This is a genomic window from Streptomyces sp. NPDC093064, from assembly GCF_044754605.1.
Classification (GTDB): domain Bacteria; phylum Actinomycetota; class Actinomycetes; order Streptomycetales; family Streptomycetaceae; genus Streptomyces.
In genome coordinates, this window is the sequence record NZ_JBIVPK010000017.1 from 115064 (window position 1) to 162052 (window position 46989).

At 69.6% G+C, this 46989-nt stretch carries 43 protein-coding genes and 11 pseudogenes; 29 read left to right on the forward strand and 25 right to left on the reverse strand.

The features are described from left to right. Positions 1–160 precede the first annotated feature (160 nt). Positions 161–593: pseudogene (tnpA, locus tag ACIQFZ_RS21825) on the reverse strand (IS200/IS605 family transposase). A gap of 29 nt (positions 594–622) precedes the next feature. On the opposite strand from tnpA, the gene ACIQFZ_RS21830 reads away from it, so the two are divergent. Next, a complete protein-coding gene (locus tag ACIQFZ_RS21830; RefSeq protein ID WP_402691939.1) occupies positions 623–1870 on the forward strand; it encodes an RNA-guided endonuclease InsQ/TnpB family protein in 1248 nt (415 codons plus the stop codon). Positions 1871–1883: 13 nt separating this feature from the next. Here ACIQFZ_RS21830 and ACIQFZ_RS21835 read toward each other — a convergent pair whose 3' ends face one another. Continuing rightward, entirely contained in the window at positions 1884–2822 is a 939-nt protein-coding gene (locus ACIQFZ_RS21835; protein ID WP_402691940.1) for an EamA family transporter, read from the reverse strand. A gap of 84 nt (positions 2823–2906) precedes the next feature. Between ACIQFZ_RS21835 and ACIQFZ_RS21840 the strand changes: the two genes are divergently transcribed. From ACIQFZ_RS21840 to ACIQFZ_RS21850, 3 genes and pseudogenes are all read left to right on the forward strand, one after another. Further along, entirely contained in the window at positions 2907–3830 is a 924-nt protein-coding gene (locus ACIQFZ_RS21840) for a LysR family transcriptional regulator (protein ID WP_383061318.1), read from the forward strand. Between the two features lie 84 nt (positions 3831–3914). After that, complete coding sequence (locus tag ACIQFZ_RS21845) at positions 3915–4199, forward strand: cupin domain-containing protein (RefSeq protein ID WP_383061316.1); 285 nt, start codon at positions 3915–3917, stop codon at positions 4197–4199. 47 nt (positions 4200–4246) lie between these two features. Further along, positions 4247–4419, forward strand: a pseudogene (locus ACIQFZ_RS21850) (IS5/IS1182 family transposase); the annotation flags it as partial. Positions 4420–4997: 578 nt separating this feature from the next. On the opposite strand, the gene ACIQFZ_RS21855 reads toward ACIQFZ_RS21850, so the two are convergent. Next, positions 4998–5915: a class I SAM-dependent methyltransferase gene (locus tag ACIQFZ_RS21855; protein ID WP_383061315.1), complete on the reverse strand. Its 918-nt coding sequence runs from the start codon at positions 5913–5915 to the stop codon at positions 4998–5000. Positions 5916–6078: 163 nt separating this feature from the next. On the opposite strand from ACIQFZ_RS21855, the gene ACIQFZ_RS21860 reads away from it, so the two are divergent. The 3 genes and pseudogenes from ACIQFZ_RS21860 to ACIQFZ_RS21870 all read left to right on the forward strand — a co-directional run bounded on the left by ACIQFZ_RS21860 (position 6079) and on the right by ACIQFZ_RS21870 (position 9318). Beyond that, the gene (locus tag ACIQFZ_RS21860; protein ID WP_365777578.1) at positions 6079–6657 is read left to right on the forward strand and encodes a TetR/AcrR family transcriptional regulator; all 579 of its coding nucleotides are present in this window, start codon (positions 6079–6081) and stop codon (positions 6655–6657) included. Positions 6658–6676: 19 nt separating this feature from the next. Next, positions 6677–8641 carry an FAD-dependent oxidoreductase gene (locus tag ACIQFZ_RS21865; protein WP_402691941.1) on the forward strand — a complete coding sequence of 655 codons (1965 nt, stop codon included), beginning with the start codon at positions 6677–6679 and terminating at the stop codon, positions 8639–8641. A gap of 425 nt (positions 8642–9066) precedes the next feature. After that, positions 9067–9318: pseudogene (locus ACIQFZ_RS21870) on the forward strand (peptidylprolyl isomerase). A gap of 667 nt (positions 9319–9985) precedes the next feature. Here the strand turns inward: ACIQFZ_RS21870 and ACIQFZ_RS21875 are convergent. Further along, positions 9986–10678, reverse strand: a complete 693-nt coding sequence (locus tag ACIQFZ_RS21875; protein WP_365426121.1) for an HdeD family acid-resistance protein — start codon at positions 10676–10678, stop codon at positions 9986–9988. A 120-nt stretch (positions 10679–10798) separates the two neighbouring features. Between ACIQFZ_RS21875 and ACIQFZ_RS21880 the strand changes: the two genes are divergently transcribed. From ACIQFZ_RS21880 to ACIQFZ_RS21890, 3 genes are all read left to right on the forward strand, one after another. Next, on the forward strand, positions 10799–11002 hold the full coding sequence (locus ACIQFZ_RS21880; protein WP_383061311.1) for an SDR family NAD(P)-dependent oxidoreductase: 204 nt from the start codon (positions 10799–10801) through the stop codon (positions 11000–11002). 186 nt (positions 11003–11188) lie between these two features. Then, complete coding sequence (locus tag ACIQFZ_RS21885; RefSeq protein WP_402691942.1) at positions 11189–12880, forward strand: FUSC family protein; 1692 nt, start codon at positions 11189–11191, stop codon at positions 12878–12880. A gap of 366 nt (positions 12881–13246) precedes the next feature. Continuing rightward, positions 13247–13789, forward strand: coding sequence for a MarR family transcriptional regulator (locus tag ACIQFZ_RS21890; protein ID WP_365777582.1), 543 nt, complete (start codon positions 13247–13249; stop codon positions 13787–13789). An 18-nt stretch (positions 13790–13807) separates the two neighbouring features. On the opposite strand, the gene ACIQFZ_RS21895 is transcribed toward ACIQFZ_RS21890, so the two are convergent. Then, positions 13808–14161, reverse strand: a complete 354-nt coding sequence (locus ACIQFZ_RS21895; RefSeq protein WP_402691943.1) for a hypothetical protein — start codon at positions 14159–14161, stop codon at positions 13808–13810. 38 nt (positions 14162–14199) lie between these two features. Next, positions 14200–15882 (reverse strand): cytochrome c oxidase subunit I, encoded by a 1683-nt coding sequence (gene ctaD / locus ACIQFZ_RS21900; protein WP_402691944.1) that lies wholly within the window; start codon positions 15880–15882, stop codon positions 14200–14202. Positions 15883–16093: 211 nt separating this feature from the next. Here ctaD and ACIQFZ_RS21905 point away from each other — a divergent pair. After that, positions 16094–16309: pseudogene (locus ACIQFZ_RS21905) on the forward strand (TetR family transcriptional regulator C-terminal domain-containing protein); the annotation flags it as partial. Between the two features lie 219 nt (positions 16310–16528). Here the strand turns inward: ACIQFZ_RS21905 and sufC are convergent. Then, entirely contained in the window at positions 16529–17293 is a 765-nt protein-coding gene (gene sufC / locus ACIQFZ_RS21910) for a Fe-S cluster assembly ATPase SufC (RefSeq protein ID WP_365426141.1), read from the reverse strand. A gap of 203 nt (positions 17294–17496) precedes the next feature. Between sufC and ACIQFZ_RS21915 the strand changes: the two are divergent. Beyond that, positions 17497–17643, forward strand: a pseudogene (locus ACIQFZ_RS21915) (alpha-glucosidase/alpha-galactosidase); the annotation flags it as partial. 208 nt (positions 17644–17851) lie between these two features. Here ACIQFZ_RS21915 and ACIQFZ_RS21920 read toward each other — a convergent pair. The 4 genes from ACIQFZ_RS21920 to ACIQFZ_RS21935 all read right to left on the reverse strand — a co-directional run bounded on the left by ACIQFZ_RS21920 (position 17852) and on the right by ACIQFZ_RS21935 (position 21214). Beyond that, positions 17852–18808: an AraC family transcriptional regulator gene (locus ACIQFZ_RS21920; protein WP_402691963.1), complete on the reverse strand. Its 957-nt coding sequence runs from the start codon at positions 18806–18808 to the stop codon at positions 17852–17854. A 516-nt stretch (positions 18809–19324) separates the two neighbouring features. Continuing rightward, positions 19325–19498, reverse strand: a complete 174-nt coding sequence (locus ACIQFZ_RS21925; RefSeq protein ID WP_402691945.1) for a hypothetical protein — start codon at positions 19496–19498, stop codon at positions 19325–19327. Positions 19499–19618: 120 nt separating this feature from the next. Beyond that, on the reverse strand, positions 19619–20467 hold the full coding sequence (locus ACIQFZ_RS21930) for an NmrA family NAD(P)-binding protein (RefSeq protein ID WP_402691946.1): 849 nt from the start codon (positions 20465–20467) through the stop codon (positions 19619–19621). A 102-nt stretch (positions 20468–20569) separates the two neighbouring features. Further along, a complete protein-coding gene (locus ACIQFZ_RS21935; RefSeq protein WP_402691947.1) occupies positions 20570–21214 on the reverse strand; it encodes a hypothetical protein in 645 nt (214 codons plus the stop codon). 476 nt (positions 21215–21690) lie between these two features. Between ACIQFZ_RS21935 and ACIQFZ_RS21940 the strand changes: the two are divergent. Beyond that, positions 21691–21903, forward strand: a pseudogene (locus ACIQFZ_RS21940) (AI-2E family transporter); the annotation flags it as partial. Positions 21904–21920: 17 nt separating this feature from the next. On the opposite strand, the gene ACIQFZ_RS21945 reads toward ACIQFZ_RS21940, so the two are convergent. Beyond that, positions 21921–22763 (reverse strand): hypothetical protein, encoded by an 843-nt coding sequence (locus ACIQFZ_RS21945; protein WP_402691948.1) that lies wholly within the window; start codon positions 22761–22763, stop codon positions 21921–21923. A 679-nt stretch (positions 22764–23442) separates the two neighbouring features. After that, the gene (locus tag ACIQFZ_RS21950) at positions 23443–24432 is read right to left on the reverse strand and encodes an alpha/beta fold hydrolase (RefSeq protein WP_383061301.1); all 990 of its coding nucleotides are present in this window, start codon (positions 24430–24432) and stop codon (positions 23443–23445) included. Between the two features lie 158 nt (positions 24433–24590). Here ACIQFZ_RS21950 and ACIQFZ_RS21955 point away from each other — a divergent pair, with 158 nt between their 5' ends. The 4 genes and pseudogenes from ACIQFZ_RS21955 (at position 24591) to ACIQFZ_RS21970 (ending at position 27904) form a co-directional block, all read left to right on the forward strand. Then, positions 24591–25187: a helix-turn-helix domain-containing protein gene (locus tag ACIQFZ_RS21955; RefSeq protein WP_376651643.1), complete on the forward strand. Its 597-nt coding sequence runs from the start codon at positions 24591–24593 to the stop codon at positions 25185–25187. 115 nt (positions 25188–25302) lie between these two features. Then, positions 25303–25698, forward strand: coding sequence for a GNAT family N-acetyltransferase (locus ACIQFZ_RS21960; RefSeq protein ID WP_402691949.1), 396 nt, complete (start codon positions 25303–25305; stop codon positions 25696–25698). Positions 25699–26225: 527 nt separating this feature from the next. Then, positions 26226–26981 carry an SDR family NAD(P)-dependent oxidoreductase gene (locus ACIQFZ_RS21965; protein ID WP_383061298.1) on the forward strand — a complete coding sequence of 252 codons (756 nt, stop codon included), beginning with the start codon at positions 26226–26228 and terminating at the stop codon, positions 26979–26981. Positions 26982–27074: 93 nt separating this feature from the next. Beyond that, positions 27075–27904 (forward strand): annotated as a pseudogene (locus ACIQFZ_RS21970) (IS5 family transposase). A gap of 396 nt (positions 27905–28300) precedes the next feature. Here ACIQFZ_RS21970 and ACIQFZ_RS21975 read toward each other — a convergent pair. After that, positions 28301–28837, reverse strand: coding sequence for a hypothetical protein (locus ACIQFZ_RS21975; RefSeq protein ID WP_402691950.1), 537 nt, complete (start codon positions 28835–28837; stop codon positions 28301–28303). 44 nt (positions 28838–28881) lie between these two features. Continuing rightward, positions 28882–29109, reverse strand: a pseudogene (locus ACIQFZ_RS21980) (IS5/IS1182 family transposase); the annotation flags it as partial. Positions 29110–30757: 1648 nt separating this feature from the next. Between ACIQFZ_RS21980 and ACIQFZ_RS21985 the strand changes: the two are divergent. Both ACIQFZ_RS21985 and ACIQFZ_RS21990 read left to right on the forward strand, forming a co-directional pair. Beyond that, a complete protein-coding gene (locus ACIQFZ_RS21985; RefSeq protein ID WP_365430112.1) occupies positions 30758–31180 on the forward strand; it encodes an SsgA family sporulation/cell division regulator in 423 nt (140 codons plus the stop codon). A gap of 138 nt (positions 31181–31318) precedes the next feature. After that, positions 31319–31795, forward strand: a complete 477-nt coding sequence (locus ACIQFZ_RS21990; protein WP_383059455.1) for a MarR family winged helix-turn-helix transcriptional regulator — start codon at positions 31319–31321, stop codon at positions 31793–31795. Between the two features lie 18 nt (positions 31796–31813). Here ACIQFZ_RS21990 and ACIQFZ_RS21995 read toward each other — a convergent pair whose 3' ends face one another. From ACIQFZ_RS21995 to ACIQFZ_RS22010, 4 genes are all read right to left on the reverse strand, one after another. Then, on the reverse strand, positions 31814–32311 hold the full coding sequence (locus ACIQFZ_RS21995) for a PP2C family protein-serine/threonine phosphatase (protein ID WP_383059457.1): 498 nt from the start codon (positions 32309–32311) through the stop codon (positions 31814–31816). A 129-nt stretch (positions 32312–32440) separates the two neighbouring features. Further along, on the reverse strand, positions 32441–32569 hold the full coding sequence (locus tag ACIQFZ_RS22000) for a hypothetical protein (RefSeq protein WP_383059459.1): 129 nt from the start codon (positions 32567–32569) through the stop codon (positions 32441–32443). 20 nt (positions 32570–32589) lie between these two features. Then, positions 32590–32874 (reverse strand): hypothetical protein, encoded by a 285-nt coding sequence (locus ACIQFZ_RS22005; protein ID WP_402691951.1) that lies wholly within the window; start codon positions 32872–32874, stop codon positions 32590–32592. A gap of 194 nt (positions 32875–33068) precedes the next feature. Beyond that, a complete protein-coding gene (locus ACIQFZ_RS22010) occupies positions 33069–34319 on the reverse strand; it encodes a hypothetical protein (protein WP_402691952.1) in 1251 nt (416 codons plus the stop codon). 765 nt (positions 34320–35084) lie between these two features. On the opposite strand from ACIQFZ_RS22010, the gene ACIQFZ_RS22015 reads away from it, so the two are divergent. Continuing rightward, a complete protein-coding gene (locus ACIQFZ_RS22015) occupies positions 35085–35822 on the forward strand; it encodes an SMI1/KNR4 family protein (protein ID WP_365430120.1) in 738 nt (245 codons plus the stop codon). Positions 35823–35848: 26 nt separating this feature from the next. On the opposite strand, the pseudogene ACIQFZ_RS22020 reads toward ACIQFZ_RS22015, so the two are convergent. From ACIQFZ_RS22020 to ACIQFZ_RS22035, 4 genes and pseudogenes are all read right to left on the reverse strand, one after another. Next, a pseudogene (locus ACIQFZ_RS22020) lies at positions 35849–36082 on the reverse strand (hypothetical protein); the annotation flags it as partial. Positions 36083–36100: 18 nt separating this feature from the next. Beyond that, complete coding sequence (locus ACIQFZ_RS22025; RefSeq protein WP_402691953.1) at positions 36101–36799, reverse strand: SDR family NAD(P)-dependent oxidoreductase; 699 nt, start codon at positions 36797–36799, stop codon at positions 36101–36103. 202 nt (positions 36800–37001) lie between these two features. Then, positions 37002–37679 (reverse strand): hemerythrin domain-containing protein, encoded by a 678-nt coding sequence (locus ACIQFZ_RS22030; protein WP_365430124.1) that lies wholly within the window; start codon positions 37677–37679, stop codon positions 37002–37004. 608 nt (positions 37680–38287) lie between these two features. Then, positions 38288–39217, reverse strand: coding sequence for an NADP-dependent oxidoreductase (locus ACIQFZ_RS22035; RefSeq protein ID WP_402691954.1), 930 nt, complete (start codon positions 39215–39217; stop codon positions 38288–38290). A 137-nt stretch (positions 39218–39354) separates the two neighbouring features. Between ACIQFZ_RS22035 and ACIQFZ_RS22040 the strand changes: the two genes are divergently transcribed. After that, positions 39355–40290 carry an AraC family transcriptional regulator gene (locus ACIQFZ_RS22040; RefSeq protein WP_402691955.1) on the forward strand — a complete coding sequence of 312 codons (936 nt, stop codon included), beginning with the start codon at positions 39355–39357 and terminating at the stop codon, positions 40288–40290. Between the two features lie 221 nt (positions 40291–40511). On the opposite strand, the gene ACIQFZ_RS22045 is transcribed toward ACIQFZ_RS22040, so the two are convergent. After that, positions 40512–40709 (reverse strand): hypothetical protein, encoded by a 198-nt coding sequence (locus tag ACIQFZ_RS22045; RefSeq protein WP_365426640.1) that lies wholly within the window; start codon positions 40707–40709, stop codon positions 40512–40514. Positions 40710–41277: 568 nt separating this feature from the next. On the opposite strand from ACIQFZ_RS22045, the pseudogene ACIQFZ_RS22050 reads away from it, so the two are divergent. Beyond that, positions 41278–41482: pseudogene (locus ACIQFZ_RS22050) on the forward strand (IS5/IS1182 family transposase); the annotation flags it as partial. Between the two features lie 120 nt (positions 41483–41602). Here the strand turns inward: ACIQFZ_RS22050 and ACIQFZ_RS22055 are convergent. Continuing rightward, positions 41603–42480 (reverse strand): annotated as a pseudogene (locus ACIQFZ_RS22055) (hypothetical protein). A gap of 120 nt (positions 42481–42600) precedes the next feature. Between ACIQFZ_RS22055 and ACIQFZ_RS22060 the strand changes: the two are divergent. The 7 genes from ACIQFZ_RS22060 to ACIQFZ_RS22090 all read left to right on the forward strand — a co-directional run bounded on the left by ACIQFZ_RS22060 (position 42601) and on the right by ACIQFZ_RS22090 (position 46939). Further along, positions 42601–43182, forward strand: coding sequence for a WHG domain-containing protein (locus tag ACIQFZ_RS22060; RefSeq protein ID WP_365426646.1), 582 nt, complete (start codon positions 42601–42603; stop codon positions 43180–43182). 231 nt (positions 43183–43413) lie between these two features. After that, a complete protein-coding gene (locus ACIQFZ_RS22065; RefSeq protein WP_383059470.1) occupies positions 43414–43575 on the forward strand; it encodes a hypothetical protein in 162 nt (53 codons plus the stop codon). Positions 43576–43681: 106 nt separating this feature from the next. Further along, the gene (locus ACIQFZ_RS22070; RefSeq protein WP_365426652.1) at positions 43682–44092 is read left to right on the forward strand and encodes a VOC family protein; all 411 of its coding nucleotides are present in this window, start codon (positions 43682–43684) and stop codon (positions 44090–44092) included. Between the two features lie 299 nt (positions 44093–44391). After that, positions 44392–44922: a helix-turn-helix transcriptional regulator gene (locus ACIQFZ_RS22075; RefSeq protein ID WP_383059472.1), complete on the forward strand. Its 531-nt coding sequence runs from the start codon at positions 44392–44394 to the stop codon at positions 44920–44922. Continuing rightward, complete coding sequence (locus ACIQFZ_RS22080) at positions 44922–45605, forward strand: glyoxalase (RefSeq protein WP_365776072.1); 684 nt, start codon at positions 44922–44924, stop codon at positions 45603–45605. The genes ACIQFZ_RS22075 and ACIQFZ_RS22080 overlap by 1 nt, the downstream gene beginning before the upstream one ends. Before the next feature lie 60 nt (positions 45606–45665). Further along, positions 45666–46148, forward strand: a complete 483-nt coding sequence (locus ACIQFZ_RS22085; protein WP_402691956.1) for an iron chaperone — start codon at positions 45666–45668, stop codon at positions 46146–46148. A 599-nt stretch (positions 46149–46747) separates the two neighbouring features. Further along, positions 46748–46939, forward strand: a complete 192-nt coding sequence (locus tag ACIQFZ_RS22090; RefSeq protein ID WP_402691957.1) for a hypothetical protein — start codon at positions 46748–46750, stop codon at positions 46937–46939. Positions 46940–46989: the final 50 nt, after the last annotated feature.

A 46989-nucleotide genomic window follows, 5' to 3' on the forward strand; every position in this document is an offset into this window, starting at 1 on the left:
ACAAGTCAGGAGCTTGGGCCAGAGGCCCCGCCACTGTCTTGTCAGCCCGGTCGGTCGGTCGGCCGGCGCGTGCCGAGCCTGGGTTTACTGGGGCTCTTGCGGAAAGCCCCGGCGTTCACGCCGGGGATGAACGCATCTCAGGGCTGCTCTGACGTGCACCTTAGAGCGGGCGTTTTTGCTGCTCGATGTACTGGCGGATGATTGTCAACGGTGCTCCGCCGCATGATGCGGAGAAATACGAGGGTGGCCACAGGTGTCCGTGCATGATGGCGCGGTTGATCCGGCCGGTGAACTCTCCCCCAGCCTTCGGCCGGGAGGTACCCCCAGCCGTATCCGGCGAGCGGAGACCCCTTTGAGGCTGTTGACCAGCTTGGAGACGGAAACCTTCGGCGGGTAGTTGATCAGCAGGTGGACGTGAACGCGTTCGTCGTTGAACTCCTTCAGCTCCGCTTCGAAGTCCTCGCACACCTTGCGCATGATCTCTTCGCAGCGCGTCAGCATCTCATTGTTGAACACCCCGCGCCGGTACTTCGTCACACATGCATAGCCGAAACAACGTGCCTGCCACGCCTGTAGTCGTTCCGCCCATCCATGATGGCCAATCGGAGTAGCGTCTTGGGTTGTGCAGCTCCGCTACAACTACCGGGCCTATCCGGACGCCTCCCAGCGCCGTGCGCTGGCCCGGGCGTTCGGGTGCGCCCGCGTGGTGTGGAACGACTGCCTGCGTGACCGGAAGGAAGCGCACGCGGCAGGACTGCCGTATGTGAAATCAGCGGAGCTGTCCCGGCTTCGCATCACCCAGGCCAAGCGCACCGAGGAGCGTGCCTGGCTCGCCGACGTGTCGGCGGTCGTCCTGCAGCAGTCTCTGAGGGACCTGGACACCGCCTACAGGAACTTCTTCGACAGCCTCATGGGCAAGCGGCAGGGCCGCAAGGTCGGCCCTCCCCGCTACAAGTCGAAGAAGGACACCCGGCAGTCGATCCGCCTCAACACCAACGCCTTCTCCCTCCAGGACGACGGCACGGTGTACCTGGCCAAGGTCGGCCATCTCAAGGTCAAGTGGTCCCGCCGGCTTCCGGCCGCACCCACGTCCCTGACCGTCACCAAGGACAGCTCCGGCCGGTACTTCCTCAGCTTCGTCGTGGACACCGAGCCGGACATCCTCCCCGAGCTGGAAACCGACGCCGGGATCGACCTCGGTCTGTCCGCGTTCGCGGTCCTGTCCGACGGCCGGAAGATCGACAGCCCCCGCTTCCTGCGCCGGGCGGAGAAGAAGCTCAAGCGCCTTCAGCGGGACCTGTCCCGTAAGGCCAAGGGATCGAAGAACCGGGCCAGGGCCCGCATCAAGGTCGCACGCCAGCATGCCAAGGTCGCGGACCGGCGCCGGGACTGGCACCACAAGGCATCCACGCAGATCATTCGCGACAATCAAGCGGTGTATGTGGAAGACCTTGCGGTGTCCGGTCTCGGCCGTACCCGGCTTGCTAAGTCCGTGCACGACGCGGGATGGTCCGCGTTCGTCCGTATGCTGGAGTATAAGGCGGTGAAGCACGGCCGCACCTTTGCCAAGGTGGGCCGGGCCTTCCCGTCCTCTCAGGTCTGCTCGGCCTGCGGGTTCCGGGACGGCCCCAAGCCCCTGCACGTCCGGGAGTGGGCGTGCGGCGAGTGCGGCACGGTGCACGATCGCGACCACAACGCAGCCCGCAACGTCCTCTTCGAAGGACGCCGAATCGTCGCCGCCGGACGGGCGGAGACGCTAAACGCCTCGTGGAGCGCCGGTAAGACCAGGACGAAAGTCCCGGCACAGCACGTTGAAGCAGGAAGCCCCCGGAAGGGTCAGACAACCCAGGCCGGAATCCCTGGACTTTAGGCCAGGGAGCACGTCAATCAGGGCGCTTCCCGGATGCAGATGCACAGGCCTGTGCCCCGGGCAGCGTGGTGCTCGCCGGTGTCGCCGTCGGGCGGGCGCCGGTGTGGGTGGAGCCGATGCCGGCGACGACCACGAAGGCGATGCCGACTGCCGGTGCCAGGCCGGGTTTCTGGCCGAGCACGAGGAGGCCGATGAGCATGGCGATGGCGGGTTCCAGGCTCATGAGGGTGCCGAAGGCGGAGGTGGTCAGGCGGCGTAGGGCGAGGAATTCGAGGGCGAAGGGCAGCACGGGGCTCAGGGCGGCCAGGGCGAGCATGGCCCACAGGGCTGGCCAGGTCAGGTGGGCCGAGACGGCGGGTGCGGCGATGAGCATGCCGAGGACGCCCGCGATGGGCATGGAGACAGCCAGTCCCTTCAGGCCGGTGACGCGGTCGCCGACGCGCTGGGTCAGCAGGATGTAGGCGGCCCAGCAGGCCGCGGCGGTCAGTGCGTATCCCGCGCCGAGCGGGTCGAGGCCGCCGTGCCAGGGCTCGGTCAGCAGCACGACGCCGATCGCGGCCGACGCGGTCCACACTCTGCGTCCGTGGCCGGGCCCGTACAGGGAGACGGCCAGCGGGCCGAGGAACTCCAGGGCACTCGCGGTGCCCAGCGGCAGGTGGGCGAGGGCGAGCATGAAGAAGAGCATCATGCCCGCGGTCGCGGCCCCGAGCACGGTGCAGGCCAGCAGATCCCGGTGGGTGAAGTCGCGGCGCCGGGGCCGGACGAGGATCAGCAGGAGCACGCCGGCCCACCCCAGGCGCAGTCCCGCCGTGCCCAGCGCGCTGAGCTGGCCGAACAGGGGCACTGTCAGGGCCGAGCCGAGCTGGACGGTGGACATGGAGGCGACCGCCATGAGGAACCCGGTCTGGGCACCGCTCGGGCGCGGTCGGCGTGAAGGCTTCAGCGGACTCATGGCCTCCAGTCAAGGCCCCGAGCATCGTTCGTGTCCACGTGCCAATCATGGATGTTCCGTTAGATGATCCTGGACAATAAGGCCATGGAGACACGGCGCCTGCGGCTACTGGTGGAACTGTCCCGGCTCGGGTCGATGCGCGCGGTCGCCGACGCGGTGGGCACCACCACCTCGACCGTCTCGCAGCAGCTCAGCGTCCTTGCGCGGGAGATGGGCACCGCCCTGATCGAGCCGGACGGGCGGCGGGTCAGGCTCACCCCGGCGGGCCGCCGCCTGGCCGAGCACGCCACGGCGATCCTCGCCGCCGTCGACACCGCACGCCTGGACCTCGCCCCCGGCGCGGAGCCCAACGGGACCCTGCGGGTGGCCGGCTTCGCCACCGCCATCCGCTCCCACCTGCTGCCCCTCGTCACCGACCTGGCCACCAGCCATCCGCGGCTGCACGTCCTGGTCCGCGAGCACGAGCCCGTCGAGGCTCTGGCCCTGCTGGCCGCGGACGAGACGGATCTCGCGCTCACCTACGACTACAACCTCGCCCCGGCGGCTCCCGACCCCGCAGTGCACGCCACCGCTCTGTGGACGGCTCCGTGGGGCCTGGCCATCCCGGCCTGCGCCGATGTGCCCGACGCGGCGGACAGCCTGGAGGTCTTCGCCCGCTTCCGCGCGCAGGACTGGATCGTCAACTCGCGTAACACCGCCGACGAGACGGTCATCCGCACCCTGGCCTCGATGGCAGGATTCACGCCCCGCATCACGCACCAGGTGGACAGCCTCGACCTGGTCCAGGGCATGATCACCGCAGGGCTCGGCGCGGGGCTGATGCCGATCGGCACCCCCACCTTCTCCGGAGTCCGTCTGATGCCGCTCACCGAGCCCCAGGTGGTACTGCGGGCCTACGCCGTCGCACGCCATGGCCGCCTTGCCTGGCCCCCGCTCACTCTGGTCACCGATCTGCTCGCCCGGCGAAGTGCGACCACAGCCACGGACAGCCCCGCCCCGCCGCCGTAGCACGCGGCGGCTAGCCTGCCACCTGGGATGTTGCCGCACTGGTTCGCAGTGCAGGTGCGGCAACCGACGATGAGGAGATAGGCCATGACGACCACCGCCCGCGCCACCTTGCAGCACGAAGACGAGCGGGTACGGGTCACCCGCTGGGACTTCGAGCCCCAGGAGAGCACCGGCCGTCACGTGCACGAGTACGACTACGTCGTCGTACCCGTCACCGACGGGCGAACCGACGTGATCACCCCCGACGGCACCGTCACCTCCTCGCAACTGCGGGCAGGCGAGTCCTACGCCCGCCCGGCGGGCGGCGAACACGAAGTCGTAAACACCGGCACCGCCCCGCTGGCCTTCGTCGAGATCGAGCTGAAGTAACCGGCACCTGAAGTCAACGAAATCCGTTGAGCGCCCGGCGGCCCCGCGCGGGCTGCACCCGGCGTCAACTGACGCCGGTATTCGGGCCGGCCTGGCCCACGGTCCACCGGCGCTTCGCCCAGTGGAGCCGGGAGAGGGTCTGGGCCAGGCTCTACCGGGTCATCCTCGACGAACTCGGGGCTCGGGGGAGCTGGACTGGTCGCGGTGCGCGATTGAGGCCGAGCGCCGCTGCCAGGTCCTCGATGAGGTCCACGCGGCCGTCGGCGTCACCGGCCGAGGATGGAAGGCATCCTCTCCGCCCCCGCGGCGTAACGTCCGGCGCCAAGTCGTCGACGGGCTTCGGCGGGGGCGCGATCCGGTCCGCCTCCAGCCCCACCTTGTGCGGATGCACGCACGCCGGAGTTCCGTCGGCGGTGTACCGGAAGCCGTCGGCCGGATCGAACGGGCACTGCCAGGACGGCCGGTCGTAGACCACGAACGCCTCATGCGGCCAACTGGTCCTGCGTGCCACGGACTCCTGCGAGCTGAGCGGATTCCTCGCCGCCACCACCGCCCTGGGGACGTTTGCCGGGACGTTCGCTTCCGGCTGTCTGCCGTCGCTTCCGCGGCGGCCTCGGGCTGCGCCTCGGTGTCAGACGGGACCTGCGGACGCCGCGAGGCCGCGGACATGGTCAAGGAAGCTCACTGAGAGAACCTCAGTGGCCACCAAGGCGCTTACGAGAGGCGGGAGATGCATCAGAGCCGGACCGGCTGCCAGTGGGACTGTCCCACCGGACCTGCACGAGCACCCGGACTACGTCAGTGGCTCTCTGCGACGGCTACGCGACCTGACTGCAAGGATGCCCGCCCGCGTGCCGGGCTGCTGAGGGTGTGTGCGAGGACGAGGAGGTTGTCGTCCGACACCACCCTCAGGCCGTACTCCGCGAGCAGTGCAGCCATCCGCTGCGGCCTCCACAGCGAGCGCCACGGCTCGCCCGATGTGACGGAACTGCCGAGCACGCGTGTCAGCAGCCGTCCCGCGGCCGCCCTCGCCGACGGCGCCTGGTAGTTGACGACGAGTGCACTTCCCGGGACCGTCCGGACGGCGAGTGCGGCCACCGTGGCGCGCACCTCGTCGCGTGTGAGGTACGGGACGACGCCCTCCCACAGCCATGTCGTCGGCGCGGATGGGTCGTGCCCGGCGGCATCCAACGCCGCACCGAGATCGTCGACGGCGAAATCGACCGGCGTGAACCGCACGGAACGCGCGACGGCAGGTAGCTCGGCGGCGTGGAGATTGCCCTCGTCCGGTCCTCGGAGCGCTGGCGCGGCCTCGGCGAGGCGGGCGCGCTTGTCTTGCTGGGAGGCCGGATGGTCGACCTCCCACACATCTGTCTGCGCGAGCACAGGCAGCCGCCACGCCCGAGTGTCCAGGCCGGCGCCGAGGATCACGAGCTGGCCGGTCACGCGGTCGCGCAGTGCCCTGTCGATCCCGACCGTCCGCGGCACGACCACCTCGGCGCACGCCCGCACACTCTCGTACACGGTGCGCTCCTGCCAGCCCTTCGGCGGAGTGTTCGCGCGTACCTGGTCCACGGGCGTACGTTCCGCGACGCGCAGCAGCTCCACCGCCACCGGATCCGCGAACTGGCCTGTGGCAGCCCTCCCATCCGCGGCCGCCCGCCCTTGGCAGACCAGTACCGCCGTCCGGCTCGCCGCACGCCCGCTCTCGCTCATGGGGCCATATTCAACACCACCCCCGCCCTGCCCCGACCTCAGCGAGAAGCCAGTCGGGGCCGTCTTGGCCGGCCAAGCCACGTTGTCTGTTCAGAATGGCAATAATACGTTATTAATGAACGCCCAAGGCGGGACGGCGACAGCTTGAGCAACGGGAGCGGCAATGGACGAGCAGAGGGAGCGCATCCTGCGCGCGGCCGCCGAGGTACTGGCTGAACGGGGCTTTGACGCAGGCCGGTTGCGCGACGTCGCCACGACCTCCGGTGTGTCCATCGGCGCGCTGCAGCACTACTTCGAGACCCGTGACACCCTCTTCCGTGAGGCCTTCGCCTGGTCGATCGACGATCTGATCGAACGCTGGCGGGCCGCGGCCGCGGACGCGATCAGTGCCTGGCGCCGCTTCGAACTGCTCGTCACGGCACTCACCACCGATCCCACACTGAACCGGCGCTGCGCCACCTGGACCGAGTTCTGCGCGAGCGCCTCCCGCCGCGAGGAGCTGCGCGAGGGCGTGCACCGGGTCCATGCCGAGTGGCAGGCGCTGATTCGCGAGATCGTCCACCAAGGCCTGCGGAATAAGGAGTTCGACCCCGCCGTCCCGGCCGACCTCGCCATCGGGTCGCTGGTGGCCCTGGTCGACGGCTGCGAAATGGCAGTGGCGTCCGGATCCGGGCTCAGCGCCGAACGTTACGCCGAGATGATGCTCGGCACCGCGCGCGTCCTGCTCGGCGTACGCGCCTAGGTTTCGGAGAGGACATTCCATGGGAGTGCGGTTCCCGCACCTGTTCAGCCCGCTGCAGATAGGCAAGTTGACAGTACGCAACCGGATCCTGTCCTCGGGCCACGACACGGTCCTGGTCAGGGACGGCGAGGTCACCGAGGAACTGATCGCCTACCACGAAGCCCGCGCGAAAGGCGGCGTGGGCCTGATCGTGCTCCAGGTCTCGGGCGTGCACGAGTCTGCCCGCTACACCACCCACGTGCTTATGGCCACCGACGACGACTGTGTCCCCGGCTATGCCAGGCTCGCGCAGGCGGTGCACCGGCACGGAGCGAAAGTCTTCGGCCAGCTCTTCCATCCCGGCCGGGAGATCCTGGAGTCCAGGGACGGCAGCGCACCGGTCGCCTGGGCGCCCTCCGCAACGCCGAGCGAGCGTTTTCACGTCATGCCGCGCGCCATGACCGAGGCCGAGATCCGCGAAGTCCTCGACGGTTACGGCCAGGCAGCCCGCCGATTGCGCCAGGCCGGGCTCGACGGCGTAGAGATCGTCGCCAGCCACGGCTACCTGCCGGCGCAGTTCCTCAACCCTGAGGTGAACGTCCGCAACGACGGCTGGGGCGGCGACCGGCAGGGCCGTATACGGTTCCTGCGCGCGGCGCTGCGCAGCGCCCGGAAGGAGGCAGGAGACGACTTCGTGGTCGGCCTGCGCATTTCCGGCGACGAGCTGAGCCATGACGGCCTCAGTAGCGAGCTGGTGCTTCAGTCCGTCGCCGAGCTCGACACCGAGGGACTCGTCGACTATGTCTCGGTGTGTGCGGGTAGCTCGTCCAGCTTGTCCGGGGCCCAGCACATCGCCCCGCCCATGTTCCAGCCCGCCGGTTACACCGCGCCGCTCGCCGCCAAGGTGCGCGCCGTCGTCGGCGTCCCCGTGATGGTGGCCGGGCGGATCAACCAGCCGCAGGAAGCAGAGCAGATCGTCGCAGGCGGTCAGGCGGACGTGTGCGCGATGACCAGGGCCCTGATCTGCGATCCGGACCTGCCGGCCAAGGCCGCGGACGACCGCGCCGAGGAGATCCGCGCCTGCATCGGCTGCAACCAGGCCTGCATCGGCCACTTCCAGCTCGGCTACCCGATCTCCTGCATCCAGCACCCGGAGACCGGCCGGGAGCGCCGCTTCGGAGTACTGCCGACGATCACACGGCGCAAGAAGGTGCTGGTGGTCGGCGGCGGACCCGCCGGCCTGAAGGCCGCGGCCGTGGCTGCAGCGCGGGGCCACGAGGTGGAGCTGCACGAGGCGGGACGACGCGTGGGCGGCCAGGTGCTTCTCGCGCAACTGCTGCCCGGCCGCGCCGAGTTCGGCGGCGCTGTCACCAATCTCGAGGGCGAGGCTCGACGTGCGGGAGCTCGCATCCTCGTGGGCTCACGGATGGACGGCCCAGCCCTTGCCGCCGCGGCGCCGGACGCCGTGGTGCTCGCGACCGGCGCGCGCCCCCGCCGCCCACGGCTGGAGCTGATCGACGATCCCGTGGCGCTCGATGCGTGGTCGGTGATCCGTGGCGGCGAGGTGCCGCGCGGACGGATCGTGGTGGCGGACTGGCGCGGCGACTGGATCGGCCTGGGCGTCGCTCTCCAACTCGCAAGCCAACGAAGGAAGGTGACGCTGTGCGTCACGGGCTTCGCGGCCGGCGAGCACCTGCAGCAGTACGTACGTGCCGCCATGTTGGCTCAGGCGGCACGGGCACGGATCGAGATCGTGCCCAACGTGCGGCTCTACGGCGCCGACAGCGACACCGTGTACCTCCAGCACACCCTCACCGAGGAGCCGGTGCTGCTCGAAGGGGTGGCGGGCACCGTCCTCGCACAGGGTCACGACCCGGTCAACGACCTCGACCCCGTCGCCCTCGGCGTCCCGGCCGACCGTGTCTTTACCGCCGGGGACTGCGTCACCCCCCGCACCGTGGAGGAAGCGGTCCTGGAGGGCCTGACAGCGGCGGCCGAACTCTGACGCCCTCGTCTCCGTGAACAGGGCGATTCCCGCCTACCGCGCCGTTTGAAGGCTGCGGTAGCGGGGATCCAAGCGTTCGGAGAACGTCACCTGGTGGTCGTTTGCCCGGGCGTGAGCGTGTCCAGCCGGCATGGCGTCGAGGCGCACCACGCGCGTGCCAATGGGGTGCGTCTGGTCGTCCGCCGATGCAGGTGACGTGTGTGCCGGAGCGCAGGTGGTCTCCGAGGATGCTGTCGCCGACCGCGTGGGTGCAGCCTGCCATGCGGTCGGTGCCGTGGTGGGCGCTTGTGGGATCGTCGACCGAGAGCGGGTGGGCCTGTAGACCTGAACTCGTTCCAGGGGGCGGACGGTGAGGACGGCCTCGATGCGGCTGCGTGCCATGCCGCCCGAGCCGACCGGCGGCGTCACCTATTAGGGGCGACATCATGGTCCGGCTGCTACCGAATCACGCGCCCAAGACCGTCCGGATCTTCGTGGAGCTCGCCAAGGGCTCCCAGTTCTTCATCACCGTCGGGCGACCACCTGGCTCACCGGCAAGCACACCATCTTCGGCGAGGTTGCCGACGAGGCCGGCCGGCGCGTCGTCGACACCATCGCCACGACGGAGACCACCCCCCCGCAACGACCGCCCGGTCCAGGACGTGGTCATCGAGAAGGTCGTCATCGAGACCCGCTGACCGGCGAAGTGCCGCGGTTGGCGCTGCCCCGCCGCGTGGACCGTGTCCGTGGCCGGGAGATTGTCCCGACGGGGAGCCGGCCACCAGGGTTGGCCAGTAGGGCACGGCGAGGGTTTCGGCGTCGGCTCCGCAATGGTGGGCCGGGAACTCGGCGGTGCCGTGACTCCGCAGCAGGGCCGGCGGCAGGTGGCCGGCGCTGCTGTAGGTGATGTCGTGGGTGTCCCAGTCGACGAACGCGTTGGCCACGGGTAGGCCGTGCCGACTCGGTCGTGGCGGGCGTCGTCGGCCTCACCCCGGAAGGCCGCCGCTGCCCTCGTCGCGGGCCGCGGGCGCCACGCATCCCCAGGCCGATCCGGTCCGCGCCCGCGGCTGTGAGGAGTGCCGGGGCTGGGGGAGCGTGGTCAACGACGAGGGCGGACACGAGCCATGCCCCAACTGCCGGACTGAGATGGCCGCACGTTCGCCGCGGACTCGAAACGGTGGCGGCCGGCTTGGTTCGGTTGCTCAGCTCTCGTCCGCCGGACTCATGGCCCGGAGGCAGTCGAGCACGGCCCGGCAGCCCCCAGGGCCTCCAGCCCGTTTGAGGCTCTGGGCGGATCGAGAATCGGGAAGCGTTGGCACCGTCGCCCGCCGCTCACGCGGCAGCCGTCCGGTTCGGCTCCGTCGGTCAGTGCTGGGGGTGCGGACGGGCGTGGAACAGGGGCCGCCGCTGAGTGGCCGTGCCAGCAGCGAGATGGCCGATCTCGATGCGCGTCCTGATGGCGCGGACTATCTCGGTCAGGCCCAGAACTATGGCCATGACGCCCACGACCAGGGTCAGTGTCGCGATCGAGGCGAACGGCATGATGATCATCACGACACCCGCCAGCGCTCCGATGATGCCGAAGGCCACGTGCCAGCCGCGCGCCGGCATCTCCTGAGCGGAGGCCGCCGCAGCTGTCTCAGTGGTGCCGCGCAGCAGCCAGCTGAAGCCGATCCACAGGGCGAGCAGCAGAATCGACTCCAGGGTGCCCCGGAAGGAGATCAGCCCCAGCAGGATGGAGACCGCACCGGTGATGAAGTGCAGTACGCGAAGATGCCGGGGCACGTGCGTGCCGAAGGCGCCGGCCAGCTGGAAGACACCGGTGACCAGCAAATAGATGCCGAAGAGCACGCCAGCGACCCGCAGCGTCGCGCCCGGCCAGACCAAGGCGACGACGCCCAGGGCGATGCTGGCAAGGCCCATGGTGAGCAGGATCTGCCAGCCCATGTTCGCCAGGGCAGCCATGCCTGCGGCCAGGGGCTCTTGTCGCTCGGTGCCGCGCGTGGGAACGGGGCCCGGCGACTCGGAAGGAGATGTGGAATCGGAAGGAGATGTCATGACACCTACCTCCTCCTGTGAGCAGCGTGGTCACGTCAGTACACGTCCATCGTCACCCGGTCGGCCTCATGCCGCTCAGTGGAGACGGCAGGGGTTCGTGGCGCATGCGGTACTCCCGGAGTGAGCTGGCTGACCCTGCTCACCGGCACGGCAGTCGAGGCCGCGGTGCGCACCCTCGGCGGCATTGACGTCCTGGTCAACAATGCGGGGATCTCCGGTCCCACCGCACCAGTGGCGGAGATGGATCCTGATCAGTGGGAGAAGGTATTGGCCGTCAACCTCACCGGCACCTTCAACATCACCAGGCTTTGCACCCTGTCCTGAAGAAGTCCGACACCGGCGTCGTCATCATCATGTCCTCAGTCGGTGGCCGCTACGGCCACTTGCGCGCGGCCCGGCAGCCTTGGCGCTATGAGCGGCAGCCGAGCTGGGACGGTGGCTCTCGCGGAGGAGGCAATGCCCCGGGGCGCAGGGCGAGCGTCGGGACGCTGTCCGTGCTGCTCTGGAAACATGCCGCAAGGACCGGCAGCGTCACTGGCGCCGATCCCGCCCGCGCCGGGGCCCGGCCCGATCGGGATCCGCCCCCTGTTCGCGCTGCGTGACGCGAGGCGGCGGTGGCCGTTCGCGGCACGCGCGGGGCTGTGCATGGGCGTGCCGGTCGTGATCGGCTGGGCCGCCGGCGACACCGCGGCCGGTCTCATGGCGACGATCGGTGGCTTCACCGCGTTGTACGGCAGTGCCCTGCCCTATCTCTATCGCGCGGGCAGGCTCGCGCTCATTGCGGCGTCCCTGGCGTTCGCGGTCGGGATGGGCATTTGGGCTGCCGCTGTCGTGTGGGTCGGCGTGCTCGTGGTCGCCCTCATCGCGATGGTGGCAACCCTGCTGTGCAATGCCCTGGCCGTCGGTCCGCCCGGGGCCTACATGGTCGCCCTCGCCTGTGCCGCCGGCACCGCGATGCATGCGGGGCACCTGGGCCCGTGGCACACCGGCCTGCTGGTGCTTGCGGGCGGTGGCTTCGCCTGGCTGGTCCATATGTCCGGCGCGCTGCTGTGGCCGCGGGGTCCGGAGAAGTCCGCGGTCGCGGCAGCCGGTGATGCGGTGGCGCGGTTCGCCGAGGCGGTGGGCACACCCCGGCAGGACACCGCCCGGCACTGGGCCGCCCTGGCGATGCACGAGTCATGGGCGGCCCTGGTCAGCTACCAGCCGATCCGCATCACCCCTGACAGCACGTTGTCCAGGCTGCGCCAACTCAACCGCGAACTGCATCTGATCTTCGCCGACGCCATGCGGGCCGCGGCCCGCGACGCACCCATGGACCCCGCCGTACCCGACCATGCCCGACGACTTGCCGCTCAGGCCCAGCACCCGTCCTCGCCTGGTGCCGTGGCCCGCGAGGAGGAGATCCCGCTCGGCGGCCCCGGGCCGCTCGGCCTGGTGCGGCAAGCGGTCACGGCCGGGTCAGGACCGCTCCTCGTCACTCTGCGGGTTGGCGCTGCGGCCCTGGTGGCTGGAATGATCGGCGCCGCCCTGAGTCTGGACCACGCCTACTGGGCCATAGCAGCCGCAGTGCTGATGCTGCACCAAGGCTTCGACTGGGTCCGCACCATGCAGCGCGGCCTGGAGCGTCTGGTCGGCACCTGGGTCGGGCTGATTCTCGCGCTGGGCGTGCTCACGGCGCATCCCACCGGGCTGTGGCTTGCGCTGACCGTCGTGCTGCTGCAGTTCTCCATCGAGATGTTCGTGGTGCGCAACTACGCCCTGGCCGTCATCTTCATCACCACCGTCGCGCTGACCATCGTGAGTGGCGGACAGCGCGTTCCTGGGCTCGGCGGACTGCTGCTCGCCCGCGGGGTCGACACCGCAATCGGCTGCGCCGTGGCACTCGCGGTGTTCCTGGTGACGAGGCGGGCCGGGGCGGCGACACGCATCCCGGCAGCGATCAATCGCACCCTGGAAGCAGTCGGCGCCGTATCGGACCATCTGGCCGAGAGCGCAGTCACCACCCCGGGTGCCTGGGCGGCCCGACGCGATCTTCAGCTGCAGGCCATTGGCGTACTCCAGGCCTACGATGCGAGCGTCAACTCCTCGGTCGTCCGGCGCAGTGACGCGGAGCTGATGTGGCCCACAGTGGTCGCCACCCAGCGGCTGGCCTACCGGGTGCTCTCCGCGCTGGACGCTGGAGCAGGTCGGCAGCGGCAGTGAGGCGGCACGCGGGGTTTCCCGCTCGCTGTTCAGTGCCCACGGCGACGAGCAGCTGCACCGAGCGCTCGCCGCCCTTGTCGGCGCGATCCGCACAGGGACCGCACCGGCACCTCTCGGAGAGGTGCCGTCCTTCCTGTCCACCGAGCTGGTGACCTTGTACGAGTCCTTGGTGCAGACAGCCCCGGACAGCTGACCCGCTCCACTGCGGGCAGGTGCGCCGCCCTGGTCTGTTCGCAGGTGAGCGGGGCGATTCGAACCGTTTCGGTCTTGGCGTTCTGCAGGGTGCGCCTCCCAGGGCCAACGGAAAGGGGGCACTGCCCCGGTGAAGACCGTGCTCGGTGGTGCTGCCGATAGGCTGTGCCCGCGATGGGTGAGGACGAGGAGATCGAAGCCGGCGGCGACAGCGACAGCGTGGACGCGATGCTGGCCGAGTGGCGCAGTGAGTGGCCGGAACTGGACGTGTCGTCCAGCGAGGTCATCGCTCGCCTGCTGCGTGCGGCTCGGCTGCTGGAAGACCTGTTCGCGTCGGGGCTGCGCCGCCAGGGCGGCATGCCCATTGCCAATGTCGGGGACTTCGATCTGCTGCAGGCGCTGCGCCGCGGCGGCCCTCCCTACGCGCTGACGCCCGGGCAGCTGCGTCAGGCGCTGATTGTGTCCTCTGCCGGCCTCACGGGCAGGCTCAACCGGCTGGAGCGGGAAGGCTGGATCGAGCGCGGTCCCTCCCCCGTCGACGGCAGAAGCACTCTGGTCCGTCTGTCGGAGGAGGGCCGGGCGAGTTTCGACCGCGCGGTGGAACGGCACTTCACTCTGGAACGGGACGTGCTCTCCGTTCTGGAGCCCAAGGAACGCGCGGGGGTGGCGGACGCCCTGCGCAAGATCCTGGTGTTCCTGGAGGCGGACGCCGGTTGAGGGACCGGCTGGGTGACGTCAGGCGGCTCCCGCCGCCGAGCCGAGGATCACCGCGATGCAGAGCCCGATCAGCCCGAGGGTGACAACGGCCATGGCGATGGCCGCCTCCCGTGCGAAGCGGCGGTGGCGTGCCGCGTAGCGGGTCTCGATCTGCTGTATGCGTTCTGCGATGTGGTGGGTGACCTGGTGGGCGTTCTCCACCTGAGCGCGGGCGTACGCCTCCTCGATCATGAGGCGTTGGTCCGTGGTGAGGCCGGGCAGGTCCCAGACGAAGTCCCGTGCCTTGCGGTGCGCCTCACGGCGGTTGGCCTCCTGGTAGAGGTAGCCCTCGATCTGGTGCAGGCCGAGGGCGGCTTCATGGCTGGCGTCCATGGACGGCTCCTGAATGTTCGAAGGGGGGACCGGCCTGCTCAGCGCCGACCGGTGGCTGTCGCCCGCTCCTCCTCGATGTCGTCGCTGAAGGCGATCTCGGGGTGGGAGGGGCCGAAGGCGGGTGACTCGTTCCGTATGCGCGGCAGCTTTTCGAAGTTGTGCCGCGGCGGGGGACAGGAAGTCGCCCACTCCAGCGAACGGCCCCAGCCCCACGGATCGTTGACGGTGATCTCCTGGCCGTGCCTGGCGGTCTTCCAGACGTTGTAGAAGAACGGCAGGATCGACAGACCGAGCAGGAAGGAGAAGATCGTCGACACCGTGTTCAGGGCGGTGAAGCCGTCGGCCGCCAGGTAGTCGGCGTACCGGCGTGGCATGCCTTCGGCGCCCAGCCAGTGCTGGACCAGGAAGGTGCCGTGGAAGCCGATGAACAGGGTCCAGAACGTGATTTTGCCGAGACGTTCGTCGAGCATCTTGCCGGTGAACTTCGGCCACCAGAAGTGGAAGCCGGCGAACATCGCGAACACCACGGTGCCGAAGACGACGTAGTGGAAGTGCGCCACCACGAAGTACGAGTCCGTGACGTGGAAGTCCAGCGGCGGCGAGGCCAGGATCACACCGGTCAGACCACCGAACAGGAAGGTGACCATGAAGCCCATGGACCACAGCATCGGCGTCTCGAAGCTCAGGGACCCCTTCCACATGGTGCCGATCCAGTTGAAGAACTTCACACCAGTCGGAATCGCGATCAGGAAGGTCATGAAGGAGAAGAACGGGAGCAGCACACCACCTGTCGCATACATGTGATGTGCCCACACCGTCACCGACAGACCCGCGATCGCGATGGTCGCGCCGATCAGCCCCATGTAGCCGAAGATCGGCTTACGGGAGAAGACGGGGACCACCTCGGACACGATGCCGAAGAAGGGCAGCGCCAGGATGTACACCTCCGGGTGGCCGAAGAACCAGAAGAGGTGCTGCCACAGCAGCGCCCCGCCATTGGAGGGAGCGAAGATCTGGGCGCCGAACTTCCGGTCGAATTCGAGCGCGAAGAGCGCGGCGGCAAGTACGGGGAAGGCGAGCAGCACCAGGACGCTGGTGAGCAGTACGTTCCACGTGAAGATCGGCATGCGGAACATGGTCATGCCCGGGGCGCGCATGCAGACGATCGTGGTGATGAAGTTGACCGAGCCGAGGATGGTGCCGAAGCCCTGCATGGCCAGACCCATGATCCACATGTCACTGCCGACACCCGGTGAGTGGATCGTGTCGGACAGCGGGCTGTAGGCGAACCATCCGAAGTCGGCGGCGCCCTGCGGCGTAAGGAAGCCGCCCACCGCGATCAGCGAGCCGAACAGGTACAGCCAGTAGGCAAGCATATTGAGCCTCGGGAACGCCACGTCGGGCGCGCCGATCTGCAGCGGCATGATCCAGTTCGCGAAGCCGGAGAAGATGGGCGTGGCGAACATGAACAGCATCACGGTGCCGTGCATGGTGAAGGCCTGGTGGAACTGCTCGTTGGAGATCAACTGTGTGCCCGGACGGGCCAACTCGGCGCGCATCAGCAGTGCCAACAGGCCACCGAAGCAGAAGAACGCGAACGAGGTGACCAGGTAGAGGGTGCCGATCCGCTTGTGGTCGGTAGTCGTCAGCCAGCCGACGACGGCCCGGCCTGGCCGGCGATGTCGGGACGAGTCGGGCGGTGACAGAGCGGGCAGGGCCACGGCAATCCTCCATACGTGCGAGACCTCCGGGCGTGCGGTGCTTACACATCGGCCCGGCCTCTCCCAAGATATCTCGCTCGCGAGAGAAATAAACTGGGGGTGCCCCGTCGTCGCGGGCGTGACGGATCGCGAGGTGCTCGAGGTCGGTCACGCCCTCCGGTTATCGCCCCTGCAGTTCAGGCTGGCCGAGGACACCGACCGGCACTGGCGCATGTGGTTCGACTACTGGAACGCGGGGGAGCAGGGCGCGGACGAGACCTTCGCCCGCGGCCAGGCCCAGCGCTACGAGGCCTGGCACCACCAGATCCGCCACCTGATCGAACGGGGCGTCGCCGAGGGCGAGTTCACCTGCGACGACCTCGACGGCGTCATGGTCCGCTTCGTCGCCCTCGCCGACGGCCTGGCCCTGCAGCACCTGCGGCAGACGCCCCCGCTGACGACGCAGGACGCCCGCCGACATCTGAACCGTCTCATCGAGACGGAACTCGCGCGAAAGCCCCAGCTCCTGGGGCGTCGTGCGTATGGGTGGACCTGCTGGTACGCAGACCCACTTCCCGTGCGCCGGGCGGCCGAGACGGGCAGGACTTCCGTGAGAACGCTCCCAAGGCTGGGCCGTCGCCGGGGGGCACGGGGTGGATTGTGTTGTTCAGCCTCGTGCCGTGCCCTTCACGTAGGCCTCGTAGCCTTCGTCCTCCAGCCGATCGGCGAGTTCGGGGCCGCCGGAGTCGACGATGCGACCGTCGGCGAAGACGTGGACGTGGTCGGGGTGGACGTAGCGCAGGATGCGCGTGTAGTGCGTGATCAGCAGGGTCGCGACCTGTCCCGTGACGCGGACGCGGTTGACGCCCTCGGCGACGATGCGCAGCGCGTCGACGTCCAGACCGGAGTCGGTCTCGTCCAGGATCGCGATCTTCGGCTTGAGCAGTTCGAGTTGGAGGATCTCGTGGCGTTTCTTCTCCCCTCCGGAGAAGCCCTCGTTGACGTTGCGCTCGGCGAAGGCGGGATCGATCTGGAGGCGTTCCATCGCCTCGCGCACCTCCTTGAGCCAGGTGCGCAGCCTGGGGGCCTCGCCGCGGACAGCGGTGGCGGCGGTGCGCAGGAAGTTGGACATCGATACGCCGGGAACCTCGACGGGGTACTGCATGGCGAGGAAGATCCCGGCCCGCGCCCGCTCGTCGACCTTCATCGCGAGCACGTCCTCGCCGTCCAGGGTGACGCTGCCGGAGGTGACCAGGTATTTCGGGTGCCCGGCGAGCGCGTAGGCGAGGGTGGTCTTGCCGGAGCCGTTGGGGCCCATGATGGCGTGGGTCTCGCCCTGGCGTACGGCCAGGTCGACCCCATGAAGGATCTCGCGAGGCCCGGCGTCGGTGCGGACCGAACAGTGCAGGTCGCGGATGTCGAGGGTGGCCATGGGCGCCTCACCTGCCTCACCTTGTTCACCGAATGGAACGGCACGGGCGCAGCGCAGCCCGCCCATCCAGCGTGGCGCAGCCGCGGCTGTCCGGTACAGCGCGGCTGGCCCGCCCGCCACATTCAGGTGATGCCCGCAGAGGCTCGTGTCTACGACAAGGGCTGGGCGAGGCCCTCTGCGGCCGCGCGCCGGCCTGTGGTGGCTCGGGCTACTGGACGATGCGCGACCTCGCCGACCTGGTCAAGGTCCCCTACGAGGAGATCAGCTACCGCGCGGCCGGCGACAACCACCAGGCGTGGGTGCTGCGCTTCGAGCACCAGGGGCAGAACCTCTACCCGAAGCTGGACGAGCCGGCCGTACTCCTGCTGGTACGGATTGGCTGTCATCGGTGCGTCCTCGCTCTGGTCGAGACGATGGTGGGTGGGACGCCGACGCGCGCTCATGGCGAGCCCAGGCAGGCGACGTCGGATGCATGGCGCGGCTGGATCAGTCCTGGACAGGATCTTCAGGGGGAGCCTGCGGCGGCGCGAGGCTACGCCGGACGGTTGAACCTCAGGCTCAGGCCCCCGCCGTGCCTGTCGCTGCCTGGGCTCGGTATTCCTGGGGGCTGAGGCCGCGGACTCGTTTGAAGGCGGAGCTCAGGGCGAAGCCGCTGCTGTAGCCGACCTGGCGGGCCACCATGGCCACCGTGGTGTCCGGTTCGCGCAGCAGGTCCGCGGCCAGGGTGAGCCGCCAGTCGGCGAGGTAGGCCATCGGCGGCTCCCCGACGACAGCGGTGAAGCGGCGGGCGAGCTGAGCCCGGGAGACGCCGACCTTGCGGGCGATCGACTCGACCGTCCACGAATGGGCGGGGTTGTCGTGCAGCAGCCGCAGCGCGGGACCCACGACCGGATCGCTCTGGGCCCGGTACCAGGCCGGTGCCCTGGAGTCGGGATCGGCCAGCCAGCCGCGTAGTACGTTGACCAGGAGCAGGTCCAGCAGTCGGTCCAGGACGAGTTCCTGGCCCGGCTCGTCGCGGGCCATCTCCTCGGCGAGCAGTCCGATCAGCGGGTCGTTGCCCTCTCCGGCGGGGCGTACGACAACGGCGGGCAGCGTGCTCAGCAGGCGCCGGCCGATCTCGCTGGGCGCCAGGTAGGTGCCGGAGAGCATCACCGCCGAACCCTCGCCCAGCGCGTCTCCCCAGGTGCGCATGCCGAGGGCCATCGTCTCCGTGACGTCCTCCCCGGCAGGGGTGTTGCACCGCTGATCGGGACCGACGGTGATCCGCACTGCCGTGTCGAGCGCGTCGGAGACGACGTACGGGTCGGGCCCGCGCATCACCGCCACGTCGCCGGGGCACAGCCGGACTGGCTCGGCGCGGTCGGGCCTGACCCAGGCTTCGCCATGCACCATCGTCACCACCGAGATCGGCGCCCGGTCCTCGACCCGCAGCGCCCACGGCGGGTTGAACACGGACTTCAGCAGGAAGGCGCCGCGTGCCCTGGGCCCCTCGAGAAGGCCGGTGATCGCGTCCAATGTCGTCCTCCGGGAGTTGGGGGTACGGGACGCCTGCTCTCCGAGACGGGGAACAGCCGGGAGCAGACGCCGACTCAGGTGTGGGCCCAGAGTGCCAGGACCCGGCCGAGGCAGGCCAGAGCCACGTACGGGCGGCGGCATGGTGGCCTCCAACCGGCCTGCGGTCGTCAGGTCCGCCTCGTCGAGCATCCACGGCGGCAGGTGGGTGAGGACCTTCGGCGGCGCGGTGCGCAGCAGTCTGCGTTCGACGGACAGACAGGCCTGCGGGCCAAGTTCCGCGAAGGCGGGGAAGGCCAGTTGCTCCTGGTCCGCAAGGTGATGGCACAGGATGGTGCCGAACGCGTCGGCGGCGGGGATCAGGACGGCCGGGGCACCGTATACGAAGGCCTCGTCGACGCGGTCCATGGCGTCATCCAGTCGCCCGTGGTCGTCGCCGAGGGTGCGCGCGGCCTCGGCGAACCCCGGTATCGCACGGTGCAGTTCGGGCCACGGCACCTCGTCATCGCTGTGGTGGTGTCAGTCGATCACCTCACGCAGCCGGTGCCACCAGGTGCTGACCGGGACCATCTGCTCGGCCGTCACGAAGGGCGCCCCGCCGGCCAGCCTGCGGGCGTTGCGGCGCATGGCGATGTGCATACGTGCGAATCCGTGGAAGTGGTGGGGCAGCGTCTGTAGACGCTCACTCGACATCGCTTCGAAGCGGGCTCCTCGTCCCCTGGCGGGGCGACAAGGCGGGCGGCTGACAGCGCACGCGGCGCCGCGTCGGGCCGCGGTCGCCGGGTGCGTCAGGTGTGCCAGGTCCTCGGTTCCTCAGGTGTTCCAGACGCCGGTGGCGGCGGCGTCCCGGGCGAAGTCGGCGAAGTCCTTGGGCTTGCGGCCGAGGGCCTCCTCGACGCCATGGACGAGGTGACTGTTGCGGCCGTCGAGGATCAGCTCGAACAGGTCGGCGAACTCGACGGGAAGCCCGTTGTCCTCGAGGGCCTTGCGGTACTCGTCGACCGTGACCGGGATGTACGTGATCTGCCGGCCGGTCGCCTTGCTCAGCTCCGTGGCGATGTCGTGGAAGCTCAGCAGACGCGGGCCGGACAGCTCGTAGGTCCTGCCGATGTGCCGGTCGTCGGTGAGGGCCGCCACGGCGACGTCGGCGATATCGTCGGCGTCGACGAATGCCTCCACCGCGTCCCCGGTCGGCAGGGCGAGCTCGCCGGCGAGGACCGGTTCGTGGAAGAAGCTCTCGCTGAAGTTCTGCGCGAACCAACTGGCCCTGACGACTGTCCAGTCGGCTCCGGACTCCTTGAGCTTGTCCTCGCTGATGCGGGCCCCTTCCTCGCCGCGCCCGGAGAGCAGGACCAGGCGCCGGGCACCCTTGGCGACCGCGGTCCGGGCGAAGGCGCCGACGGTCTCGGCGGCGCCCGGGAAGGCGAGGTCGGGGTAGTAGGTGACGTAGACGGCGAGGACCCCGTCGAGGGCGGCCTCCCAGGTGCCGGGGTCCTCCCACACGAAGGGGGGCTCGCCGGACCTGGACCCGACCCGCACCGGAAGCCCTTGTGCGGTGAGCCGCTCAGCCACCCGGCGCCCGGTCTTGCCCGTGCCGCCGATCACCAGGATCATGCTGTCCGTCATCGCGGAAGTCGTGGAGTCGTTCAGTGTGTTCGTCATGCTCTCAGTCAACTCCCTGACCGCTGAGAGGAACCATGGCCGCGAAGCTCATCTCTGTACGCGAACGTCTACCTCAGCCGTACTTCTCGCACCCGGTCGAGTTCAGCCCCGCAGCCCCGGAGGCAGCGTTCCACCGCTCCGCCTTCCCCACCGTCGCCGGCCCGCCGGGGACACCCGCCCCCGTGGATACCCCGTATGGGTTAGGAACGCCTCGTTAACCTTCTGCGCGGGCCGGTGCGGTGGCACCGCCACCAGCACCGCATCGTCTCCGTTCGGCAGGGGCGGTGCCACCAGGGCGACTTCGTCCCCGGACCGCAGACGCAGCACCAGTCCCCGCAGCCGGTGCTCGTCGCCGGGCACGGTGCGCAGGCGCGCGTGCATCTGGTCCTGCGCCGGGGAGTACAGCCGTACGTGGGCCAGCAGTGCCCCGTGCCTGAACTCCTCCCAGCGGCCAAGCCCAAGGTTGCGGAACGGCGGCTCCTGCCATGGCCGCAGCGCGTGCAGACGTTCCAGCAGGCGCCGTAGGAAGTTTCGGACCGACGGCTCGTCATGCGGCTGCCAGGACAGGTCGTTCTCCCAGGCTGCCGCGGCGAGTGCCGCCTCGATTCCAGCGTACTGCTCTTCTGTGGTGAGGTCGTGGAAGGGCTGCTCCAGGATCATGCGACTGATGCGTTCGACTTCCTCATCGCCCAGCTCCGGGCTGAACTGCAGGCAGTAGAGGATCGCTTCGAGTACCCCGGAATTCATGCGCACAGTATGACCACCCAGCTCTCCGCCCAGGGGCTGGTCCGAACCGGCGGGCGGGGAGGTGACAGTCAGAGCCTGGTCGATGCCCCAGGTTGCGGGGTGCCGAAGAATTTGCGCTTGTGCCCCTGGCAGGATTCGAACCTAAGACACCCCCTTCAGATGCTCGGGGCAGGGAGGCTCGGCCGGGTCCTCGCCGAGCCGAACCTCGCCGAGCGTCTCCTTGGCTGGCTGTCCCACCACCAGGGTGCCCTGCCATCGGTCGGACAGGCGGGCGAGCAGGTCCGCGGCGCCGGTCGCCGCGGCCAGGGCTTTCCTTCGCGGCCGCGGCCTCGCTGGACCCGAGGAGCGCGGTGGACGGGGCCCTGTCCGAAGTGCTCAGCTCCAACGTCGCGAGCGTTCCAGCTCTGCCGAATACCGAGGGCCATGCGGCCCGCCGGGGTTGCGAACCGCTGGTGGGATGTTGTGCCTTGAGCACTCCCGCGGTTGCCATCGGGTTGCTCGTCGCGGGCACCGCCCTCCTCGGCGCAGTCGGCGCGCTGATCTCCATCCCCGCGGTGGCGACGCTGCAGGCCTCCCTGGGGGTGCGTGTGAAGCGGTACGACGTCACGGACAACCCCCGGGTCCACGGGCCACGGACACACGGTTCGGGCAGCCTCACTGCCCGTCTGCGGCGGCTGTTCTCCGCATGAGGGGGGCTTGCCGGGACTCAACGGGTGAGTGTTGCCCAGACCCCGGCGCTGAGCACGGCGGCCGTGTAGCCGCCGACGGCGACGTAGATGATCCGCTGCTTTGCGGCATCGCTCCATGACGTGCGGGACAGCAGCCAGGCGACTGCGGGCAGCACCAGCACGGCGTGCAGGCTCACCCCGTGCAGCGGCTTGAGAGGCGCCGTGGAGTGGTACGCCGCCTGCTGGTGTCCGGTGCGGGACAGCACGACTCCGCGCGCGATCATCGCGGCGCCCGACAGCAGCGCGACGATCAGGATCGCGAACCCGGAGCGCAGTGCGAGCGCCATGCCCAGGGGGCCGCCTGGCCGGTGCCGGAACGCGGCGGCGGCGAACACCGACAGCACGACGACCAGCACACCGCCGCCCGCGGCGAGCGTCATCGCGACCATGGTGTCGAACGGCGTCTCGGTGTTGAGGTGCGAGGGCACATGGCGCCACGCTTGGAGGGTGATCCCGGCGACCTCCACGACGCAGTCCGCGGCGAACACGACGAGCAGGACGGCGCGGGCCCGCGCACCGATGCGCAGGTATGACGTCACCCAGGTGACCGCGATCAGCGTCAGCCCGAAGGAGAGCCCGAACGTGACGGGCTTGCGCCAGGAGACGGGGCCGTCCCAGGGGCCGTCGTCGACGGCGAACACCACCAGGTGCGCCAGGCCGGACAACGCGAGGACGGCGCCGGTCGCGTAGCAGAGGCGTTCGCGGGGCCGGGCGGCGTGCCACAGGGCGTTCGTCCGGCTGCCGGGGCGCAAGCGGGTGGCGGTGCTGGCCGACCGCGCCGAGGCGATGACGGCGGGGGTGTGGGTTCCGTGGTGATCCATGGGAGTCAGCTTCGACGCGACGGGCGCCGCGGTCGTCGTACGGGCGGAGACTCCCGCCGTACGTCCCGGGAAGCAGGCGCGCGGTGCGGCCGGAAACCGGCGTTGTCAGTGTGCTGTCCGGTGACATCGAAGGTTATTGGAGTCGGTCCGGTCTTTCGAGAGCGAGGCCCGTCCCGGCGAGGAATCCGCCGAGGTTGCTGGTTGACCCTCGCCGCGGTCCACACCTGGTCCTCCACCCAGTCGTGCGCGGCCGGACCCTGCTCCAGATACGCGGCCGGCTTCTCCAGACAGCGCGGGACAGACGGCACCGCGATCCACTCGCACCGCGTGAGGCCAGAGCCTGCGCACCGGCATCGCGTCAAAGCTGGTGCCACTGGTAGGCCGACGTCCGGCTCACCCGCAGGCGCCGTGCCACCTCCAGCGGCTTGATTTTCTACTCGAACAGTTCGGCTGCCTGCATCCGCACCGTGCCCAACACGCCTGCCCGCGAATCGTCAGATGCCGTTGGCGGGCCACATCCCGCAGAGAGGCGAGCCGTCGGTGGAGGCCATCGTCGAGGTGACCGGCCTGCTCGCGCCGGGGACGCGCGGCGCTGAGGGGGCGTGAGGTTCGGGCGCTGCCCTTGGCTGTGCCGGCCGGGGTTCTCCTGCGACGGAGCCCGGCCGGCATGTCCGGCGATTCAGCCCTGGAGGGAGGCGAGCCAGGCGGTCAGCAGGCGGTTGACCTCCTCGGGGCGCTCCTGCTGGATCCAGTGCCCGCAGCCGTCCAGGATGTGGGTGGAGGCCAGGCCGGGCAGGGTGGCTGGGTAGGCGTCGATCGCGTCGGCCATCCAGGTCGTGGAGGCGTCCAGGGCGCCGCCGATGAACAGGGACGGCTGCTTGATCGGGGCGCCGCCGTACTGGGCGAGGTCCTCCCAATCGCGGTCCATGTTGCGGTAGCGGTTGAGGGCCCCGGTCATGCCGGTGCGCTCGAACTCCCCGGCGTACACGTCGAGGTCGTCCTCGGTCAGCCAGGCGGGCTGTTTGCCGCCGGGGAAGCGGTCGCGCAGCCGGCCGCCGGTGCGGGCCACAAAGTGCGGGTCGGGCTCGCTCTGGGCGGGCATGGTGTCGGCGGACAGGGCCGCGTAGAAGCCGGCGAGCCAGCTTCGGACGTCGGGCTCCATCTCCGCTTCGGCTCGGCCGGGCTCCTGGAAGTACGAGACGTAGAACTCCTGGTCGCCGCCCATCTGCGCGAAGACGTCGGTGGGGCGGGGGCCGCCGGGCGGCGCGTAGGGGACGCTCAGCAGTCCGACGGCGCGGAAGACCTCGGGGTGGAGCAGGGCGGAGGCCGCTGCGATGTTGGAGCCCCAGTCGTGCCCGACGACCACCGCCCTCTCCTCGCCCAGGGCGCGCACCAGGGCGACGTTGTCCTCCACCAGGTCGAGCATCCGGTAGGCGTCCGTCGCGGCCGGCTTGGAGGAGCGGCCGTAGCCGCGCACGTCGAGCGCCACGGCCCGGTACCCCGCCGCCGCGAGGGCCGGGAGCTGGCGGCGCCAGGAGTACCAGGACTCGGGGAAGCCGTGGACGAGCAGGACCAGCGGTCCGGTGCCCTGCTCGACCAGGTGCAGGCGCCCGGCGGGTGCCTCGATGGTGAGGTGGCGCAGGTCGGCGGACGGCGCGGGCTGGTGCATGGCTTCTCCTTGGTTCACGGGCGGCCGCGGTTACCCACCGATCATGCGGCGCGGCGGCCGCCCGACGCGAGTACCCTTGCCATCCTGGCAAACTTGCAGGACAGGGCGGTGGAGGCGGCACGGCCGGAGGGAGCGGGGCGACGGTGACGGACGACGGCATGGCCGACACGCTGGCGGCCATGGGCCCCCGGCTTCGGACCGCGCGCGAGCAGCGCGGCGCCACACTCACCGGCGTCAGCCGCGCGACCGGCATCTCGCTGAGCACGCTGTCGCGGATCGAGACCGGCCGGCGCAAGCCGACCCTGGAGGTGCTGCTGCAGCTCGCGAAGGCGTACGACATGTCCCTGGACGAGCTGGCCGGCACCGCACCCGTCGCCGCGGCCGGACCGCGCACCCCGATGCCGCAGCGTCCCGGCGACGACAAGGCGGTGCTGCCGCTGACCCGGTACGTGGGGGGCCTGCACGCCCACAAGCACGTCCTGCCCGCCGTCGACGCGCCACCGGCGCGGCCGCGGCAGGTCTCCCACGACGGGTACGAATGGCTGTGCGTCCTGTACGGGCGGCTGTGGCTGGCGCTCGGCGAGCAGGACCTCGTCCTGAGCGCCGGGGACGTCGCCGAGTTCGACACCCGCACCGCTCACGGAGTCGCGAACGCCGGACCCGGCGGACCGGTCGAATACCTGATCATGTTCGGGCCGCAAGGAGAGCGCCTACGACCGCGCACCCCTCCAGCCCCCGGCCGCGGGGCCCGGTAGTGCGGAGCACAGCGTCCGGCGCGAGGGGATCTGACTGAGGTTTTCTCAACGGTGATCATTCGTGGTCCTGCGACGAGGGAGGAAAGCGGCAGGGAGGGCGGTCTACGCTCGCACCATGACGATCACCTATGAGTGGCGGGGCGACTTCGACAACACAGCGGTCAATGCGCTGCATGCAGCGGGCTTCAACCATCAGGCTTCGAACGTCGATTGGCTGGGCCAGGTCCATCGCCACAGCCTGGGTTGGGTCTGTGCACGCCATAAAGGTGACCTCGTCGGTTTCGTGAATGTCGCGTGGGACGGCGGCGTCCACGCATTCATCCTGGACACCGTGGTCGCGGCAAGCTACCGCCACTCGGGGATCGGAACCGGGCTTGTCGCCGAGGCCGCCCGACAAGCCCGTACAGCCAAGTGCGAATGGCTGCACGTCGACTTCGAGGACGATCTGCAACCGTTCTACTTCGACGCCTGCGGATTCCAGCCGACGGCCGCGGGTCTCATCGCACTCTGAGCCGACCCCGCCGCATTGCGCCCCAGCTATGAACAGCCGCGAAGCCCCTGCTAGGGCCCGTCTTCAAACTCGCGCCGTCCGGCCGGGACCTACCCGCGGAGGCCGAGCTGACCGACGTTGACTAGTGCCCCGGCAGGCAACGTTTGCCCGTCAAGGAGCGGCGTCCGGTGCGTGCTCTCGGTGTGCCGGCCGGAAGTCCTCGTACTGGACGTACTTGGGCTTTCGGCCGGTGCGGCGAGAGTGCGTGCCGGGCGTCGCGACGGGGCGAACGTTGCCTGTTGGGGCACTAGCTCGGCGCGCGGTGCTGGACGGCGGCGGTCCGCCGGCCGAGCTGCCCCTTGGTCCACGTGGCTGCCGATCCGGCGGGCGGACCGAACTGCACCGGGCAGCCAGGGTCGGTTCGTACTTCCGGGGTGTACGGAGTCGTCGTTGAAGATTGAACGTGACGTCTGAATACCGCCGGACCCGCAGGGCGTTCCGGTCTTGGATTGAGCGTGTCCAAGACCGGAACAAGGAGTTCTACGGAGATGACGATGAACGGTGCGACGGCGCTCGACGGCAAGGTGGCGCTGGTGACCGGCGGCAGCCGGGGGATCGGGGCGGCGGTCGCGCTGCGGCTGGCCGAGGACGGCGCAGACGTGGCGCTGACCTACCAGGGCTCGGCCGAGTTGGCCGAGGAGGTGGTCGCCAAGATCACCGCGATGGGGCGGAGCGGCTGGGCCGTCCGCGCGGACAGCGCAGACCCGGAGGCGGTGTGCGGCGCGGTGGCGGCGGTCGCCGAGCGGTTCACGCGGCTGGACATCCTGGTGAACAATGCGGGTGTCGGCGCCGTCGGACCGATCGAGGCGGTGACATGCGACCAGATCGACCGGGTGCTGGCGGTGAACGTTCGCGCGCCCTACCTCTATGCCCAGGCGGCGCTGCAGTACATGGTCGAGGGCGGACGGATCGTGAGCATCGGCAGCTGCATCGCACAGCGCGTGGCCTTCCCCGGAAGCACGCTCTACGCGACCAGCAAGGCCGCTCTGATCGGCTTCACCAAGGGCATGGCCCGGGAGCTCGGCCCGCATGGGGTCACCGTCAATCTGGTCCACCCGGGCCCGATCGACACCGACATGAACCCGGGCGACGGCGATTCCGCCGACTTCCAGCGCGGCTTCACTGCGCTCGGCCGCTACGGCACGGCGGTGGAGGTCGCGGACGCCGTCTCGTACCTGGTCGGCGAGAGCGCCCGATACGTCACAGGCGCGGAGCTGGCGGTGGACGGTGGCTTCGCAGTCTGAGCCCGCACGGTCCGACGCAGGCCAGGTAGTCCTTGGCGCTCAGTCCGTCACGGCATCGACCCGTGATCTTGGGCAGTGGATCATGGCTGGGTGATACGTCGCCAGGAGTTGTCCGATGCCGAGTGGGACCTGCTGCGGCCTTTGCTGCCCACGGCTGCGACAGGCCGTCCCCGGTTGGACGACCGTATGGTCCTGAACGGCATCGTGTGGAAGTTCCGCACCGGGGTTGCCTGGCGGGACGTGCCCGAGCGGTACGGGTCCTGGGCCACCCTGCACACCCGGTTCCGCCGGTGGGCCAAGGACGGCACCCTCGAGCGGATGCTGCAAGCCGCGCAGGCGAAGGCGGACGCAGCCGGCGACATCGACTGGGTCGCCTCGGTCGACTCCACCATTGTCCGAGCCCACCAGCATGCTTCCGGAGCCCGAAAGGGGGGCTCCGCGACCAGGCTCTCGGCCGCTCGCGCGGCGGGCTGACCAGCAAGCTCCACCTGGCGGTCGACGGACTCGGCCGCCCGCTCGGCCTGGTCCTGACCGGCGGCAACGTCAACGACTGCACGCGGTTCACCGCTGTGATGGGCGCCATCCGGGTGCCCCGGTCGGGTCCGGGACGGCCCCGGACCCGACCCGCCCATGTCATCGGCGACAAGGGCTACAGCTCGAAGGCGATCCGCGCCTGGCTTCGGCGGCACAACATCGCCCACACGATTCCCGAACGAGCGGACCAGATCGCCAACCGCCTTCGACGCGGCCGCTCCGGCGGGCGCCCGCCCGCCTTCGACAAGCAGATCTACAAACGCCGTAACGTCGTCGAACGCTGCTTCAACAGGCTGAAGCAATGGCGAGGCATCGCAACTCGCTACGACAAGACCGCCGAGTGCTACCAGGCAGCCGTCGCCCTCGCCTCACTTCTCATGTGGGCGTAGCCCTTTGACGACACTCCCTAGGGCAGGTCTCACCACAAGATCATGTCCGTAGCAACCAGAGGCTTCACGTTGGTCACCTATGTTGCCAGGCTTGGTGACCCGAGCCATGTCGTGGAGTACCGTGCCTGGCTGCTGGCCGCCCACCGCCGCCGGATCGGCACACCGAAAGACGTCACGCGCGCTGAGGCAGGTCCGTCAGGCGGTGCTGGTGCTGTGCTGGTTCCGCGAGCGCAACTGCGCGCACTGCCTCGCCCGTGACGTCGGATTCTCCAAGACGTCGCTTTATCTGGTGAGGTGAAGGTGCTACTGAGTACGGCGAACCATTCGGCGGTTAAGGCCGAAAATGTTCAGGGACGCCCCGATCTCGACAGCCCCGGGCCGCCATGCAGTGGGTACTCAGGGAGTCTGGGGCGGGACAAGTCGCCATTCCCCGGAATGGCCAGGTGGGAGCGCCAGGTCACGGCGGACGGCCGCGTAGTACCGCTCACGTGCGGCGCGTTGGCGCTTGAGCATGGTGGACCAGGATTCCGGGCTATGAGTCTGGTCTCGCAAGAATCCTTCCATCTCCATCACCACGACGACCCATTCGCGGGCTTTCTCCACCACGTCCGGGGTACCAAGCATCAACAGCGCCTCCCCGGCCGGGTCCCGGGCATCAGTGGCATCGGCCAGGTGAGGCGCCGCTTCCTCGGGTGACAAGGGGTGCGGGTGTGGGTCGTTGCCGAGGTACGCCGCAATCCGGTATGCCAGGGTGACACTCTTCTTCAGCGACCTGGCGTAGTCGGCGTAGGCTGTCAGCCGCCGCTCTTCCCAACGGGCCGCCTGCTCGCGACGGAAGCGGGCTTGGTCGCCGCGCGTGCTCGCCACATACGATCCAAGGGCACCGATTACCACGCCGATCAGTGCGGGGAGCTGTTGCGTGAACGCCGACATGGCCACACGGTATATCGCTGCGGCAGGTGCGACTTGATGGAGTTTCAATTCATGGCTCTTCGGTAGCCGATGAGAGCTGCGGCGATGCCGGCGAACGCGAGGAAGTGCTTGGCCTTGCGCTCGTAGCGACGATGCAGGCGTCGGCAGCCGGCCAGCCAGGACACTGTCCGCTCAACCACCCAGCAGTGTCTGCCCAGTCGCTGCGAGGGCTCAACGCCTTTGAGGGCGACACGGTGGGTGATGCCTCGGCTGCGTAGCCATCGGCGTAGGGATCCGTCCTGGCCCTCGGCCGTCCCCGGCGGATACATCCACGCCCAGTTCTATGTCGACGAGTACCGCTTCATCCACATCATCGGCTCCCTGTTCGTCCTCGCACCTGGAACCACGCCCAGGAATCGCCTGGTCGGGTCCGCACCTTCGCGAACTGAGGGACGCCGTACGCGTCTTGCTCGGTCTGGACGACGACAGCGCCGTCGTGATCCGCCAACTCGGCTGCGGCGAACTTCGGCTACCCACCGCTGGAAGCCGTCGTCGAGGTGCTGCCCGTGGAGCGCGGGGTCCACCGCTGGACACCCCACCGCCCCGCCGACGGGATCACCGAGCACGACCGGCGGGCCACCCTGCTCCACCGTCGGCCGAGGTGACCGGAACCTGGCCTGACCGCCCCTGAACCCGGGCCTCGGAGTTCGAGCCGGGCGAACGCCTTGCGGAGGCCCGGCTCTGCGAACGCTCGTCGCGCTGGTCGACGGCGTCCGCTAGCTCGTCAGGGGAACGGCTCGTGCTCGGCGGGAGTCGGTGCGGATGCAGGCGGCCGGGCTGTTCGAGCAGAGGATCAAATCCCCGGCGGCTGCTCCCCCTGAAGTGGAACGAGGGGAGCAGGTGTCCTGGCTTGCGGCCCGAAAACCGGCTCGCAACAGCGGCTGTCGCAGAAATATTCCGACGCAACGACTTTTTGCCGCGTGGCGGACCTCACCGCCTGGGTAGTTCACTGTTCAACAAGCTCGGGCTACTGTCTCAAGGGTCTGAGGGCAGGCAAATGCCAGCGAAGCCGCCCATTCACACCACGGGGTGAGCAAGGAGAAGGAATCATGGCAAGCAGGACTATGCGTCGGGTTGTGGTCGCGATCACTTCTACCGTCGTCGCGGCGGCCGGGCTTTTGGCTACCGGTGGTTCCGCCTCGGCGGCGACGTACCCGAGCAGCAGCCATTCGGGCGCCGTATCGGTCGTCCGAACCGCTGACGGCCACCACGGGGACCGGCACAGTTACCGCGGGAACTGGCACAGCACGTTCAACGGCCGCGGTAGCGGCGATCGTGGCCACTGGGACCGGGATCAGGGTGGACGTCGCTTCTTGGTCCGGGATCACGACGGAGGTCGTTACTGGATCCGCTACGACGACCGCGGGGGCTACTGGGTGCGTATCGACGATGGTCGTCGTCTGTGGGTCCTCGACCAGCTCCGTTGGGCTGACGGCCATGGATACACCTTTTGGGGCCTGGAGCACGACGGTCGTTCACACCGCTGAGGACCGCAGTCATCAAGGCCGCCACTGCCTGGGCTGTCGCACGCCAGTGGGCGAGTGACGCTGTCTGAGCCACCCCGGCCCATGCGGGCGGGCATCACAGGACAGCGGGGGCGGCAGTCGGGGCTGCTTTAAGGGACAGCAGCAGCCATGACACCGAACGCCGCCCCCGCGCCCCCAGCGGACGTTCCCAGCCACCGCCCCCACGGGCCGAGCGCAACCTCTTCAAAGGGGCCGTCATCATGCGTCGTCCTGCTTCGGCACCCGAATTCCAAGGGATGGAGGCCGGGCAGACCGCTTCTCCCCTTGACCACAGGGCCGCGTCGGTGCCGGGCCCGCGCAATGTTCCCACTGCCGACACCCGACACCACCCCGGTCCCCGAACACACTCAGAGCCATGATCACTTGTGTAGACCACATGCTTGACACGGAGCTCGTGTCGCCCCTGGGCGTACGGCTGCGGGTGCCGACTCAACTGCTTTACAGGTCGAAGGACCCCCTCGTGGTGGAGTTCCTCTTCCACGACCTCGTCCGAGGCCCAGTGCCTTGGGTCATCTCACGCGAGCTGCTCTTGCGGGGGTTGCTGGCACCCAGCGGTGAGGGGGATGTGCGGGTGTGGCCGACCGGGTCCGGTCCGGAAGCACTTTTGCACCTTCGCCTGACTCCTCCGGGCGGGTTCGCCCACCTCATCGCCGCACTTCCGGCCGTCGAGCACTGGCTGCTTCGCACGTACCAACTGGTGCCCGCCGCCCAGGAGACCGACGCACTGGGCCTTGACCTGGAAAGCCATCTCGACCGGTTCCTGGACGGGCCGTCCTGAAGCCACCCGCCGCCAGGCATCCTCGGGGTGGCTGCCTCCCGTAGGAGGGCGAGGTTGGACGGCGCCTCCGGGCACCTGTCAGTGGCCTGCGAAGATGATGTATGCACAATCATCCGTGCCGACCGGAGGAGGCCCGCGATGTCACGGCCCAGGCCCGCGACCGGCACCAGGGCGTTCAAGGTCGCGGTGTGGCGTACGTTCCTGCAGGTGCAGCATGACGTACTCGGCGAGATCGAGAAGGAACTCGCGGAACGCCACCGCCTCTCCGTCAGCGAGTTCGACACCCTCGTGAACATCCCGCTCGGCGGGATACGACTGCGGGAGCTTAATAAGCAGGTGGTCCTGACACAGGGCGCGGTCAGCCGCCTGTGCGACAGGCTCGCCGACCGCGGACTCGTCTGCCGTTCCCCGGTGGCGGACGACGCGCGCGGTGCGACGATTCGGCTGACCGGGGCCGGCCGGAAGCTGATCCGCAGCGCGGCCCGCACCAACGCCGAGGTGGTGGAGCGGATGTTCGCCGACCGGCTGTCGCAGGCGCAGTTGGAATCTCTGCACGAGATCCTGGCCCAGCTGCACACGGGGGACCACTCGAAAGGCTGCGAACCCACCCGGTGAACCCGCCGGCTGTCGGGGTCAGCCGCCCTGGGATGTCCGGTCGACGGACTGGGCGGCGGCACCGTCGCACGCATCCCGCTGATGGGTGACGGCCAGGAGCGCGGCGTCGTCGTCCAGGCGTCCGCCGGTGTGCCGGGCCAGGTCGGCGAGGAGGGTGTCCAGGATCGCGGCCGGGTCCGACGGGAGGGGGCGGGACAGGTGTGGCACGGGGTCGTAGAAGACGCCGTGGCGGTCGCGGGCCTCCAGCCCGCCGTTGGTGAACAGCGCCAGGGTTGCGCCGGGAGGCAGGGGATACTGCTCCACCGGCACCCGTATGCGGCCCAGGTCGCCCAAGCCCAGCGGCAGCGTGGGATCGGCCGGATCCAGTGAGCGCGCTCGGCCCTGATGGACGAGAAGCGGCGCGCAGTGCCCCAGGTTGGACAGGTACAGGACGGAGCCGTCGCCGGCGATCTCGATGACGGCGGCGGTGGCGAAGGACTCCGCCCCCTCCGCACTTTCGGCGTTCAGCTCCTGCATGCGTTCCTCCAGGCGGCCGACCAGGCCCGGGCAGGTCGGGCACCCGGGTCGCAGCTTCGTGGAAGCTGCCCAGCAGCCCGTTGACGGTCCTCACCGCCCCCATCCCCTTGCCGCGCACATCGGCGATCATCAGCCGGACCCCGTGGGGGTGGCGTGGATGGCGTACAGGTCGCCGCCGATGGCGGCCTCCCGCATGGCGGCCTCGTACCGGACGGCCACGGCCAGCGGCCCGATGCGGTCGGAGGGCGTGGGGAGCACGGCGCGTTGGACGGCTTCGGCTACCTCGCGGTGTCCTTGAGCTGCTGCCGGTAGCGGGCCATCAGCCGGTTGAGGACGGCGGCCAGGGCCGTCAGGGCGACGACGGTGACGAGCTGGACGGGATGGGTGAGGAAAGCTCCCCCGCTTCTGGCGGCCACCTCGAGTTCCCCGATGACGATCCCCGCCACCCCGGTGGTGATCGTGCCCTGCAGGGCGAGCACGGGTGCGGCCAGCACCGGCGCGGCCGCCAGGAGGGGGAAGGTGCTGATCCCTCGGGTGAACAGACCGAGGACGATCGCGGCCACGATGACTGCGGCAGGCAGAAAGGACGGCCAGCGCCTCTGGCCGACCGGTGCGTGCGATTGTCTCTCACGCCCCGTCTTCCTGAGCTCCTCAAGCCGGTCGTGGAGAGGCCTCAGGCGCCAGTCTGCGCTGCGCTCCGCACTACGGCGACCGAAGCACGGCCGCAGACACGCCGCGGCCGACGGCCTCTTCCCACTCATCCGGAACTGCGACCGCCTGTGCTTCTTCGTGCCAGGAGCCCGCGTTGCCACCACGGTCGATGCTGGACGGGGCGGAGGCCGGCATGGGCAGCCGTCGCCGGTGCGGGGATCCGCTTGTGCGGGCCGCGGAGGCCATCCTCGGCCGGGCGGCTCGGGGCGGCTGCGGTCGACCGGTCGGCGTGGTCCAGGTCGGCGAGGAGGCGCTCGACGTCGGTCATCAGTGATCCGTAGACGTGCCAGGCTCCCGGTTCGGCGAGTGCGCCGCGTTCGATCAGGCCGGTCATCGTCTCGTGCCAGGCCGTGGCTTCGCCAATGGCTTTGCGTAGCCGCTCGCGGGTCTCGACCCCGCCGGCGTCGGTGGCCTGCCCGGGAGCGGCGAACGACTCGACCGCCTGCCCCGCTGCCTCCAGGGTCGCCGCGTACCGGTCGGTGAAGAGGTGGCCCAGGCGGTGGTCGGAGTGCCGGTCCGCGACGTTGTCGGCCAGGGTCCGGGCGATGCCGCGGACCTGGAACGACACCCGGTGCAGGGCGCGCAGCGCCTCGCAGTGGGTCGACGGCTCCCGTCCGCCGTGCACCGCGCACCGCGTGTTCCAGCGCAGGCTCTCCTCGCCGCGGTGCACGTCCTCTTGTACCTGCGCCACCAGTTCCTCCAGGTGTCGGCCCTGCTCCAGCCACGTGTGCGCGCGGTCGGTGTGTTTCCGTTCCCGCAGTCCGCGGCCCATGTCGTCCAGGAGCGAGCCCATGGCCGTGGCCAGACCTCGCACCGAGGCGTGGGAGGCGCCCAGGTGCAGCGGCGGCAGGATGAGCGCGTTCACCGCGGTTCCCACCGCTGCACCGACCAGCGCTTCCAGGGCCAGCGCGGCCACCTGGCCCACCGGGGCGGTGGTGGCCGCGGCCAGGGTGAGTACCGCGGTGGAGGCGACCTGCAGCCGGCTGTCGGAGCTCTGACGGCCGGCGGCGACCAACGCGATCGCGACGACCGCCACAGTACTTCCCGCGCTGGAGCCGAAGAGCCACACGACGGCCACGGCCAGCGACAGTCCGGCCACGCGGGTGGCCAGACTGCGGGCGGCCTGCGTCACCGACCGGTAGACGGTAGGGGCATTGACCATGAGCAGCGCGGTGGCCACGGCCAGGTACTGCTGCTGCCCGGGGATGCACCGCGAGGCGACCTCCCAGGACGACAGCGCCGCGATCAGCGCCTTGGCCCACTGCACCGACGCGCTGGCTGCCCGCCGGGGACGCATTGTCCGCAGGGTCCGCAGCAGTCGCGGTGCCCAGTCGGCCGCGGCATGCCACCGAGCGAAAATGGTTGAATATTGCACGATGTCGATGATGGCATGATTTGCCTTATTGGTCGGAGTGGTGCTGGCCACACCCCCGGGCGTGGACTGCTTGAAGGCTGGTCCGGTACGGCGGTACGGCGGTAGATGGCCGGCTCGATTTCCAGCTCGGCGGTGCGCCTGCGGGGATCGAGGACGAGGGTGGCTGACGTGGACGAGTCTCACCGTTTCCACCCGACCGCGGAGGCGGCCGGGCGCCTGGTGGTGCAGGGCTGGTGGGGGAGTGAGGAGCGCGCCCGTCGCAAGTTCTCGTGTACGGCAGTATGCCCCGCGCCCACATCACCCTTTCCGGCAAGCAGCAGGCGGCGTGTTGACGGCGTGGCCGAGTGAGGGCTGATGGCCTGCCGTCCTGTTCGCCATGGCTTACCGCCCGGATCCCGCCCGCGGTCGTGCGCTGCGGCAGATCCTCGGCCGGCACCGCAACGAGCTGCCGCCTGGCTTGCTGCCGCCCGCGCGCACGCAGGAGCCGGGGGCGGCGGTTGGCGAGTACCGGTTGTCGACGCGCCGCCGCCAGGAGCCGTCTTCCGTCGTGTGCCGCGCAGCGAAAGAGGCACCCTCGTACCCCTGAGCGGCTACGGGTGCCGGCCGGGCGCGCGGTGAGCGCGCCGGGGTCCCGGCCCGTCCATCCACTGTTGTGCCCTCCTGCCGACATGGTGCAGGGTGGATGTCATGCTCGCCGATCACCAGGAGCACGACGTAGTGGTCACGGCCGTGGCTCCGGTGGGGATTGCCGTCCGCGCGGACAGACACGACGGTTTCATCGACCAGACCAAACACCCCTCATGGCGGTCGGACACGCCCCGCGCCGCCGTCGGCGATCGGATGCGCGCGGTGGTGCTGGACGCCACCAGGACCCCACCGCGATTCAGCGCCCTGCCGGGCGATCTACAGACGGCCCGGAGCTTGCGCCATACCGAACCCCTGGTGCGCCGCTGCCCGCCGTCCGGCAGCGGCCGAACCGTGAAGTGGGCCGCCGTGCAGGAGGCATTGGGCATCGTCTTGCCGGCCGACTGCAAACGGCTCGTCCAACCATACGGCGGCGGGCTCTTCGCAGGGATGCTCAGGCTGCTGGAGCCGGGCTGCCCGGATCCGATGTACGACCTCGTCGCCCGGACCGCGGAACGCGAGGAGATCCTCGCCGAGCTCTGGGAAGCAGGCGAGGACAAGCCGACGGAACTCCATGAGGGCAACGCCAGACTGGTGCCCTGGGGGTACGTGGAAGGTGCGGGACACTTCCTGTACTGGCTCGGACAGCCCGGTGCCGAGCCGGAGGAATGGACAGTCCTCCTCAACGAGGGGCGCGGCCCCCTCTGGGAGGCCTGTCCAGTGTCGTGCAGCCGGTTCATCCTCGACGTGGTGACCGGCACGACGACATCGTTTTACTTCACGATCTTGCGAGGGCCTTGATGGTGCTGGCTCTTGCGGCTGGGGCGTTAGGTGGTCAGCTCGGGATCAGGACGGAGGACGGATTGGTAGTCGGAGAGGGCTTTGTTGACCTCGGTCAGGTCGAATGCGGCCGGGCCGAACTGGTCGGCGGTGTTCAGGCCGAGCCATTCGAGGCGTTCCTCGTGCTCGTCGTGGCTGGGGTCGGCGAGGATCTCGACGAGGTAGTCGTATCCCCACACACCACCGCAGTCCTCAGGCGGGCAGGCACGACGGCCAGTGAGGCAGCGAGAATACGCGCCCTAGGACCAGGTGGTTTCGCCGTGTCGGTCGAGGAGGCGTCCGGAGGGGGCGCCGAGTTTTTCGGTGGCGAGGTGGACGATTGCGTCGGTGCCTTCGGTGATGGTTTGTGGGCCGCTGTGGTCGGTGAGGTCGGTGGCGGTGTAGCCGGGGTCGGCGGCGTTGATCCGGATGTCGGGCAGGGCTTTGGCGTATTGGGTGGTCAGCATTGTCAGGGCCGCTTTCGAGGCGGTGTACAGCGGTGCGATGACTTTGGATTCGGGCCGTGAGGGGTCGTGGGTGAGGGCGAGTGAGCCCATTCCGCTGCTGACGTTGATGATGACCGGGTCCGGTGACCGGTGCAGCAGTGGCAGGAACGCGGTCGTCACGCGCACCGCGCCGATGACGTTGACGTCGAAGATTTTGAGGGCCTCGGTGCCGGTGAGGGTGCTGGGATCGCCGACGGGGCCGGGGATGCCGGCGTTGTTGATCAGCACGTCGATGGTGCCCTCGTGCTCGGCGACATCCGCGGCTGCGGCGGCCACCGACGCGTCGTCGCGCACGTCGATTTGGACGAACCGTGCTCCGAGCGTGGTGGCGGCTTCCGTGCCCCGCTGTGGGTCGCGGGCGCCGATGAGTACGGTGTGGCCGAGTTCGATGAGGCGGCGGGCGGTCTCGCGGCCGAGGCCCTTGTTGGCTCCGGTGATGCAGGTGATGGTCATGTATCCATGGTTCGGCCGGCTGCCGGCGCCGACCAGTCGGGCTGTCGGTCGAGGACGTCGTGCTCCGGGAGGCCGGCCGGCAGCCGTGTCGTGCGCTGTGGGGGTGAGGACCATCCGCGTCGGCCCGGGGTGCTGGCGCCGGTCGTTCTTCGCGGCGGCGATGAGTGCGCCGCTGTCATGAACCGGCCGGGCCGGTGAGGCGTCAGTGTGGGGAGTTCGGTTGCCAGCGCAGTGCGGCCCGGCGCTGGTAGCGTCGGGCGAAGCCGTGCAGCAGGATGAACCGCGGTACTGTCGGCACCTGGCGGACGACGATCTGGTAGCGGGTGCTGTCGAGGCCGTCGAGCAGCCAGTGCCCCTCGTCGCCCAGCTCGGTGAACGACCTCTGCTTGATGTGGAATTCCTGCTCCCAAGTCCGCCACTCGCCCACTGTCAACGCGGACGCGGCGACGGGCATCGTCTGCTGTTCCTCCCGCTGCAGATGCGGGAGGAGCGCATCCTCCAGCGCGGTCAGTGACGCCAGCAGGTCGGCTCTGGTCTCGTCGGATCCGCCCTCGGCATACCTGTGGGCCGCAGAGACGACAGCGGTCATCGCGTCGGAGATGCCTGCGTGGTCCTGTTCCATGGTGTCGAGCAACTCCGCGGCATCCGGCGCCTTCTTTCGCAGCAGCGGCCACAGGCCACGGTCCTCGCTGCTGTGGTGGTCGTGCAGGAAGCGCATCATCCACCGGAGGTGGTCGGCGAGCGCGACCCGCCGGTTGCCGTCCGGATACGGCTGCTCGGTGAGTGCGGTGCGGGTACGTGCCAGGTCCCTGCGGAGTGCGTCGTGAATGATCCCCATCATGCGTGTGTCGGCCGGCTCGTCGGCCTGGTGCTTCGCCATCTTCCCCCCTGCGGTGTGGCCCCCCGGAGTGCCGTGCGGTCATCGGCGCTCGGCAGGGAGGCGAGCGTACAGCGATTCCACGGGCACTTCCATCGTTCTGTGTGACGGAGAATGGCCGCGCCGGCGCTGGTCCGGGTGTCCAGCTACGCCACAGCGGGCTTTCATGCGGAAATCGCGAGTGTGCGGGCGGCTTTGGAGGGCGAGCGCAACGCCGCCTTGCTCCGGGCGGCGCGAGCCGTGGGGCGGTTCATCGTATGGGGCATGCTCCGCGGCCCGCCGCAGCGGCCGACCCCCGGGGGCCGGGCCGATGAGGCGTCAGCCGCTACCCGCTCCGGTTCCGCACCTACAACGTGTGGGCGGAGCACCGTTGTGTGCATCGAGGAGCCGTCGGTGGATGCGGTTGTGGGGGAGTGCGCGGCCCGCGGGATTACCGCCCAGTACAACAAGCCGATCAGTCCGGCCCACGTTGCTGAGCAGGCCGAAGGCTTCGAGCGGTGCCGGCGCGCACTGACCCGGTATCACGCGGGTGCCGGGCGGTAGGGATCGTCTGGGGCGCTCGCGTATGCCGTTCGCGTGCGGGGGTCGGCAGCGGGGTGCGGTCGCCGGTTTCAGGGGATGATGACGATCTTGCCGCGGATCCGGCCGGCTTCACTGAGGCGGTGGATGTCTGCGAGGTCGGTCAGCGGGTGTGATGCGCTGATGTCGAGGGTGACGTCACCGGCGTCGACGAGTTTTACGAGTGCCGCCAGGTGTGCCACATCGTTGCGGGCAATCATGTGGATTGAGCTCACTCCGGTGTCGGTGGGCGGTTCGATGGGGGTGGTGATCGAGACGATCCGGCCGTGCGGCCGTACCGCAGACGCCAGCGCCGCGGCATCGTGTGGGAGCAGCGGAACGAGATTGAACACGGTGTCCACTGGGCCGTCGAGCGCGGCTGCGACGGGCCCGGTGGTGTAGTCGATGACGTGGTCCGCTCCGTGTCGCCGGACTGCCTGGTTGCTGCGGGCGCCGGCAGTGGCGATCACTTCGGCTCCGGCGTGCTTGGCGAGCTGTGTGACGAAGCCGCCGACTCCTCCGCCCGCACCGTTGACCAGGACCCGCTGACCGGCTCTCACCTTCCCATGCTCGAACACTGCCTGCCAGGCTGTCAGGCCGGCCACGGGTAGGGCCGCGGCACGGGTGAGAGGAACAGAGGCCGGCGCCGGGACCAGAAGTGCAGCCGGCGCCCGGACGTATTCGGCGGCTGCTCCGGCACCGTCCAGGCGTCCGACGACCTGGTCGCCGACGGCAAGCCCGTCGGTTCCCGGGCCGGTCTCGGCGACTGTGCCGGCGACGTCCCAGCCCAGTGTGTAGGGGAGGTTCACGGGCAGGAACGCCTGCAGCAGTCCGGCGCGCAACGCTGCCTCGGTGGGATTGAACGAAGTCGCCGCGACGCGGACGAGTACTTCGCCCAAGTGGGGTCGAGGCTGCGGAACGTCGTCGTAGCGGATCACGGACGCGTCGCCGAAGGCGTGGATACGCGCGGTCTTCATCGTCATGCCGTGAACCTACGGCCGCCCCAGGGAGACGATCCATGCGCCAGGGTGCCTCATTCATGCGCGCACGTCTCATGCGTACGCTCGCCCCCCGTCATGTGCTCATCGATCGCGTACGTCTCGTGCGTACGCTCGCACCCGTGGATGTGCTCAGCGATGTCATCACGGTGGCGCGGACCGGCCGGCCCCGGTCGGCGTACGTGCGATGGCATGCCCCGTGGGGACAGCAGTTCGCGTCGGTTCCGGGGTCTGCGGGATTCCAGGTGATCCTGGAGGGCTCCTGCTGGCTCCTGTCCCCACCTGCGGCGCCGCTCCGACTGGGCGCGGGCGATGTGCTGTTCGTGCCGCACGGCCGCGGGCACACCCTGGCCGACAACCCGGCAACCGCGGTCACAGTCCCTGCCTGTGCCCCTGACGATCCCGAGCTGCCCGAGTCCTGCGCGTCGGACAGTGTCGGCCAGCTCGGCCGGGACGGTCCGGTCACCGTGGTCCTCTGCGGCGCCTACCAGCTCGACCCGTCCCGAACCCACCCGCTGCTTCTCACCATGCCGGATCTGATCCACCTGCCGGCCGACCCGGGCCGCCACCCCGAGCTGCTCGCCGCGGTGCAGCTCCTGGCCGCCGAGACGGGCAGTCCACGCCTGGGCACCAGCGCAACCGTCCCCGCGCTCCTGGACACGCTCCTGATGTACATCCTGCGCATCTGGCTTGCCGAACAGCCCACCCACGGCAGCACCACCGGCTGGGCCGCGGCACTCAACGACCCGGCGGTCACCGCCGCCCTCCACGCCGTCCACCGGGACCCGGCAGCGCCATGGACCGTGGCGAAACTCGCCGCGGAAGCGGGCCTGTCGCGGGCAGCGTTCGCCAGGCGCTTTTCCGCACTGATCGGCCAACCGCCCCTCGGCTACCTGACCTGGTGGCGGCTGACCATGGCAGCCCGCCTGCTACAGGCGACACAAGCGCCGTTGAGATCCATTGCTGCCCAGGTGGGATACACCTCCGAGTTCGCCTTCGCCAACGCGTTCAAGCGCACCCATGGGCTAGCCCCCGGCGCGTACAGGCGCAGGAGCTGAATCGGCTGCAGGGACCGTTGTACGCCGACACCACCGGCGACCGCCTCGATGAGGAGGACCCTGCGCCTCAACCCCTGGCGTTCGTTTGGTGGGAGGAAAGTTGCGGCAAGTGTCGGAACCCGAGCGTGGCTACTGGTTCACTTCTCGGCCGTCGCCGACAGCAGAGCGCGGTGGGTCCCGGATCAGGGGATCCGGGACCCACCGGTAGCTGGATGCTGCTGTCAGAGGGCGGTGGTGTGGACGGCCGTGCCCGCCGTAACGCCCTCGGGGGTGGCGATGGCCAGGACGTCGGAGGTGACGGCTGCGATCGGCGTGTCGACGTAGAGACCGCCGAAGCCGCCGACCGCGAGGCCGCCGGAGACGTTGTCCAGGTCGGCGTCGGAGATCTCGGCTGTCGCAACCTGGGGGGCGAGGTTCATCACGCGTGGTTCCCTTCGAATGAGCACTTTTGAACGGCAGCGGTCGCTCGCTCGGTTTCCGGTACCGGAATTTCTGTCCGCGAGTTTGCGCTACGCGAAGGATCAAAGCAGGCCGATCATGGGGCGGCCAGTCGTCCGAGTCCCGGACGGGACGCAGGTCGAAATGTGCCTTCACCAGTGTGACCACGCAATGACCGGACACACCGACTCCTTCACATGGCCCGCTGAGCAGGTGCAGACGTGACGGTTGAGCCGGCACCCAGGGCGGTCACTTCCGCGCCGAAAGCAGGCGCTTCCGACTCGTTCATGACGGGTACTCAGCTTTGGCATGACCCGGTGGTGAACGGTGTGAGGGTTTATCGGATTTTCGGCATCCCATCGGGTGCGCGAGGGCCCGGCCCTCTGTTTGCTTTCCGCTCGAAGGTGGGACCGGCCGCCCCGTCGCTCGGCAAGCGAGTCCACGACGCTGAGTCTTCTCCAACCTCAGACCGACGCGGCAAGGTGGGGGGCGGGGGTAGCAGGAACAGCGCTGGCCCGAGAGCAGAGCAGCAGTCTGGTTCATTGCCCGTCCCGCGAACACGGCATCGTCGACGCGCTCTTCTTGGCCGGCGTCCCCTGGCGGGCCGACAGGGGCTAACAGGGCGCCGGAGGCACGGTTCGCGTTTCCCTGCCGCGGCAGGTGGGTGCTGCTTTCCACCGGTCAGCAGGCCGTCAACCGGTCCCATGCCAAGATCCGGGCCTTCGTCGAGCAGGCCGTCGCCGCACTCAGGTCCTGACGACTCCTAGGCACGTCGAGTTGTCAGCTGTGCGGCCAAGGAGTGGGCTCGTTGCGGTGAGCGCAGCGACTGCAGCTCTTCCTGCAGCCCATGCGACTCCCGGCCGGATGCGACCGCTCATTCGTAGTCGTACGTCATGACGATGCCGAGGGTGCTCTGCGCCGGGAGGAGGCCGGTGCCGACGATGTCGAGCACCGGTGGCACGAGCAGTTCGGCCAGCCGGGCCGCCTCGTCGGTCGTGAGCGTGTCCCAAGGGGGCGCGGAGAGTTCGTCGGTGAGCTTTTCGATCGCGGTTCGGACCCGCTGTCCCTCGCCGGTGGCCCTACCGTCGGCTTTCACCAGGCCGCGGGCCGCGGGCGTTCGCGGGCGGCGGACCACTCCTCGTCGGTCCACTGCCTGCTGCTGAACACCTCCTGCGGTGCGGCGCCGACGGCGGCTTGCGAGACCAGGGACTCGGCGGGGCCGATGCCGTGGGCCTGGAGGGCGGCGATGTGGCCGTCGCCGCGGTGCTCGCGCAGGATGGTGGCGGCTTGCCAGAGCACTCTGTGCGGTTCGTCGGGCCAGGGCAGTGCGGCGTTGGCGGCGGCTATGGGGCGGCCTGCCGTCTCGGCCGCCTCGCAGACGCGGCGGGTCAGTTCCGCGGCCTCGCGCAGCGCCGGCGAGCCGATCCGGTCGCCGAGCAACTTGCGCAGTGCGCGGTCCACTGCCGCACTGCGGGCCTTCAGGACCTGCTCGGGCGCGGCGGTCCGCCAGGCCTGTTCGGTGTAGCGCTCCACCATCTGTGGGCTGAGGCTGTAGAAGAGGGCGTTCACCAGCTGTGGGCCGGCCGGACCGAGCGGAGCGGCGCGGTAGGCGAAGTAGCTCGGCCAGCGCTCATCGGTGGCGTAGCCGAGGGCCGCGGCTTCCTCGAAGGCCTCCGGCGCGTAGTAGAGCGTGGCATGGACCGGCTCCAGTAACCGCCACATCTGTCGAACTGTGCGCAGGGCGTGCGTCATGTCGTTACCTTCGCTTTCACCGTCACCCATCAGGAACTTGCCGTTGACTAGATTGCGTCGGCCCCGTCATCTTGTCAATGACTACTTGTCGGCGACTAGATGTGGGATAGCATGGTGCGCATGGCCGCACCACGCACGTACCACCACGGAGATCTGCGCCGGGCCGTCCTCTCCGCCGCGCTGGAGGTCGTCCAGAGCGACGGCGTCGCCGCGATCAGCCTCCGCGACCTCGCCCGCCGCGCTGAGGTCTCGCACGCCGCCCCCGCCCACCATTTCAAGGACAAAGCCGGGCTGCTGACCGCGATTGCCACGGAGGGTTTCGAGCTACTGGCCGCCTCCCTGGCCACGGTGTCGGCCGACACCGCAGGCCGGCTACGCGAAATGGGCGCGCGGTACGTGGAGTTCGCTCTGGACCACCCGGCCCACTTCGAGGTGATGTTCCGGCCCCAGTTGCTCCACGGCCACGACCCGGAACTCGCCGCCGCCAAGGAGCGCGCCTCCCGCGCGCTGCACTCCGGCGTCGAGGACCTTCCTGCCGGCAGGCGCGGCCCCGACAGTCGGCGCACCGCGCTGGCCGCCTGGTCACTGGCCCACGGCTTCGCCGCCCTCCAGCTCAGCGGCAGCCTCCCGGTTATGGACGACGACCCCGCCGAGACCTTTCGCGCACTCTTCGACGACCACCCCGTCGCGGAGGTGCCGTAGCCGACCGCTGCCTTCAGGAGCCGCCCGCCCCAACTCCGGTTCGCTGAGGATGTCCTGGAGCATGAAGGTGTTCGCTAGGCGATGAGCTCCCAGCGGATCGGGCGGGTCAGCGCCGCGGCGATCCGCAGGCAGGCGCGGGTGAAGCGGCGCGGGATTGCCTCGGTCGACGCGTGCAGTTGCGCCGCTAGTTGGGGGAGGCCGCTGTCGCAGGGGTGTGTCAGAGTCTGGGGTATGGTCGGCCAGCAGGGCGAGGGGGTTCTGTTCCTCGAGTTCGTGCCGCTGGCGGATCCTGATCTCGGTGTGATCGTGTGCCGGCTGGCCGGGCTGCTTCCCGGCTGGCACCCCAGCCAGATCGGTCCCGTTGCCCGTAGCCGCGGGCTGCTGTGCCCGTAGTCGCCGCGGTAACCGTGCCGTCAGGCCGGGGGTGGAGGAGGGGCGGGGGCGGCTTGGTCAGGAATCGAGAAGCGCGGGGGGCGGAGCGGGTTCTAGCCTGGGCGTCATGGATATCACTATTCACGCGAGTTTCCTGCCGCATGATGATCCGGATGCGTCGCTCGTTTTCTACCGTGACGTTCTCGGTTTCGAGGTCCGCAGTGATGTCGGGCAGGGCAGGATGCGGTGGATCACGGTCGGTCCGGCCGGTCAGCCGGGCACGTCGATCCTTCTGGCGCCGCCGGCCGCCGATCCGGGAGTGACCGAGGACGAGCGGCGCACCATCACCGAGATGATGGCCAAGGGAACCTACGGCTGGATCCTGCTGGCCACCCCGGACCTCGACGCTACGTTCGAGAGGGTGCAGGCCGGTGATACCGAGGTCGTCCAGGAGCCGACCGAGCAGCCGTACGGCATCCGTGACTGCGCTTTCCGCGATCCTGCGGGCAACCTGGTCCGTATCCAGGAGCTTCGCTGAGCCGTGCGGGTATCGGTCCGGCCGTGCCGGCACTGCGGCCACCTGTAAGGAACGCGGTGCTCCATCGCGGTGGTGCCCGCCTTGCCGGCCGCCCGCCGGGGCCGCGTCCGCAGCCTCGTTGAACCGGAGTCGAATCGGATTGGAGCCCGGAGTTCTTCCCGCTGCCGTCCGGCAGTTGTTCGGCCGGCTGGCCGGCTCCGGCGGGCCGGTCCTCATCACCGAGTGCCTGGGGTGCCTGTGTCGGCGGGCATCTCAGGCGCTGGTAGGCGTTGATGGAAGAGACACGGAAGGGGATTTTCATGTGTCGGCCCGAGTGGCGGCGTGCACGCGTCCAGGCGCAGCGCTTGACCGATCTTGCGCGGCTGCGGCGCGTCCGTGACCGGATCGACCGGGAGTACGCGCAGCCGCTGAACGTGGAGGCGCTGGCCCGCGGTGTGAACATGTCCGCCGGGCACCTCAGCCGGCAGTTCCGGGCCGCTTATGGTGAGTCGCCGTACGCGTACCTGATGACGCGGCGCATCGAGCGTGCGGCGGCGCTGCTGCGGCGTGGCGACCTCAGCGTCACCGAGGTCTGCTTCGCGGTCGGCTGCGCGTCGCTGGGCACGTTCACCACCCGCTTCACCGAGCTGGTCGGCATGTCGCCCGGGGCTTTCCGGCGCCGCGCGGCGGATGCGGCGGGTGTGGCGGGCGGCCGTGCCGATGCCGCGAGTACGGCCGGTGATGGGGGGCCTGGGGTCACGGTGGAGGGGATGCCGGCGTGTGTGGCGAAGCAGGTGACGAGACCGGTCAGGAATCGAGAAGCCCCGGCCGCCGGGTGGCCCCTAGCGTGATGGCCATGGCAACCACCGCATCCACCGCATCCCACACGTCCATCGCAACCGTCACCCTCGAGGTGGCCGACCCCGAGGCCGCCCGCCGCTTCTACACCGCCTTCGGAGTGGACGCGCACCTGCGCCTGCGGGCGTCCGAGGGGCATTCCGCCGGATTCCGCGGCTTCACGCTGGCGCTGACGGTGTCCGGGCCGGCCACCGTCGACGGTTTCGTCGGCGCCGCCGTGGACGCCGGTGCCACGGTGCTGAAGCCCGCCGCGAAGTCGCTGTGGGGCTACGGTGGCGTCGTCCAGGCGCCGGACGGGACGATCTGGAAGGTCGCGACCTCGGCGAAGAAGGACACCGGCCCGGCCACCCGCGAGATCGACGACATCGTCCTCCTGCTCGGCGTCGAGGACGTGAAGGCCAGCAAGCAGTTCTATGTCGGCCGGGGCCTGAGCGTGGCCAGGAGCTTCGGCGGCAAGTACGCCGAGTTCGCCTCCGGCGAGTCCAGCCCCGTCAAGCTGGCGCTGTACAAGCGCCGGGGCCTGGCCAAGGATCTCGGCGTCCCCGCCGAGGGCACCGGCTCGCACCGCATCGTCGTCGGCGGCACCGCCGGCTCCTTCACCGACCCGGACGGATTCGCCTGGGAGGCTGCCACGTCGCTCACCCCCGCGCCGTCCACGGCGCCTGCACTGTCCTGACCCGCGGCCTCGCACCCCCGGCCCCGGCCTGCCTCGTTCCTGTACGGGAGGAAACCTGCCATGCAGTCCACGAAACCGTCCGCCGAGAACTCCGGCACGACCGCTGAGCAGTACAACGGATTCACCGCCGAGGAGCGGGCCGCGATGAAGGAGCACGCGCGGGAGCAGAAGAAGGCGCAGGCGCGGCGCGGTTCGCGGGCGGAGAAGGAGGCGGCGGCGGAGCGGGACGTGCTCGCGAAGATCGCCGAGATGCCGGAAGCGGACCGGGTCCTCGCCGAGCGGATCCACGACATCATCACGACCGCCGCTCCGGACCTCACGCCCAAGCTCTGGTACGGGAGGCCCGCCTACGCCAGAGACGGCAAGGTCCTGTGCCACTTCCAGGGCGCGCAGAAGTTCAAGTCGAGGTATGCCACGCTCGGATTAAGCGACCAGGCGGCACTCGACGACGGCGCCGTGTGGCCGACCGCATATGCCCTGAAGGAGCTGACCGCGGCCGACGAACAGCGCATCAGCGCGCTGGTCAAGAAGGCGGTGGGCTGAGACCGGCTGGGGCAGCACCGGCCGCGAACGTGACCGAGCCGTGGAAGAGTTCACACGCTTGGCACAGCGCGTCGCCGCGGCCGGGCTGATTCCACGGGAAGGCGAGCCGAAATGCGCCGGTTCCGTCCTCCACTGACGCGCGCAACCCGGCAGTGCTGAGGCGGACTCGGAGGAGCGTGGCCGGGGCACCCTTGACCGGAGCACTGTGTTGGGGGCTGTGGCCGTGTGGACCAGCATCGTCTCCTCGGCATGGCCGTGGGTGGCGTACCTGTGCGTGGCCGCCCGTACCAGTTCGATGCGACGGGCTCGCGCCTCATACGGGTCCGTGACGGCGGCAGCCCACGCCCGCAGACCCGTGACGCGGCCGAGCCGGACGGGCAAGCCACCGTCTCGTGTGGCAATGGGCGTCACCGCGTCCAGAGCGTCGGCTTCGCTGTCGGCACCGGGCAGCGAGGCGAGATCGGCGATGGGTTGGTGGCGTGCGGCTCAGTATCCGAGGTCGTGAGCGAGCGCGGTCAGACATGGTTCGGTGTTGTCGTCGGCCAGAAGAGTACGTATAGGCCACGGCCACCGGCACCACCCCGACCGGCACCGTCACGGTGACCGTCGACGGCAACACCTACCGCGCCACGCTCGACGGCGGCGCGGCGGACGTCAAGCTGCCTGCGTTCCACCACGACGCGGGCACGCATGCCGTGACCGTGAACTCCGGGGACGCCAAGGTGCTTGCCGGGACGGCTGACGCACAGGGCCCCGGCGTTTGCCCGGCTCATCCTGACTTGATCGGTTGATGTCGGTAGTGGGCCCCGAAAGTAGGCGAACACGGCCCCTGTGGATCATG

Bases quoted from the DNA above. Each gene is read 5' to 3' on its own strand.
- ACIQFZ_RS21835 (WP_402691940.1), bottom strand. From the start codon at position 2,822: ATGAGTCCGCTGAAGCCTTCACGCCGACCGCGCCCGAGCGGTGCCCAG.
- ACIQFZ_RS21840 (WP_383061318.1), top strand. From the start codon at position 2,907: ATGGAGACACGGCGCCTGCGGCTACTGGTGGAACTGTCCCGGCTCGGG.
- ACIQFZ_RS21845 (WP_383061316.1), top strand. From the start codon at position 3,915: ATGACGACCACCGCCCGCGCCACCTTGCAGCACGAAGACGAGCGGGTA.
- ACIQFZ_RS21855 (WP_383061315.1), bottom strand. From the start codon at position 5,915: ATGAGCGAGAGCGGGCGTGCGGCGAGCCGGACGGCGGTACTGGTCTGC.
- ACIQFZ_RS21860 (WP_365777578.1), top strand. From the start codon at position 6,079: ATGGACGAGCAGAGGGAGCGCATCCTGCGCGCGGCCGCCGAGGTACTG.
- ACIQFZ_RS21865 (WP_402691941.1), top strand. From the start codon at position 6,677: ATGGGAGTGCGGTTCCCGCACCTGTTCAGCCCGCTGCAGATAGGCAAG.
- ACIQFZ_RS21875 (WP_365426121.1), bottom strand. From the start codon at position 10,678: ATGACATCTCCTTCCGATTCCACATCTCCTTCCGAGTCGCCGGGCCCC.
- ACIQFZ_RS21885 (WP_402691942.1), top strand. From the start codon at position 11,189: ATGCCGCAAGGACCGGCAGCGTCACTGGCGCCGATCCCGCCCGCGCCG.
- ACIQFZ_RS21890 (WP_365777582.1), top strand. From the start codon at position 13,247: ATGGGTGAGGACGAGGAGATCGAAGCCGGCGGCGACAGCGACAGCGTG.
- ACIQFZ_RS21895 (WP_402691943.1), bottom strand. From the start codon at position 14,161: ATGGACGCCAGCCATGAAGCCGCCCTCGGCCTGCACCAGATCGAGGGC.
- sufC (WP_365426141.1), bottom strand. From the start codon at position 17,293: ATGGCCACCCTCGACATCCGCGACCTGCACTGTTCGGTCCGCACCGAC.
- ACIQFZ_RS21925 (WP_402691945.1), bottom strand. From the start codon at position 19,498: ATGTCGAGTGAGCGTCTACAGACGCTGCCCCACCACTTCCACGGATTC.
- ACIQFZ_RS21930 (WP_402691946.1), bottom strand. From the start codon at position 20,467: ATGACGAACACACTGAACGACTCCACGACTTCCGCGATGACGGACAGC.
- ACIQFZ_RS21935 (WP_402691947.1), bottom strand. From the start codon at position 21,214: ATGAATTCCGGGGTACTCGAAGCGATCCTCTACTGCCTGCAGTTCAGC.
- ACIQFZ_RS21945 (WP_402691948.1), bottom strand. From the start codon at position 22,763: ATGGATCACCACGGAACCCACACCCCCGCCGTCATCGCCTCGGCGCGG.
- ACIQFZ_RS21950 (WP_383061301.1), bottom strand. From the start codon at position 24,432: ATGCACCAGCCCGCGCCGTCCGCCGACCTGCGCCACCTCACCATCGAG.
- ACIQFZ_RS21955 (WP_376651643.1), top strand. From the start codon at position 24,591: ATGGCCGACACGCTGGCGGCCATGGGCCCCCGGCTTCGGACCGCGCGC.
- ACIQFZ_RS21960 (WP_402691949.1), top strand. From the start codon at position 25,303: ATGACGATCACCTATGAGTGGCGGGGCGACTTCGACAACACAGCGGTC.
- ACIQFZ_RS21965 (WP_383061298.1), top strand. From the start codon at position 26,226: ATGACGATGAACGGTGCGACGGCGCTCGACGGCAAGGTGGCGCTGGTG.
- ACIQFZ_RS21975 (WP_402691950.1), bottom strand. From the start codon at position 28,837: ATGTCGGCGTTCACGCAACAGCTCCCCGCACTGATCGGCGTGGTAATC.
- ACIQFZ_RS21985 (WP_365430112.1), top strand. From the start codon at position 30,758: ATGATCACTTGTGTAGACCACATGCTTGACACGGAGCTCGTGTCGCCC.
- ACIQFZ_RS21990 (WP_383059455.1), top strand. From the start codon at position 31,319: ATGTCACGGCCCAGGCCCGCGACCGGCACCAGGGCGTTCAAGGTCGCG.
- ACIQFZ_RS21995 (WP_383059457.1), bottom strand. From the start codon at position 32,311: ATGCAGGAGCTGAACGCCGAAAGTGCGGAGGGGGCGGAGTCCTTCGCC.
- ACIQFZ_RS22010 (WP_402691952.1), bottom strand. From the start codon at position 34,319: ATGCGTCCCCGGCGGGCAGCCAGCGCGTCGGTGCAGTGGGCCAAGGCG.
- ACIQFZ_RS22015 (WP_365430120.1), top strand. From the start codon at position 35,085: ATGCTCGCCGATCACCAGGAGCACGACGTAGTGGTCACGGCCGTGGCT.
- ACIQFZ_RS22025 (WP_402691953.1), bottom strand. From the start codon at position 36,799: ATGACCATCACCTGCATCACCGGAGCCAACAAGGGCCTCGGCCGCGAG.
- ACIQFZ_RS22030 (WP_365430124.1), bottom strand. From the start codon at position 37,679: ATGGCGAAGCACCAGGCCGACGAGCCGGCCGACACACGCATGATGGGG.
- ACIQFZ_RS22035 (WP_402691954.1), bottom strand. From the start codon at position 39,217: ATGACGATGAAGACCGCGCGTATCCACGCCTTCGGCGACGCGTCCGTG.
- ACIQFZ_RS22045 (WP_365426640.1), bottom strand. From the start codon at position 40,709: ATGAACCTCGCCCCCCAGGTTGCGACAGCCGAGATCTCCGACGCCGAC.
- ACIQFZ_RS22060 (WP_365426646.1), top strand. From the start codon at position 42,601: ATGGCCGCACCACGCACGTACCACCACGGAGATCTGCGCCGGGCCGTC.
- ACIQFZ_RS22065 (WP_383059470.1), top strand. From the start codon at position 43,414: ATGGTCGGCCAGCAGGGCGAGGGGGTTCTGTTCCTCGAGTTCGTGCCG.
- ACIQFZ_RS22070 (WP_365426652.1), top strand. From the start codon at position 43,682: ATGGATATCACTATTCACGCGAGTTTCCTGCCGCATGATGATCCGGAT.
- ACIQFZ_RS22075 (WP_383059472.1), top strand. From the start codon at position 44,392: ATGTGTCGGCCCGAGTGGCGGCGTGCACGCGTCCAGGCGCAGCGCTTG.
- ACIQFZ_RS22080 (WP_365776072.1), top strand. From the start codon at position 44,922: ATGGCCATGGCAACCACCGCATCCACCGCATCCCACACGTCCATCGCA.
- ACIQFZ_RS22085 (WP_402691956.1), top strand. From the start codon at position 45,666: ATGCAGTCCACGAAACCGTCCGCCGAGAACTCCGGCACGACCGCTGAG.